The sequence below is a fragment of the Sphingomonas sp. DMC6 genome, from assembly GCF_056314225.1.
On record NZ_JBQUYT010000007.1, the window covers coordinates 54774 to 109144 of the forward strand.

56 protein-coding genes, 1 tRNA gene and 2 pseudogenes (2 of these 59 cut by a window edge) are annotated in these 54371 nt (G+C 62.7%); 22 read left to right on the top strand and 37 right to left on the bottom strand.

The window, feature by feature from the left end; translation table 11 throughout:
• Window positions 1-513, bottom strand: the 5' portion of a protein-coding gene (locus tag ACT53M_RS15905; protein WP_476234606.1) for a patatin-like phospholipase family protein. 642 nt of this gene lie to the left of the window's left edge; the window shows 513 of its 1155 coding nt (coding positions 1-513); its start codon is at window positions 511-513; the stop codon falls past the left edge of the window.
• A 121-nt stretch (window positions 514-634) separates the two neighbouring features.
• On the opposite strand from ACT53M_RS15905, the gene ypfJ reads away from it, so the two are divergent.
• From ypfJ to ACT53M_RS15920, 3 genes are all read left to right on the top strand, one after another.
• Window positions 635-1525, top strand: a complete 891-nt coding sequence (ypfJ, locus tag ACT53M_RS15910) for a KPN_02809 family neutral zinc metallopeptidase (protein ID WP_476234607.1) — start codon at window positions 635-637, stop codon at window positions 1523-1525.
• Window positions 1526-1605: 80 nt separating this feature from the next.
• On the top strand, window positions 1606-2673 hold the full coding sequence (locus ACT53M_RS15915; RefSeq protein WP_476234609.1) for a YjgN family protein: 1068 nt from the start codon (window positions 1606-1608) through the stop codon (window positions 2671-2673).
• Window positions 2673-3710 carry a M48 family metallopeptidase gene (locus ACT53M_RS15920; RefSeq protein WP_476234611.1) on the top strand — a complete coding sequence of 346 codons (1038 nt, stop codon included), beginning with the start codon at window positions 2673-2675 and terminating at the stop codon, window positions 3708-3710. The genes ACT53M_RS15915 and ACT53M_RS15920 overlap by 1 nt, the downstream gene beginning before the upstream one ends.
• A gap of 52 nt (window positions 3711-3762) precedes the next feature.
• Here the strand turns inward: ACT53M_RS15920 and ACT53M_RS15925 are convergent, their stop codons facing one another.
• Complete coding sequence (locus tag ACT53M_RS15925) at window positions 3763-3894, bottom strand: hypothetical protein (protein ID WP_476229550.1); 132 nt, start codon at window positions 3892-3894, stop codon at window positions 3763-3765.
• Between the two features lie 115 nt (window positions 3895-4009).
• Here ACT53M_RS15925 and ACT53M_RS15930 point away from each other — a divergent pair, with 115 nt between their 5' ends.
• From ACT53M_RS15930 to ACT53M_RS15955, 6 genes are all read left to right on the top strand, one after another.
• Window positions 4010-4729, top strand: a complete 720-nt coding sequence (locus ACT53M_RS15930) for an alpha/beta fold hydrolase (RefSeq protein ID WP_476234613.1) — start codon at window positions 4010-4012, stop codon at window positions 4727-4729.
• Entirely contained in the window at window positions 4729-5556 is an 828-nt protein-coding gene (locus ACT53M_RS15935) for a tetratricopeptide repeat protein (RefSeq protein ID WP_476234615.1), read from the top strand. Before ACT53M_RS15930 ends, ACT53M_RS15935 begins: the two co-directional genes overlap by 1 nt.
• Window positions 5557-5634: 78 nt before the next feature.
• Complete coding sequence (locus tag ACT53M_RS15940; RefSeq protein WP_476234617.1) at window positions 5635-6069, top strand: VOC family protein; 435 nt, start codon at window positions 5635-5637, stop codon at window positions 6067-6069.
• On the top strand, window positions 6036-7115 hold the full coding sequence (locus ACT53M_RS15945) for an NAD(P)H-dependent flavin oxidoreductase (protein ID WP_476234618.1): 1080 nt from the start codon (window positions 6036-6038) through the stop codon (window positions 7113-7115). Before ACT53M_RS15940 ends, ACT53M_RS15945 begins: the two co-directional genes overlap by 34 nt.
• Complete coding sequence (gloB, locus tag ACT53M_RS15950; protein ID WP_476234620.1) at window positions 7112-7846, top strand: hydroxyacylglutathione hydrolase; 735 nt, start codon at window positions 7112-7114, stop codon at window positions 7844-7846. The genes ACT53M_RS15945 and gloB overlap by 4 nt, the downstream gene beginning before the upstream one ends.
• A 44-nt stretch (window positions 7847-7890) precedes the next feature.
• Window positions 7891-8295, top strand: a complete 405-nt coding sequence (locus ACT53M_RS15955; protein WP_476234621.1) for a hypothetical protein — start codon at window positions 7891-7893, stop codon at window positions 8293-8295.
• 27 nt (window positions 8296-8322) lie between these two features.
• Here the strand turns inward: ACT53M_RS15955 and hslU are convergent, their stop codons facing one another.
• From hslU to ACT53M_RS15985, 6 genes are all read right to left on the bottom strand, one after another.
• Window positions 8323-9618 carry an ATP-dependent protease ATPase subunit HslU gene (gene hslU / locus ACT53M_RS15960; protein WP_476234623.1) on the bottom strand — a complete coding sequence of 432 codons (1296 nt, stop codon included), beginning with the start codon at window positions 9616-9618 and terminating at the stop codon, window positions 8323-8325.
• Between the two features lie 51 nt (window positions 9619-9669).
• A complete protein-coding gene (hslV, locus tag ACT53M_RS15965; RefSeq protein WP_476229559.1) occupies window positions 9670-10236 on the bottom strand; it encodes an ATP-dependent protease subunit HslV in 567 nt (188 codons plus the stop codon).
• 69 nt (window positions 10237-10305) lie between these two features.
• Complete coding sequence (locus ACT53M_RS15970; RefSeq protein WP_476229560.1) at window positions 10306-11421, bottom strand: helix-turn-helix domain-containing protein; 1116 nt, start codon at window positions 11419-11421, stop codon at window positions 10306-10308.
• Window positions 11422-11482: 61 nt separating this feature from the next.
• Window positions 11483-12001, bottom strand: coding sequence for a hypothetical protein (locus tag ACT53M_RS15975; RefSeq protein ID WP_476229561.1), 519 nt, complete (start codon window positions 11999-12001; stop codon window positions 11483-11485).
• Complete coding sequence (locus ACT53M_RS15980; protein ID WP_476234625.1) at window positions 11992-12186, bottom strand: hypothetical protein; 195 nt, start codon at window positions 12184-12186, stop codon at window positions 11992-11994. The genes ACT53M_RS15975 and ACT53M_RS15980 overlap by 10 nt, the downstream gene beginning before the upstream one ends.
• Before the next feature lie 182 nt (window positions 12187-12368).
• Window positions 12369-12965 carry a tyrosine-type recombinase/integrase gene (locus ACT53M_RS15985; protein ID WP_476234627.1) on the bottom strand — a complete coding sequence of 199 codons (597 nt, stop codon included), beginning with the start codon at window positions 12963-12965 and terminating at the stop codon, window positions 12369-12371.
• Between the two features lie 437 nt (window positions 12966-13402).
• Here ACT53M_RS15985 and ACT53M_RS15990 point away from each other — a divergent pair, with 437 nt between their 5' ends.
• From ACT53M_RS15990 to ACT53M_RS16005, 4 genes are all read left to right on the top strand, one after another.
• On the top strand, window positions 13403-14080 hold the full coding sequence (locus tag ACT53M_RS15990) for a tyrosine-type recombinase/integrase (protein WP_476234629.1): 678 nt from the start codon (window positions 13403-13405) through the stop codon (window positions 14078-14080).
• 323 nt (window positions 14081-14403) lie between these two features.
• The gene (locus tag ACT53M_RS15995) at window positions 14404-15618 is read left to right on the top strand and encodes a phage integrase (RefSeq protein ID WP_476229564.1); all 1215 of its coding nucleotides are present in this window, start codon (window positions 14404-14406) and stop codon (window positions 15616-15618) included.
• Window positions 15619-15657: 39 nt separating this feature from the next.
• On the top strand, window positions 15658-16017 hold the full coding sequence (locus ACT53M_RS16000; protein ID WP_476229565.1) for a type II toxin-antitoxin system RelE/ParE family toxin: 360 nt from the start codon (window positions 15658-15660) through the stop codon (window positions 16015-16017).
• Window positions 16010-16351, top strand: a complete 342-nt coding sequence (locus ACT53M_RS16005; RefSeq protein ID WP_476229566.1) for a helix-turn-helix domain-containing protein — start codon at window positions 16010-16012, stop codon at window positions 16349-16351. The genes ACT53M_RS16000 and ACT53M_RS16005 overlap by 8 nt, the downstream gene beginning before the upstream one ends.
• Window positions 16352-16463: 112 nt before the next feature.
• On the opposite strand, the gene ACT53M_RS16010 is transcribed toward ACT53M_RS16005, so the two are convergent.
• From ACT53M_RS16010 to ACT53M_RS16025, 4 genes are all read right to left on the bottom strand, one after another.
• Window positions 16464-17366 (bottom strand): ArdC family protein, encoded by a 903-nt coding sequence (locus ACT53M_RS16010; RefSeq protein ID WP_476229567.1) that lies wholly within the window; start codon window positions 17364-17366, stop codon window positions 16464-16466.
• Window positions 17367-17605: 239 nt separating this feature from the next.
• On the bottom strand, window positions 17606-18118 hold the full coding sequence (locus tag ACT53M_RS16015; protein ID WP_476229568.1) for a sigma-70 family RNA polymerase sigma factor: 513 nt from the start codon (window positions 18116-18118) through the stop codon (window positions 17606-17608).
• The gene (locus ACT53M_RS16020) at window positions 18115-18633 is read right to left on the bottom strand and encodes a hypothetical protein (RefSeq protein ID WP_476234630.1); all 519 of its coding nucleotides are present in this window, start codon (window positions 18631-18633) and stop codon (window positions 18115-18117) included. Before ACT53M_RS16020 ends, ACT53M_RS16015 begins: the two co-directional genes overlap by 4 nt.
• Window positions 18634-18823: 190 nt before the next feature.
• Window positions 18824-19744 (bottom strand): HEPN domain-containing protein, encoded by a 921-nt coding sequence (locus ACT53M_RS16025; RefSeq protein WP_476229570.1) that lies wholly within the window; start codon window positions 19742-19744, stop codon window positions 18824-18826.
• A 162-nt stretch (window positions 19745-19906) separates the two neighbouring features.
• Between ACT53M_RS16025 and ACT53M_RS16030 the strand changes: the two genes are divergently transcribed.
• Window positions 19907-20050 carry a hypothetical protein gene (locus tag ACT53M_RS16030; protein ID WP_476229571.1) on the top strand — a complete coding sequence of 48 codons (144 nt, stop codon included), beginning with the start codon at window positions 19907-19909 and terminating at the stop codon, window positions 20048-20050.
• A complete protein-coding gene (locus ACT53M_RS16035) occupies window positions 20050-20187 on the top strand; it encodes a transposase (RefSeq protein ID WP_476229572.1) in 138 nt (45 codons plus the stop codon). The genes ACT53M_RS16030 and ACT53M_RS16035 overlap by 1 nt, the downstream gene beginning before the upstream one ends.
• Before the next feature lie 160 nt (window positions 20188-20347).
• On the opposite strand, the gene ACT53M_RS16040 is transcribed toward ACT53M_RS16035, so the two are convergent.
• From ACT53M_RS16040 to ACT53M_RS16060, 5 genes and pseudogenes are all read right to left on the bottom strand, one after another.
• Window positions 20348-22042: a hypothetical protein gene (locus ACT53M_RS16040; RefSeq protein ID WP_476229573.1), complete on the bottom strand. Its 1695-nt coding sequence runs from the start codon at window positions 22040-22042 to the stop codon at window positions 20348-20350.
• Window positions 22039-24159, bottom strand: coding sequence for a peptidase domain-containing ABC transporter (locus ACT53M_RS16045; protein WP_476234632.1), 2121 nt, complete (start codon window positions 24157-24159; stop codon window positions 22039-22041). The genes ACT53M_RS16040 and ACT53M_RS16045 overlap by 4 nt, the downstream gene beginning before the upstream one ends.
• Before the next feature lie 547 nt (window positions 24160-24706).
• On the bottom strand, window positions 24707-25699 hold the full coding sequence (locus ACT53M_RS16050; protein ID WP_476229575.1) for an FHA domain-containing protein: 993 nt from the start codon (window positions 25697-25699) through the stop codon (window positions 24707-24709).
• 62 nt (window positions 25700-25761) lie between these two features.
• Entirely contained in the window at window positions 25762-27003 is a 1242-nt protein-coding gene (locus ACT53M_RS16055) for an HlyD family secretion protein (protein ID WP_476229576.1), read from the bottom strand.
• Between the two features lie 298 nt (window positions 27004-27301).
• Window positions 27302-28168: pseudogene (locus ACT53M_RS16060) on the bottom strand (integrase core domain-containing protein).
• A gap of 16 nt (window positions 28169-28184) precedes the next feature.
• Here ACT53M_RS16060 and ACT53M_RS16065 point away from each other — a divergent pair.
• Window positions 28185-29410: pseudogene (locus ACT53M_RS16065) on the top strand (IS701 family transposase).
• A 140-nt stretch (window positions 29411-29550) separates the two neighbouring features.
• On the opposite strand, the gene mobF reads toward ACT53M_RS16065, so the two are convergent.
• From mobF to ACT53M_RS16100, 7 genes are all read right to left on the bottom strand, one after another.
• Complete coding sequence (mobF, locus tag ACT53M_RS16070; protein ID WP_476229577.1) at window positions 29551-32313, bottom strand: MobF family relaxase; 2763 nt, start codon at window positions 32311-32313, stop codon at window positions 29551-29553.
• On the bottom strand, window positions 32313-34160 hold the full coding sequence (locus ACT53M_RS16075; RefSeq protein WP_476229578.1) for a type IV secretion system DNA-binding domain-containing protein: 1848 nt from the start codon (window positions 34158-34160) through the stop codon (window positions 32313-32315). Before ACT53M_RS16075 ends, mobF begins: the two co-directional genes overlap by 1 nt.
• On the bottom strand, window positions 34157-34528 hold the full coding sequence (locus ACT53M_RS16080; protein ID WP_476229579.1) for a hypothetical protein: 372 nt from the start codon (window positions 34526-34528) through the stop codon (window positions 34157-34159). The genes ACT53M_RS16075 and ACT53M_RS16080 overlap by 4 nt, the downstream gene beginning before the upstream one ends.
• Window positions 34529-34916: 388 nt before the next feature.
• A complete protein-coding gene (locus ACT53M_RS16085; protein ID WP_476229580.1) occupies window positions 34917-35114 on the bottom strand; it encodes a helix-turn-helix transcriptional regulator in 198 nt (65 codons plus the stop codon).
• A 73-nt stretch (window positions 35115-35187) separates the two neighbouring features.
• On the bottom strand, window positions 35188-36099 hold the full coding sequence (locus tag ACT53M_RS16090; protein WP_476229581.1) for a hypothetical protein: 912 nt from the start codon (window positions 36097-36099) through the stop codon (window positions 35188-35190).
• Window positions 36100-36286: 187 nt separating this feature from the next.
• Window positions 36287-36363: transfer RNA gene (locus ACT53M_RS16095), tRNA-Pro, on the bottom strand.
• 73 nt (window positions 36364-36436) lie between these two features.
• Window positions 36437-37327, bottom strand: a complete 891-nt coding sequence (locus ACT53M_RS16100) for an ROK family protein (RefSeq protein WP_476234634.1) — start codon at window positions 37325-37327, stop codon at window positions 36437-36439.
• Window positions 37328-37629: 302 nt separating this feature from the next.
• On the opposite strand from ACT53M_RS16100, the gene ACT53M_RS16105 reads away from it, so the two are divergent.
• The 4 genes from ACT53M_RS16105 to ACT53M_RS16120 all read left to right on the top strand — a co-directional run bounded on the left by ACT53M_RS16105 (window position 37630) and on the right by ACT53M_RS16120 (window position 41359).
• Complete coding sequence (locus ACT53M_RS16105) at window positions 37630-39147, top strand: PAS domain-containing sensor histidine kinase (protein WP_476234636.1); 1518 nt, start codon at window positions 37630-37632, stop codon at window positions 39145-39147.
• Window positions 39140-39769, top strand: coding sequence for a response regulator transcription factor (locus ACT53M_RS16110; RefSeq protein ID WP_476234637.1), 630 nt, complete (start codon window positions 39140-39142; stop codon window positions 39767-39769). Before ACT53M_RS16105 ends, ACT53M_RS16110 begins: the two co-directional genes overlap by 8 nt.
• A gap of 82 nt (window positions 39770-39851) precedes the next feature.
• Entirely contained in the window at window positions 39852-40232 is a 381-nt protein-coding gene (locus tag ACT53M_RS16115) for a response regulator (RefSeq protein WP_476234638.1), read from the top strand.
• Window positions 40233-40327: 95 nt separating this feature from the next.
• Window positions 40328-41359, top strand: a complete 1032-nt coding sequence (locus ACT53M_RS16120; protein ID WP_476234639.1) for an aldo/keto reductase — start codon at window positions 40328-40330, stop codon at window positions 41357-41359.
• Window positions 41360-41551: 192 nt separating this feature from the next.
• Here ACT53M_RS16120 and ACT53M_RS16125 read toward each other — a convergent pair whose 3' ends face one another.
• From ACT53M_RS16125 to ACT53M_RS16175, 11 genes are all read right to left on the bottom strand, one after another.
• Window positions 41552-42955: an efflux transporter outer membrane subunit gene (locus tag ACT53M_RS16125; protein ID WP_476234640.1), complete on the bottom strand. Its 1404-nt coding sequence runs from the start codon at window positions 42953-42955 to the stop codon at window positions 41552-41554.
• Between the two features lie 2 nt (window positions 42956-42957).
• Complete coding sequence (locus ACT53M_RS16130) at window positions 42958-44061, bottom strand: ABC transporter permease (protein WP_476234641.1); 1104 nt, start codon at window positions 44059-44061, stop codon at window positions 42958-42960.
• Window positions 44061-45194, bottom strand: coding sequence for an ABC transporter permease (locus ACT53M_RS16135; protein WP_476234643.1), 1134 nt, complete (start codon window positions 45192-45194; stop codon window positions 44061-44063). Before ACT53M_RS16135 ends, ACT53M_RS16130 begins: the two co-directional genes overlap by 1 nt.
• On the bottom strand, window positions 45191-46897 hold the full coding sequence (locus tag ACT53M_RS16140) for an ATP-binding cassette domain-containing protein (protein WP_476234644.1): 1707 nt from the start codon (window positions 46895-46897) through the stop codon (window positions 45191-45193). The genes ACT53M_RS16135 and ACT53M_RS16140 overlap by 4 nt, the downstream gene beginning before the upstream one ends.
• A gap of 133 nt (window positions 46898-47030) precedes the next feature.
• Window positions 47031-48035, bottom strand: coding sequence for an HlyD family secretion protein (locus ACT53M_RS16145; protein ID WP_476234645.1), 1005 nt, complete (start codon window positions 48033-48035; stop codon window positions 47031-47033).
• Complete coding sequence (locus tag ACT53M_RS16150) at window positions 48035-48652, bottom strand: CerR family C-terminal domain-containing protein (protein WP_476234646.1); 618 nt, start codon at window positions 48650-48652, stop codon at window positions 48035-48037. The genes ACT53M_RS16145 and ACT53M_RS16150 overlap by 1 nt, the downstream gene beginning before the upstream one ends.
• A 74-nt stretch (window positions 48653-48726) precedes the next feature.
• On the bottom strand, window positions 48727-49590 hold the full coding sequence (locus tag ACT53M_RS16155) for a phytanoyl-CoA dioxygenase family protein (RefSeq protein ID WP_476234648.1): 864 nt from the start codon (window positions 49588-49590) through the stop codon (window positions 48727-48729).
• Between the two features lie 79 nt (window positions 49591-49669).
• Window positions 49670-49873 (bottom strand): hypothetical protein, encoded by a 204-nt coding sequence (locus tag ACT53M_RS16160; RefSeq protein WP_476234649.1) that lies wholly within the window; start codon window positions 49871-49873, stop codon window positions 49670-49672.
• 143 nt (window positions 49874-50016) lie between these two features.
• Complete coding sequence (locus tag ACT53M_RS16165; protein ID WP_476234650.1) at window positions 50017-50964, bottom strand: cation diffusion facilitator family transporter; 948 nt, start codon at window positions 50962-50964, stop codon at window positions 50017-50019.
• 11 nt (window positions 50965-50975) lie between these two features.
• Window positions 50976-51323, bottom strand: coding sequence for a hypothetical protein (locus ACT53M_RS16170; RefSeq protein WP_476234652.1), 348 nt, complete (start codon window positions 51321-51323; stop codon window positions 50976-50978).
• 133 nt (window positions 51324-51456) lie between these two features.
• A complete protein-coding gene (locus tag ACT53M_RS16175; RefSeq protein WP_476234654.1) occupies window positions 51457-52212 on the bottom strand; it encodes a Bax inhibitor-1/YccA family protein in 756 nt (251 codons plus the stop codon).
• Window positions 52213-52379: 167 nt separating this feature from the next.
• Between ACT53M_RS16175 and thpR the strand changes: the two genes are divergently transcribed.
• Entirely contained in the window at window positions 52380-52916 is a 537-nt protein-coding gene (thpR, locus tag ACT53M_RS16180) for an RNA 2',3'-cyclic phosphodiesterase (protein WP_476229598.1), read from the top strand.
• Here the strand turns inward: thpR and ACT53M_RS16185 are convergent.
• A complete protein-coding gene (locus ACT53M_RS16185) occupies window positions 52898-53464 on the bottom strand; it encodes a TetR/AcrR family transcriptional regulator (protein ID WP_476234656.1) in 567 nt (188 codons plus the stop codon). The genes thpR and ACT53M_RS16185 overlap by 19 nt on opposite strands.
• A gap of 56 nt (window positions 53465-53520) precedes the next feature.
• On the opposite strand from ACT53M_RS16185, the gene ACT53M_RS16190 reads away from it, so the two are divergent.
• On the top strand, window positions 53521-53994 hold the full coding sequence (locus tag ACT53M_RS16190) for a monooxygenase family protein (RefSeq protein WP_476234658.1): 474 nt from the start codon (window positions 53521-53523) through the stop codon (window positions 53992-53994).
• A gap of 16 nt (window positions 53995-54010) precedes the next feature.
• Here the strand turns inward: ACT53M_RS16190 and ACT53M_RS16195 are convergent, their stop codons facing one another.
• Window positions 54011-54371 carry the 3' portion of a diacylglycerol kinase family protein gene (locus tag ACT53M_RS16195; protein ID WP_476234659.1) on the bottom strand. It continues 47 nt past the right edge of the window, so only the last 361 of its 408 coding nucleotides appear in the window; the start codon falls outside the window, past its right edge; the stop codon is at window positions 54011-54013.

Genomic DNA, 54371 nt, shown 5'->3' on the forward strand with positions numbered 1-54371 from the left:
CCCGACCGACAGCCGCACCGGGCCATTGTTCAGCAAATCCCAGTCGACCAGCCGGTCGAGCGTATCGCGCAGTGGCGCGGTGTCATAAAAGCTGAGCGCCTCGGGTGAACCGGGAATCGCGAATTGCGGCGGTATCGGACGCGGCCGGAAAAAGCCGGGCACGCCGCCCAGCATCACCATGCCCGCCGCCCATTCATGGCTCCATTCGCGCAGCGCATCGTCCATCGGCAGCGAGAAATCGGGCAGCGTCGCCGTCACCTGATCCCAGAAGCTGCGGATCGCGCCAAGGCGCTTTTCGGGCGGATTGCCGGCGAACAGCGCCGCGTTCACCGCGCCGATCGAAATGCCGGCGACCCAGTCGATCTCGATTTGCGCGGCGGTAAGTTCCTCGATCACACCGCCTTGAAAACTGCCAAGGGCGCCGCCCCCCTGCAGCACCAAAGCAACGGTATCCGGCAACGGCAGTCCGGGGACTGCGTGGCGGCGGCGCGGGCGAGACTCGGCATCGGCCATGGGCGCGATGTGGCCCATCCTATGCTGCAGGGCAATACGAACCTGCGTATCGGCCCTTGCAGCGCGTGCAACGTGCGACGATCTGACGCATTGTGACGATCGATCCACAAGCGGAGGTACGATGCGGCTCGACGATCTGGACCCGACCGACAATGCGCGCGATCTGGGATCGGGCGGCGGTTTTGGCGGCGGATTTCCCCTGCTCGGCCTGCTGCCGCTGTTCCTCGGTCGCGGCATGGGCTGTGGCGGCCTGGTCCTGTTCGGCATCGTCGCCTTCGTACTTTTCGGCCTGAGCGGCGGCGGCGGCATGCTTGGCACCAGCGGCGGGGGCGGCCAGTCGCCCACCGCCGGGCAATCGGGCCAGCAGGTCTGCCGGGTCAACGAACGCCGGCTGGAGGCGTGCCGGGTGATGACCAGCACCGATCGCACCTGGGCAGCGATCTTCCGCGAAATGGGCCGCGACGACTATCGCCCCGCAACGATCAACTTCTTCAAAGGCGGTGCCCAGACCGGCTGCGGCGCGGCCACCTCTGCTGTCGGCCCCTTCTACTGCCCCAGCGACAATGGCGTGTATATCGACACCGAGTTCTTCGACGAACTGCAGAACCGCTTCGGTGCCAAGGGCGATTTCGCCCGCGACTATGTAATCGCGCACGAAATGGGCCACCATGTCCAGGATCTGCTCGGCACCTCCACCCAGGTCGCACAGATGCAGGCACGCGGCTCGAAGACCGAAGGCAACCGCTTGTCGGTGCGGCTGGAACTCCAGGCGGACTGCTATGCCGGCGTCTGGGCCGCACGCAACCGCGACCGGCTGGAGCCGGGCGATATCGAGGAAGGGATGACCGCCGCCAATGCGATCGGCGACGACACCCTGCAACGGGAAGCGCAGGGCACGGTGGTACCAGACAGTTTCACCCACGGCACCTCGGCACAGCGCAAGGCGTGGCTCAAGCGCGGCCTCGACACCGGCGATCCGCGCCAATGCGATACATTCTCCGGCGCAGTGTGAGGAAAATCACACGTCCCGCCGCTTGACGACACCCGCCCCGCTGCGCTCAGATGATCGTCGCCGGGGGGCGGGGAGAATTCATGAACAACAAGGGTGACGAAGGCGGCAGCGCCTTCCAGTTCCATGGCAATTGGCGCGAGTTCGCGCCGATCGCCTTCACAAACCTGCTGCTGACGCTCGTGACGCTGGGGGTATATACCTTCTGGGCGCGGACGCGGGAGCGGCGCTATCTCTGGTCGCAGACGCAATTCATTGACGATCGGCTGGAATGGACCGGCACCGGGCTGGAACTGTTCATCGGCTATCTGCTGGCGATGCTCATGGTCGGCCTGCCGCTGGCCATCGCCCAGTTCTTTATCCCTACACTGGCCAGCAAAGGCTATGAAGGCGCGGCGGCGGTATTGCTGCTCGGCATCTATATCGGCGTAATGTACCTGATCGGCGTCGCGATATTCCGGGCGCTGCGCTACCGCCTCAGCCGCACCTACTGGCACGGCATTCGTGGCGGCACCAACGATCCGGGCCTGCGCTATGGCCTTTCGCATCTGTGGAAGACGATCGCCGGCGGTATGGCGCTGGGGCTGCTGGTGCCCTGGTCGATGGTGAGCCTGTGGAACGAGCGGTGGAACGGCATGAGCTTCGGCCCCTTCGCCTTTACTGCAAAGGGCCGGGCCGGCGGACTGATCGGCCGGTACCTGCTCTTTTATCTGCTGCCGATCGTGCTCGTCGTAGGCGGGGTCATCATAGCGCTCGTTACCGGAACCACGCCGGCCAACAGTCCGGCGGGTTTCTTCCTGGTGTTTTTCGGCGCCTACCTGCTGTTCTTCGTCGGCCTGGGCATCGTCTCGATCTTCTTCTACGCTGCCTATTTCCGCGAAGTGGTCGGCAATCTTTCGCTGGGCGACCTCGATTTCGAATTCACGGCACGCAGCAAGGAATGGCTGAAGCTGATGCTCGGCAATATCGGTCTGGTGATCGTTACGCTGGGGATCGGCACGATCTTTCTCGGCTATCGCAACTGGTCTTTCTTCATCCGGCACCTCAGCGCCTATGGCACGCTGATCCTAGATGATTTCACCCAGTCCGAAACGCGGGCACCGGGCCAGGGCGAGGGCCTGCTCGACGCATTCGATGTTGGCGCCTTCTGATGGAGGTGCGCGTCTGGCATTATGACGGGCGCAACGCGACGCGGCATCACCCGGTGTTGGCGCTGACGGATAATGGCGCACAGTTCACGCTGTCGGGGCCAGAGGTAGACCCGGGCCCCTATCGCTTAGCCGATCTCGAGCCCCAGGGATTTCAGGCAGGCGGCGGACAATATGGTCTGAAGCGGCGGCCGGGCTGGCGGATCGGCTTCACCGAAGCGCCGCCGGCGGAAATCGCCGCACTGCTGCCCCGCCCGGCACGCTATGGCAGGCTGATCGACCGGCTGGGGCTCTGGCCCTCAGCCGCCATCCTTGCCGTGCTCGCGGTGGCGGTGGTGTTCGGCGTGATGGCGCTGCCGTCGTTGATCGTGCCGCTGGTCCCGCGATCGGCCGAAGCGCGACTGGGCAATGCGATGGTCGGTGATTTCGGACGCCTGGGCTGCAATAGCGCCGCCGGCAACGCCGCAGTGCGGGCGCTGGCAACCCGGCTGGGCGCGCCGGCCGACACCGACATCCGCGTCATCCGCGTTCCGATCGTCAATGCGGTGGCACTTCCCGGCGGGCATGTCGTGCTGTTCGACGGCCTGATCCAGAGTGCCCGTTCGCCAGACGAAGTGGCCGGCGTGCTCGGCCATGAACTGGGCCATGTCGACCATCGCGACGGGCTGGAGGCGCTGATCCGCCGCTTTGGCCTCCAACTGCTGACCAACGGCTTCGAAAGCAATGTCGCGGGCTATACCAATGCGCTGGCCTCGGCGAGCTATTCGCGCAGGGCCGAATCCCGTGCCGACGATTTTGCGATCACGGCGCTCGATCGTGCGCATGTCTCACCCAGGCCGACCGCAGCCCTTTTCCATCGCCTCGGTGCCGAAGAAGGCGCGCTGAAAAATGCAGACCGGATGTTCAGCTATTTCGCCTCGCACCCCCTGTCGGCGGAGCGTGAAGCCCACTTCAGCAACAGCGCACGGGCGGGCGAAGCCTATACCCCGGCACTCGACCCGGATCAGTGGCGCGCACTCAGAACGATGTGCAGCAACTGAATCCAAAAGGGTGGAGGCGCCGGTTGGGGGGACCGGCGCCTCCCAGGGGGGCTCAAAGCATGGCTACCAACTGGGCCGCAAGCGTGGAAAGGCCAGCAACGATAATCGCTGCGCCCAGTGCGAGTTCGCCGGGCCGGACCATCCGGGCGACGGGTATGGCGATGGCTTTTTCGATCTGTTTCATGGGCGCCAACATGTGCCTCTCGTCGCGCTTTGTCTCACGCGAAAATACGCTCACACTGATTGATCGTTCCGCTGAATGGCTGGTGAGAAGCCCGTCCTACGGCTAGAAAAGCGCGATGTCCGACGCCGCTGCCCCGCCCCGCCTCGCCTTTCATCACAGCCCGGGCGCAAGTCCCACCATCGTCTTCCTGCCCGGCTATGGATCGGACATGCAGGGGTCGAAAGTGCTCGCGCTCGAGGCCTGGGCGCAAGCGCGCGGTCAGGCGTTCCTGCGCTTCGACTATGCCGGTTGCGGCAGCAGCGAGGGGGCGTTCGAAGACCAGACGCTCGCCTCGTGGCGCGACGATGCGCTGCGAATGCTCGACACGGTGGTGCAAGGCCCGGTGGTGCTGGTGGGCTCGTCCATGGGCGGCTGGATCATGCTGCTGGTGGCGGCGGCGCGGCTCGAACGCGTGACCGGCATGGTCGGCATTGCCGCCGCGCCCGATTTCACCGATTGGGGCTTTACGGCGGAAGACAAGCTGAAAATCCTGCAGGCGGGTCGCCTCGAGCAGCCAAGCGACTATTCCGATCAACCTACCGTCACTACGCGCGGATTTTGGCAGGCCGGCGAAGCGAACAAGGTGCTGGACCGAACGCTGGAATTCGACGGACCGGTGCGCCTGCTCCAGGGCCAGCGCGATGCCGAAGTGCCGTGGGAACTGGCGCCCCGCATCGCCACCGCGATCCGTTCAGACGCGGTGCAGGTCTGGCTGGTCAAGGACGGCGACCACCGGCTTTCGCGCGAACAGGACATCGCCCTGCTGCTTCGCGCCGTTGAGGATGTGATCGCCTGATGTTGCTGCCCCTGCTACTCCTGATCCAGGACGCTACCGCCGCCCAGACGCCGCCTGCCAAGGCCGGCCCGCAGATCCGCGGCGCGCACCCGAAACCGCCGACGCCGGCAGCAAAGGCGCTGGCCCCGCAGGGCGAGCCGCCCCGCTTTGCCCAGTGCATGGACCTGGCAACGGGCGATCCAAATGCCGCGCTCACCAATGCAGTACAGTGGCACGCCGAAAATGGCGGCATGTTCGCGCGCCAGTGCCTGGCGGTCGCCTATAGCAACCTCCACCGCTGGGACTCCGCCGCTGGCGCGTTTGAGGAAGCCGCGCATGAAGCGGAGACCCAGCGCGATATCAAACGCGCCGGCACCTATTGGGCGCAGGCCGGCAATGCCTGGCTGGCAGCGGGCAACGCCGCCAAGGCACGCGCAGGTTTCGACGCAGCGCTGGCGAGCGGCGGGGTCAGCGGGCTGGCGCTCGGCGAAGTCTATCTCGACCGCGCCCGGTCGCTGGTGGCCGCTGGCGACACGGCGGGTGCGCGCAAGGATCTCGACAGCGCGCTTGCCGCTGCCCCGGGCGATCCGCTGGCCTCGCTGCTGTCGGCCACCCTCGCCCGGCGCCAGCAGGATCTGCCCCGCGCCCGCAAGGACATTGCCGAGGCGCTGCGGCTGGCGGGGGATGATGCCTCGGTTCAACTGGAGGCGGGCAATATCGCCGCGCTGTCGAACGACGAACCGGGCGCCCGTGCGGCCTGGAACCGCGTGCTGGAACTCTCCCCCGGCAGCAAGCAGGCGGATGCGGCCCGTGCCGCGCTCGCCCAGTTCGGCGCAACGGAGAAATAGCCGGTCTGGCAGCGGCGCGGGCGGCCTCCTATCTGGAGCGCCAAGACACACAGCCAAGACACACAGGGAGTCGTCCGCGTGAAATATCTCCACACCATGGTCCGCGTCACCGATCCGGATGCGTCGATCCGTTTCTTCGACCTGCTGGGTCTCAAGGAAACCCACCGCATCACCAGCGAGAAAGGCCGCTTCACCCTGATTTATCTGGCGGCCGCGGAAGACATCGATCCCGAAACCGGACGCGGCCGGGCGGAAGTGGAACTGACTCACAACTGGGATCCCGAAACTTATACCGGCGGCCGCAATTTCGGCCATCTCGCCTTCCGGGTCGACAATATCTATGAGACCTGCCAGCGGCTGATGGATGCCGGCGTGACGATCAACCGCCCGCCACGCGACGGCCATATGGCGTTCGTCCGCACACCCGATGCGATTTCGATCGAACTGCTGCAGGACGGTCGCCTGCCGCCGCAGGAGCCATGGGCATCGATGCCGAACACGGGCGAGTGGTGACGATGGCGCCACGGTTCCTGGCTGCGATCGGTGCGACGGTACCGATCGTCCAGGCACCGATGGCGGGGGCCGGCGGCGTCGCACTGGCCATTGCGGCGATGCGCGGCGGTGCCGTCGGGTCGCTGCCCTGCGCGATGCTGGCACCCGACGCCATCGCCGGGCAGGTGGCGGCAGTCCGGGCGTCAACCGACGGGCCGCTGAACCTCAATTTCTTCTGCCACACGCTGCCCGATCCGCCCGACGAGCGTGGCTGGCGCGCGCTGCTGGCCCCCTATTATGCGGCAGAAGGCGTTTCGCCCGGGCCACCCCCACCGCTGCGCCGGCCGTTCGATGGAGCCGCATGCGCGGCGGTGGAGCAGGCTCGGCCTGCCATTGTCAGCTTTCACTTCGGCCTGCCCGATACGCCCCTGCTCGCGCGGGTGCGGGCGACGGGGGCGCTGGTGTTCGGCAACGCCACCACGCCCGACGAGATGCGCTGGCTTGCGGCAAAGGGCGTCGATGCGGTGATCGCGCAAGGGGCTGAAGCGGGCGGTCACGCCGGCTGGTTCCTTGGCGACCGGCATGTCCCGACACCACTCGCCGAACTGCTGGCAACGCCGGTCGCCGTGCCGGTGATTGCCGCCGGGGGCATCGTCGACGGCGGCGACATCGCCGCCGCGCTTCGCCAAGGGGCTGCGGCCGTGCAGATCGGCACCGCCTATCTCGCCACGCCGGAAAGCAGCATCTCCACGCATTATCGCGCCCTGCTCGGGACGCCGGCGGCTGCGGATGCGCGCTTCACCCGGCTGTTTTCCGGCCGTGAGGCGCGCGGCATCGTCAATCGACTGATGCGCGACCTGCCGGAGCCGCGCACAGATATTCCGCCCTTCCCCTATGCATCGGCTGCGTTGGCACCGCTGCGTGCGCATGCGGAAGCATTGGGCCGCGGCGATTATTCGCCGCTCTGGGCCGGCGTCGGGGCAGTGCGCATTCGCCCCGAATCCGCCGAAGCGCTCACCCGCCGCCTTGCAGCCGAAGTGGCCGAGTTGATGACGGAGACCCCATGACTGCACTCACCATCGTCCGCATACCGGCGCTGACGGACAATTATATCTGGCTTCTCCATGATTCCGCGTCCGGCGAGGCAGTCGTTGTCGATCCGGGCGTAGCCGATCCAGTACTGGCGGAGATAACAGCGCGCGGCTGGACGCTCAGCGCGATCTGGAACACGCACTGGCACCCCGACCACACGGGCGGCAACGCGGCGTTGAAAGCGGCCACCGGCTGCGCCGTGCTTGCCCCGGCAGCCGAGGCGGGCAAGATCCCCACTGCCGACAGGTTGCTGGAAGAAGGCGATGTCGTGTCGATCGGCGCGCATAGCGCGAACATCTGGGCGGTGCCCGCCCACACCGCCGGCCATATCGCCTATCATTTCGCCGAGGACGCGCTCGTCTTCGTCGGGGACACGCTGTTCGCGATGGGCTGCGGGCGGCTGTTTGAAGGCACGGCCGATCAGATGTTCGCCAACATGCAGCGGCTCGCCGCGCTGCCGGACGAGACCCGCGTCTATTGCGCCCACGAATACACCCTGTCCAACGCCCGCTTCGCGGTGGTGGCCGAGCCCGACAATCCCGCCACCGCCGCGCGGCTGGCGGCAGTCGAGCGGCTGCGCGCCGAGGACAAAGCCACCGTACCCATGACGATCGGCGAGGAACGCGCGACCAACCCCTTCATGCGCGCTGCCGACGCCAAAGTCCTTGCCGAACGGCGCGCCGCCAAGGATAATTTCGCCGGCTGAGCCGTAGTGTCCGGAACGGCCCTGCGGCCGAAGGAGAGCTTGTGATGCGCATGGTCCTGACGCTCGGCGCGCTGGCAGTCGCCGGATGTACTTCCAACGCCCAATATCAGGCGACGCGCGAGGCGCAGGCCCGTCGCGAACTGGCCGATGCGCTGGGCGACCGGGTGGCCGGCGCTCCGCAGGACTGCATCGACGCCAATAGCAACACCGGCCCGCAGATCATCGACAGCCGAACCCTGATCTATCGCCAGGGCACGCGATTGTACCGCAACGATCTGCCGAGCGAGTGCCCTTCGCTTGGGCCGCTCAACACGATCATCATCGAAATCCGCGGCAGCCAGATTTGCCGCAATGACCTGTTCCGCGTGCTCGAAGCGGGCGCGTCGATCCCCAGCGGCACTTGCCGGCTGGGCAAGTTCACGCCCTATACCCGGCCGAAGGGGGGCTGACGGCGCAAGCCGCCAGCCTCGATCGCCCTAAAGCACGTACCGGCTCAAATCCGTATTCCGCGCAACGCCCGACAGCTGACGGTCGACATAGGCGGCGTCGATCACCAGTGCGCTGCCCGAACGCTCCTCGGCCTCGAAGCTGATTTCCTCGAGCAGCTTTTCCATCACCGTCTGGAGGCGCCGCGCGCCGATATTCTCGACTTCGGCATTCACTTCGGCGGCGATCTTCGCCACGGCGCGGATGCCGTCTTCGGTGAAGTCGATCGTCACGCCCTCGGTGCCGAGCAGTGCCGCATATTGCCGCACCAGGCTCGCCTTGGTGTCGGAAAGGATGGCGACGAAATCCTCCTCGGTCAGCGCCTTCAGTTCCACCCGGATCGGCAGGCGGCCCTGCAGTTCGGGCAGCAGGTCGCTGGGCTTGGCGACATGGAAGGCGCCGCTGGCGATGAACAGGATATGGTCGGTCTTCATCGGCCCGTACTTGGTCGCGACGGTGGTGCCCTCGATCAGCGGCAACAGGTCGCGCTGCACGCCCTCGCGGCTGACCGAACCGCCGCGCACATCGGAAACGGCGATCTTGTCGATCTCGTCGAGAAAGACGATCCCGTTCGCCTCGGCATCCGCCAGCGCGACGCGGCTCACCTCGTCCTGATCGAGGCGCTTGTCGGCCTCTTCCTCGACCAGCTTTTCCCAGGCCGCGCGGACGTTGAGCTTGCGGCGCTTGAGCGGGGCGCCGCCAAAGGCCTTGCCCATCATTTCCGACAGGTTGATCATCTGCGCGCCCGCGCCGGGAATCTCGAACGGCATCTGCGGCGCCTGTTCGACTTCGATCTCGACTTCGGTGTTATCGAGCAGCCCCTCGTGAAAGCGCTGCTTGAACGCCTCGCGGGTCGCGGTGCTCGAATCCTTGCCGGTCAGCGCATCGAGCAGCCGGCCCATCGCCGCTTCCTCGGCCTTGTCCTTCACGGCGGCGCGGCGACGTTCCTTTTCCAGCCGGATCGCTTCCTCGACCAGATCGCGGGCGATCTGCTCCACATCGCGGCCGACATAGCCGACCTCGGTGAACTTGGTGGCTTCCACCTTCACGAACGGTGCATCGGCGAGTTTGGCCAGGCGGCGGCTGATCTCGGTCTTGCCGCAGCCGGTCGGCCCGATCATCAGGATGTTCTTGGGCGTCACTTCGTCGCGCAGTTCGGGCGCGAGTTGCTGGCGGCGCCAGCGGTTGCGCAGCGCCACGGCCACCGCCTTTTTGGCGTCCTTCTGGCCGATGATATGCGCGTCGAGCGCAGCGACAATCGTCTTGGGAGTAAGGTTCTGATTCATCTATTTTTCTTCTGGCGAAGTTTAGGAAGTTTAGGCCCGGAACGCATTTCGTCAGGCCGCGCTGTCGAGCGTTTCCACGGTCAAGCGGTCGTTGGTGTAGACGCACAGCTCGCCGGCGATCGCCATCGCCTTGCGCGCGACGACCTCTGCATCGGGTTCATATTCGATCAGCGCGCGCGCCGCCGAGAGCGCGAAATTGCCGCCGGAACCGATCGCGGCGACAATGCCATGTTCATGCGCTTCGGGCTCCAGCACATCGCCATTGCCGGTGATGACCAGGGTTACGTCCTTGTCGGCAACCAGCAGCATCGCTTCCAGGTTGCGAAGATATTTGTCGGTGCGCCAGTCCTTGGCGAGTTCCACCGCCGCGCGCAGCAACTGGCCGTGGTGGCGCTCCAGCTTGGCTTCCAGCCGTTCGAACAGGGTGAAGGCATCGGCGGTGGCGCCCGCAAAGCCGGCAATCACCTTGCCGTCGCCGAGCGGGCGGACCTTGCGGGCATTGGGCTTCATCACGGTGTTGCCGGCCGAAACCTGGCCGTCACCCGCAATCACCACCTTGCCGGATTTGCGCACGGAGAGGATCGTCGTGCCGTGCCACGCATTGCTGTTGTCGTTCATGGACCGGCATATGGGAGGCCGTTCCGGGAACGCAAAGGGGCAGGCGGCGGAGAACCGCCCTGCCCCGCCTCAGGCAGCGGCGCGGCTCTGGCGCGCCAGGGGCTCGGGTGCGGCGAAGGCGGCAACATCGGCGACCGTATCCCCCGTCGCCAGCCGCGATTCGACCAGTGCATCGCCCAGTTCGGCAATCGCCGCCAGCGCCGCTTCGGACATGCGATACCCTTCGCCGCGCGCGCTTTCGATCGGATTGGGCATGCCGCCATCGGCGAACTGCTTGCGCAGCTTGCACACGGTGACCTTCAGCGAAGCGGGGGTACAGCCGAGCGCCGCCACCAGTTCGGACACTTCGACGAAGCGGCCGGGATTGCTGCCCAGCAGCAGCATCAGGTGCAGCACCATGCCGCCACGCTGACGGATCAATTCCAGGAACATGCCCTGCACATCCGCCTCGCGGCCCTTCTGCCGCTTGGCCTGGCTCGCACCGCCGGGGGCGGATGAATGATGGAGCACCGCGAGCAGGCGCAGGCCCGGGCGCAAGCCCTGCAGCCCTTCCGCCCCGCCTTCGGGCGCAGCTTCTTCCGCGCCGGCTTCGCCCGCATCATTATCGACCTGCCACGCCGCGGCGGGCACCTGGACCAGCGCCGCGGGCGGCGGTGCAGGCGGCGTCGGGACCGGCAGTGCCCGCAGGCGCGCGGCGCCATCGCGCTGGCAATGCGCTGCAATTGCCTCCGCCGCCTGGGAAGACAGGGTATAGGCCACGCCGATCGTGCGGAGGTCGGCGCGCAGACCGAGCGGCAGCAACGCAGCCCTGACTTCGCAGATCATCGTCGACAGACCGGCAGAAGTCGTTTCCAGCGCGCGGATCAACACCGCCCTGTGCACCAGCTTGTCTGCGTCGTGCATCAGCCGGTAGAGCAGCCGCGCCGCCTTGGGCGTCTTCAACTGCAGCGCATCGCGCAGCGCCGTTGGCAGCACCGTGCCCTGGGTCTCGAACTGTTCGAGCATGCGGCGCTCGCGCCGGGCAAGGTCCGCAAGCTCGTTGGCGATGGCGACGCATTCTTCCTGGCGGTGCTTGGGCGCCGCAACGGTGATGGCGTGAAACAGGCGGTCGGCCAGCGCTTCCAGTTCCAGGCGACCGATCAGGCTGTTCGGATGCTTGGCGGCTTTTTCAGTCAGAACATGCATGGAAACCGTCCTTCCGGCGCGGGGGCCGGCGCATCACGAGTTGAAGAGAGGAGCGACCGGATCACGACAGCAGCCAGGCAATCGCTGCCCAGAGCAGCAGCGACGCAGGCACCGCGACCAGCAAGGCGCGAAACGGGCCGAGGTCGCGATCCGGGAAGAGCCGTTCGGTCTCGCAATCGGATAGCGGACGCGCATCGGGATCGCGGAATGCCGCGTCGATACCCCGCGGCTTCACGACCGAAAAACGTTCGACACCGGCACGATTGCGCCGCACCCGCGGGACGGAAAACGAGGGAAAATGGCCTGTACCGGCGGCGTCTCGCCCGGCAGCGCCGTCGCCGCCCGCGTTGCCAATATGGACTCGCTCCGCAAGCGCCCCGCCACGGAAAGTGCCGGTGCCAGTCGCCCGTTCGATGAACGCGAGCGCCTCTTCGATGGGAACCGCTGCATCGCTCGCCCGGCTTTCCGCAGCCCGGTCGAGCGCCGCCGCAAGCATGCTATCGCCCGGCTCGGCGCGGTCGGGCGCGTAGCGCAGCCGGACATGGGGCCGACGCCCCCGCTTGCCGATGGTCAGGCGCATCGGCGCGCGAGACCGGATCGCCCGGCCTCGTCCCAAGTATAGAAGGTTAATTGTTGGCTCTCAGGACTCGCAAAATCCTTGGCAAACTTGCTGGGAAAGGCGGAAATCGCAATCGTGCCGGCACCGGCAAAAAACCGAGGCACCGACGCACGTATACGAAAATTTCCCTTTCTTTCCAACATCATGCAAGCCCACCAGCGAGTCCGGAATCGAAACTGCTAGCGTGACGAAATACTGCAAAATGTATCGTTGCGCAATGGCGCCACCCTGGGCGCGCGCAAAAGATTTCGCCAAATTGTTAGCTTGGCGAAACAGGTGCTTACGGGAAGGTTCGGGGACGCCTCGCGACGGAGGCGCCTTGAATTATTCAGCCATTGTGGTCGTTGATCCTGAAGTTTCGGTTCCACATGCGGGAAGCAATCTCAAGCTCTTCGGGGCCGATAGCGCATGTATAGATGGCAGTGGTGCGCATGTCTGCGTGCCCTAGCCAGCGCTGTACCATGTTGAGCGGTACACCGGATTGAATGGCGGATACTCCAAATCCGTGCCGAAACCCGCGCGCACTAGCCTGATTGCCGGCAATTCCGGCATCTTCCATTATCCGATTTAGCTTGCGCCACGCAGTCATGCGCGACCAGGGCCATAGCCGCTGCCCGGGCGGGAGCGCGGGAAGATCGTGCACTCGCTTCAAGGTTTCGATTAACTGTACTGGAACCGGAATGGTTCTAAATATTCCGCGCGATCTTCTCTTAAGGCTTTCAATTATGATTGCCTGCGAGCTTGCATCAACGCCCCCCGCCGTAAGCATCAGGGCCTCGGTAACGCGACAACCTGTCACCGCCAGCGTGAGAGAGAAAGTATAAAGCTCCGGACCGGCGCGCACCGCCTCCGATAAAATCTTGGATCGCTCCTCCGCGGTCAGATATTTACGCTTTCCATCCCTGGAAAAGACAAGATTTATCATTTCAATCCCCTCGTTTAATCTTACCCTGCCTAAACGTCACCCACGCCAAGCGAAGCACGAAAATCGTTCAAAAACCGCCATTTGTGACACTATGCAGTATAGTGTAACATTAACAATTATATATGTTAGTTAACCTGACATTCGGTCGATTTTTGCTAAACGTCCCCCTGACGCCGGCCCGAACGCCCGAACGCCCGCTTTGCTCCATAAGCGGGCAGAAAACGCCAGAAACACCCATTTCAGGCGGTTTCGCTATTGAAACGAGTTATCACGTAAGTTACCTTAGTTGCACAACCGCGATGCCTTCTATAATGGGAAGGTATGCCGGTTTCTCGGCGCGGGGCCCTCGGGAAGACCAGCGGACTGCCGGAATATGAACTCGAAACCCCGTGTCGGCGTGCGTCGGCGCGCAGGAAGCTTGCGGGACTTGACGGACGATGCAGTGGTCACCCTTTGATGGCTATGGCAGACGCAAATATGTGAACCGCACGGAGGTGCTGCGTTTCCTTGCCGCCACCGCGGTGGAGCGCACGGATGTCGCCGTTTTCTGCCGCCTGCTCGCCGAAACGGGTTGCCGCATTTCCGAGGCACTGGCGCTCAGCGCAAACCGCGTTGATGTGCAGGACGGGCTGGTCGTTTTCGAAACGCTGAAGAAGCGCCAGGCCGGCATTTTCCGCGCGGTTCCCATCTCCCGCGAACTGGCCGAGCAGCTATGCGCGCTGCCGGTAACGGTGCCGGGCGGGCGACTGTGGCGCTGGTCGCGGATGACGGCATGGCGGCATGTCAGCCGCGTGTGCGCCGCAGCGGGCATCACCGGCCCGCATGCCACACCCAAGGGCTTCCGCCACGGCTTTGCCGTGGGCGCGCTGGGCGCCGGCGTGCCGCTCAACATGGTGCAACGCTGGCTGGGCCATTCGGACCTGCAGACCACCGCGATCTACGCCAACGCTGCAGGGCCGGAGGAACTCGCCCTCGCCGAACGGCTGCGCCTGCATTATCTGCCGAATATCGAGGAAAGCGGCCAGGACCTGGCCGCCGCCGAAGCCGAAGTTGCGTTGATGCCCGACTGGCCGGAAGACCCCGAACTGATCGAGATGGACAGCCGCAGGGGGTGAAACCGGCATGTGCAACGCTGCGCGTTGCCGACGCCGCCCGCTTTGGCATGTATGGCTTTTCAGGAAATTTGGTCGGGGCGACAGGATTCGAACCTGCGACCCCCACACCCCCAGCCCCAAATTTGAAGGCTTTGAACGCCCCCGAATGCAACACAAAAACTTGCTAATTACAGTAGCTTATGCCACCTTTTAACCGTTGAGGTTGTTGCGTTTGGATGCTGCTTGTTCCGCCTCGTTGCAGCAAGTTGCACCACCAGCGCACCACCAAAATTGAGTCGATTCGGCTGGCGAGACGCTCGATGCGAACTGTTCTGACACAAGCCATGATCGAGAAGATGGTCAATCCGGTTAGGCCGGAAGATCACCGTGACGCACGCCTCAAGGGGCTGGTGCTGCGCGTCATGCCAAGCGGCGTCAAATCCTTCTATTGCGAGTTCGCCCGTGGCAAGCGTGTGTGGCTGGGCAGAGCCGATGCCGTGGGTCTGGCCGAAGCGCGGGATAGCGCCCGCGTGATCCTGTCCGAAGTCTATCGTGGCATTGATCCGATCGAGGCGCGCAAACCCAAGCAGGGTGTACCGACCTTTCGTGATTTCCTAGACGGCGATTATGCCGTGTGGGCCAGAGCCAATCAGAAAGCCCATGCCCAAAATCTCAAGCGGCTGACGACGGCTTTCAAGGCATTGCTCGACAAGCCGCTCGACAAGATCACCGGGCTGGATGTCGAACGCTGGCGCGCGAGCGAAATCGAGCGAGGCTTGAGCCTAGAAACGATCAATCGCGATATTTCGTCGATCAAGGCGGCTTTCAACCGGGCAGTAGATTGGGAATTGATCGGAACCAACCCGCTGGCCAAGGTCAAGAAATCGCGCACCGACGATTGCCTCAAGGTCCGGTTTTTGAGCGATGCCGAGGAAGGCCGGCTACGTGCCGCGATCGATGCCCGCGAGGAACGCCGCCGCGCCGAACGCGATTCCGCCAATCATTGGCGGCGAGAAAGGGGCTATGTGCAACTGCCCAGCCTGCGCACGGTCATGTTCACCGATCATGTGAAGCCGCTGATCCTGCTGTCGATCAACACCGGCTGCCGTCGCGGCGAGTTATTCGATCTCCAATGGTCGAACGTCGATCTCGATCGGCGCATCCTGACCGTAACCGGAGCGACTGCCAAATCGCGGCGCACACGCCATATCCCGCTCAACCGTGAAGCCACGCGCGTGCTGCAAGGCTGGCGGGCGCAGGTGGAAGAAGAGAACGGGCTGGTCTTCGTCAATGACGCAGGCAAGCGGTTTGATCGCGTCAACTTTTCATGGCGGCATTTGCTCAAGGACGCGAATATCACCGCGTTCCGCTGGCACGACATGCGCCATCATTTCGCGTCGCGTCTGGTGATGGGCGGCGTAGATCTGAACACCGTGCGCGAGCTACTGGGGCATTCCGACTATGCGATGACCCTGCGCTATGCCCACCTGGCACCGGAGCATAAGCTGAAAGCGGTGGAGGTGTTGGATCGCCGAACGTCGCTGGCGGCGGTGGCCTGAACGGTCTCAAATTGACTTTGTTGGCAGATTTGACTACATATGGCGAAATCACGTAACACGCTCCGCACAGTCTCTTGGATCAAGGCGGCGCGGCGAGATTTTGAGGCGTTTCCTGCGCGCGCCATGGATCGAGCATTCGATGCCCTGACAGTGGTGGCCGATGGCGGAACGCCGGACATTGCCAAGCCGCTTGCCGGGCTGGGTGCCGGTGTGTGGGAACTGGCGATCAAGGAGCGCGGCGACGCCTATCGGGTCGTCTATGCGCTGCAACTGGGCGATGATATCTGGGTGGTTCATGCCTTCCAGAAGAAATCGACCAGGGGAATTGCGACGCCGCGGCACGAAATCGACCTCGTGCGCGAGCGGATCAAGCGGTTGAAGGAAATGCTCGATGGCTGACCAAGATGACGATTTCGAACTGGTTCGCGGTTCGGGCAATGTCTTTGCCGATTTCGATCAACCCGATGCCAGTATTCGCCAATTTCGCGCGATCCTCGCCGCTGAAATCGTCAAAACGCTCGATGCCGAGCGGCTCACGGTGCGCGATGCCGAAGCGCGCACCGGCATATCGGCTGCGGATTTTTCGCGTATCCGTCAGGTCAAACTCGACCGTTTCACCATCGACCGGCTGTTGCGGATTCTCGACCGGCTCAACCGGGATGTTCGAGTGAAGATTTCCGTCGCGCCGCGTGCGGGTGGGAAGCGAGCTTCGGTTTCGCCGCTCGCTGCCTGAAACAGTCTCTCTGTCCCACTTCGCGACCGAAGGGAGAGGCCGGCGCATGGGGTCGGTGGGTGGGACAAACGAAGTGGCCACCCCTTTCCGGGGTGGCCTCATTATAGATCGTCTATGCCGCTTCCTTGATCGCTTCGGGACTCGCCAGCTGGTGGAGATAGGCAACGGCGCGTTCGGCATGGGCGGCGGCTTGCACGATAGCGCGAGTGTCGTTTTGCAGGACCTTGATCCAGCTTGCGATATAGCTGGCATGATCGGGGCGCGGCTCGATGCCAAGCACAAGATCGGCGGCAAGAAAAGCTGCGCCAAGCTCAGCGCATAATTCCTCGCGGGCATAGCCTGCATCGCCCCATTTCTCGCGCCCAAAGCTGCGGTCGAGGCGGCTCTCATGCCGAGTCCAATGCACGGTTTCATGGCCCCTGGTGGCGTAATAGCCGTGCGCATCATGGAACGCTGCGAAGGGCGGTAGCTGGATGCGGTCTGCTGACGGCATATAATATGCTCTGTCGCCGCCATGGTTCACGGTTGCTGGGATGCTGGCAAAGAATGCCTCGGCAGCCGCGATGCGCTCCGCCTCCGGCGTTGGTTCCGGCACGATATGGAACCGTTCGGGCAGCCCGTCGATCTGCGCCACGTTGAACACGGTATAGGTTTTCAGGAAACGGAAGCCCTGCTCCCGATCCTCGCCGCTGGCGTCGTCATGCACGGTCTTGGTGCTGTCGCCATAATAGACCACTGTTGCACCATGCTCCCCCTTTCGCACCTGCGCGCCCAAGGCGTGCGCCTGTTTGTACGTCATCCATGATGGGGCGACAAAGCCGGACGCCTGCGCCTCGATCCACAAGAGGAGGACATTGATCCCGCGATAAGGCTGGCCGGTGGCGCGCAAGGGGCGAGTCTGCCCGGACGTGGCCATGTCACCGCCGCTCCACGGTTTCAACCAAGGGCGCGCGCCCTGCTCAAGCTCGGCCAAGATGCGGTCCGTAATGCGGCTGTGAAGGTCTTGCCTAGTCATTGCTGTTACTCCCTTCCGATCCGCGCAGGGGTCATGCCGCGCATGACCCCTGCCGACCCGGCGAGGGGCGGAGAGAGTGGGGGCAAGGTCCGGTGCCGGGGGTGGTGCGGGCGCAGCGCAGCGAGCCACGGCCCCAAAGCGGCACCTTGCAGGGAGAGAGAGGCAGCGCCTCTTTCTCCCTTGAAAATAAGTAATGTTGCGCCGCTGGCGGCGCTCAATCTTCGGATTAGGAAGCAATCCTATAGTTGATGCGTAGAAGCCGTTCTGCGGCACCGCGCCAATGCACGCATCATATGGTATTCGACGCCGTCATAGCCGAGGCCGACCTGTTCGGAGATTTCCGCATAGGTCATGCATTTCAGCCGATGCATCAGGAAAATGCGGCGGGTTTTTCGCGGCATGGCCAGAAGTGTTCGTCGATAGACCTTCCGAACATCGCGCTCCTCAATCCGCAACGCTTGTTCGGGAGGCACCGGTGCATCCCTGCCCTCGTCGATCGGACACCAGGTGTTCTGCGGCGATGTCCTCCGGCGCGCGCGGTCAATGAGAAGATTGCGGGCGCACCGGACGAGATAGGCTGGCGGATTCTCTAGGTGTTCGGCCACGCCCGCAGCGAACAGCTTGATGAAAACCTCCTGTGCGAGGTCAGGAGCATCGTCCCCGCCCACCCGCTTTCGGAAGAAGCGCAGGACCCGTGCATATTCTGCCCGGTACAGTCCCTCAAACGCAGCCGTGGAGCTGGAGCGAGTCATCGCCCTGCCTCCCCACGTTCGCGTTCGTTCAACGGCGCGTCGCGTGAAGCGCGGTAGAGCGTTATGCCCGCCTCGATGCGGTCGAGGATGAAGGTGTCGCGTTCGATCCCGGCGATGCGGATGTCGGCCTTGGAGTAGATGCCGAAAGCGACCGCGCACCGGCTACCGAGTTCGCTGTCGATGACATCGCGCACCCGCTGCCAGCAGCGCCCATCCTTGAAGGCGGGATGGTTGACGACGATCCAAAATTCATAATCCGAGAACTGGAGGGTGTGCCGGTCCTCATACCAGGAACGGCGCGCATAGGGACCGATCAGGATAATCCGCCGAATCTTACCCGGCTGGGGTGCGTGGACCTTTCCGGGTTCGAAGCAGCCGCGAATGATGCGCGCGATGCGTTCGATCTCGTTCTGCTTGCGCCGGACCAGATGGCGGACGCGCGCCATCACGACCTCGCGCGCATAAACGTCGGTAGGGGATGTCATTTGCAGCTCGCACACCGGCGGTCCGCGCATTCGGGCGCGGATGGTGCAAGCGGTGTCCACTGTGCGCCGCCATCGCGGCTTGCAGCAACTGCCCGACCTTGTTGGCCGGACCTACATGATGCCTGGCAGGGTTATCCCCGAGATGGCCGCCAGTCCTTCCATCCCGTACTTCCGAATATGCCAGACAAGGAGATACCGGGCAAGCTGTCTGGCGGTATCGCTATTTCCCAGCGGCGGCTTCCAATTCAGCGACTCGTTCAGAGCAGACCTGATAAACGACACGGCCCAGTTCCTCGATCCGCTCTCCGAGCCATGCCAGTTCTTCCTCGCTGATCCGGTAGTGCTTGGAATAGCGGGCCTTCGTATAGGCCTCCTTGAGCTTCTGAAACATCGCGCGTTCGCGGCGCGTGGTTTCAGGCCAGATTCCGTAGAGGCGACGGTCGAGCCCCTCGGCCAGCGACCGCAGGAACGCGATGTTGTGGTTATAGGGCGCATAAAACGTCAGCGTGAGCAGCAAGCACGAGTAAAGGCGTTCGGCCGTCTGGTGCAAGTCAAACGCAGAGTCTTTTAAATACCCTTTTCCGATGCCGAACTTTGCGAACTCAAAGCGCTTCATTGCAGAAGGAAAACCTTCGTCAAAATACTCCTTTGTCGCCTGTAGCGCCTGCTGCGGTGTCTTTGGCTTCGGCTGTTGCAACTCCCGATCGTCGACTTCGTAGAGCGCAATCCCATCCTTAGCGACTTCCATGAAGAACACACGACCGTGGGCAAGGCCGTCGTTCACCTCGTGCAGCGAATGGACGACGAAATTGACCGGCGTGCGCAGCGTCTTCTCGATGGTGTAAGCCCGGATCAGCCGTTCCTCAGCCTTGGCCCAATAAGCCGCCCGGTCCGTCAGTTCCCCCTGACTGACAATGATGAGGATATCATAGTCGGACTTGTACTGGTTCGCCGACAGCGGCGCATCGACCCAGTCGCCCCGCGCGTGGCTGCCAAAAAGGATGACCTTCAGGATGCGCGCGCCCTTTCGGGGGCCGGTGGCATTCCCGATCGCGTCGCGAAACTCTTCGAAAACGACCTCGACGATGCGCTCAAGCTCGCGCCGCTTTGCCGCGGGAAGATGGTCGATGTCGGTGCGCATTGGCACGATCCTTTCGGCATTCCCCTTGTTTGGCAAGCGCAATTGCAGCGAGGGGGGCGCCTCCATTTACCGCTCGCCAAAACGGTTTTCAGATGCTCCACTGGCTCCTGCCAGCGGGGGCGAACGATACGGCAATCGGGGCTTTTCGGGTTATCGGACCACATGAAGCGCTTGTCGGCGGACGGCGATCCGCTGGAGGTGCTGGCCCGGGTTGTGGATTTTGAAGCGTTTCGACCAACCTTGGTTGGAGCGCTGGCCTACTCGTACGGCGCCAAGGGGGTCGTCCGCCGCATGATCTGGTGGTGATGCTGAAGGTGCTGGTGCTGGCCGCGCAGAACAACGTGTCCGATGCCCGCATGGAATGGCTGACCCGCGACCGGCTGAGCTGGCTGCGCTTCCTGGGCTTCGACCTTGGCGCGGCAGCACAATATAGATTCACATGATTCGCGAAATGCTCAACAGATACATCACGCACAACACGCTATCGAAAACTGCGTAACATATCTCGCGATACAAAATAGTTTATCTAAAAATTAAAACCTTTCTAGTCATTATTCGTACGTGAATTTGAAAATGAGACCAAAAATGGAAATTAAGTGGCCATCACCCCTTATCTTTTCGCCGGATCACCCCTAGTATCACCGGCGAGACTAACCAAAGCAACAAAATGAAAAGCATCGCAGGCCCAACCGAACGACAAATTACCATTAACACAGATACGAAACATACAACATATAGATAAATATCACCAACTCTAATACAAATCTTGCCCCCTTCACTCTGAGCAAACGAACGCCAAACCAACATTCGTTTACTACGTAAAAAATTGAACATCGTCCGTAATATAGCATCCAGATTCATCAGCGCATGCAGCGGAGCGTTAATTAACTCAAAAACCAAAATTAACAGATATATAATAACCGCCCTAAATGCTAAGACGAATTTATCATCCGACATTCTAGCTATCGTACAGAGAGACAAAATTATACGAACGCCCTCACTGGAATATGCGGTGAGGATGAAAGCGCATAATTCTACAGCGCTACAATTAATACCGATAACGATGATACCAATACTCAAACCCAGAGGTTGCAAACTTCTACGTGCGTCGCCAAGCGCAACTAACCAACCAAAAAGCGGAAAATGATATCCACGGCTTCCTCTGGTGATCATTAGTAAGAGATTTTGCCAGTCGCCGCGAACCCAACGATGGGCCCGTTCACGCAAGATAGAATGATTAGAGGGCATATTCTCGATCACGGTCGCGTAGGGGGTAAAGCCGGTACGCACCACCAAACTCTCCCACATATCGTGGGAAAGAACTCGCCCGACAGGATATATATCTTTAAAAACCGAATAGCACGCCCGGATATTATACGCCCCTTTACCAATATACTTAGCTAATCCAAACGCGTCGAATATTGTATTCCTAGAATCCAATATGACGGACCTCTGGCAGCTTAAGGGCATGATTATCCCATACCCGGAATCTGCCTTATCACCCAAATTACGCAAATCCGGCGTATTACTTGGATGGGAAATCGTGGCAGCAAGGATATGTGCAGAGCCGGGAGACAAAATATTATCATCATCGAGGACGATAGCGTAATTTATCCGATCTAGATCAGCATCATAGTGGCCGGAGACAACGCGAAGATTGGAGCGGCCGGTACAAACTAGTTCAAAGAACTCTAAAAGCTTGCCCATCTTTCGCTCCCATCCCATCCACACATGCTCACTGGGGGCGAATCGCCGTTCTCGCGTCATTAAAACGAAAGGCGCGTGTCCTTCACGCCGATAAGTATGATTGAGCCGTTCAATCGCGCTAGATAGATCACCTAGTAAACCACGCTCCTCATCATTTAAATCCTGCTCACTGCTATCGAGTGGGTCGACAAGAATTACGAACTTAACCCGAAAGTCATTTACATTTCGAAAATTCAGATCAATGCGATTGGAGAGCTGTAAAACTTGCTCTCTGCTGATTAAAAGTGTCGGTATGACCACCGCGACTTCAGCCATCGGGGCAAGATTTAACGCCAAGTGAGGCAGCTCGCGGCGCGGCAGCAAACGGAGAAAGTGCTGACGAACTATATCGCTCGCAGCTTGGTTGAACGTTAGCAAAAGTGCAATTGTGAATAGAACATTTTCCCCGAACCCTAAATTCGAGTTAAGCCGAACAAACGGACATACCAATACCACAGTTATAAAAAAAATACCGACACAGTAAAGAAATAGCACCCCAAATCGGGACCGCGTGATTCCCATTAAGGGGATAAACAGTGCGGCGAAAATCACAATAGCCCCTCCGATCTTACGTCCGCCACTTCCACTATCCGCCCTTTGACCAACGCCACGACTCTATTAGCCATACGAATTGCATCTGGCCGGTGAGCGACAATAATGCGAGTGATCCCAAGTTCTGAAATAGAACGATTAATTATGGACTCGGTCTGAATATCAAGGTGCGCGGTACCCTCATCAAGAAAAAGGATTTTTGGTCTATGATACAGCGCGCGCGCTAACAACACACGTTGTTTTTGGCCAACGGAAAGTGCTGACCCCATGTCACCAACAAGAGTCTCATAACCCATGGGAAATTTCATAATGTCATCATGAATGCATGCGATGCCAGCGACCTCCTTGACCCGATCCATATTTATTTCTGGATCGAAAAAACTAATATTCTCGGAAAGGCAGCCCGCATACAAAACATCTTCTTGAAGAACCGCCCCGATTTGCCTACGGTACCGACGCAAACCGTACTGCAGCAATTTTTCCCCATCGATCCGAATTTCGCCCGATTGTGGAGGATAAAAACCTAACATCAATTTCAATAATGTTGATTTTCCACCGCCAGATGGCCCGACAATCGCCACAGCTTGGCCCGGCTCAATTTTTAAATCTACTCCTTTCAACACGAAATCCTCGCCAACTCCATACGTGAAGTGAACGTTTTTCAACTCGATCGCGCCCGTAAATTCAGTGTTACAATTTGAACTATTGACCCGCCCTTCGACTTCGGGTGGCGCAAGAGCAATGTCCGCAATTCGCAGGAGGTGCATGTCTATCAAACGAAATTGCACCCACTGCCCGATTAACCGATTAGCCGCACCCAAAAATTGTTGCTTATAGGCCTGGAACGCGAATATCATTCCCACAGTGAACTTAGCATCTATAACCATACTGACGGCGAAAAACACGAACAAAATATTTTCCAGAGCCGCCACACTGTTGCTAACTAAATCAAACCAGATCTGTATCCGGCTCATAACAATATTTGAGTTTACAACGCGCGCGCGTTTATTCTGCCAGAGCCGGTGTCGATCTCCCTCTCGGGCGAAGAGCTTGATCGCGGCCATGCCGCGCACCGTTTCAATCATTGTCGAGGTTTCAGATGCTCGCGCCGAGATAACGCTAACGTTGGCGAGCTGCAATGAGCCGAACCATAGAACTCGAACAATGATGTAGATGCCAACACTCGCGGCCGCTAAGCTCGCAAGTAAAGGTGAATAGAAAAACATCAAGGCCAGCGTGACAAGGCTCATTGCGCCGTCAAGCAAAGCTGCAACCAGACCATGGGTCAGTATTTCAGTTATAGGCTGCGTAGATTCGAACCGTGATATTATGTCCCCGGTGTGGCGCTTCTCAAAATAGCCCATCGGAAGGCGCAGCATCTGCTTAAAAATATTGTTAACTAACTGAAAACCTAAAGCTGCACCGAACTTTATCAGTACAATTTCGCGCAACGTACGAGTAAATAGACCAATAGCGGAAACTCCGGCAAACCCCAAGGTTATCGCCATCAGGAAATCTTTGTCGAGTGCCGGGGCAGCATTATCGACCGCAAGTTGGAGATAAAATGGCTCTGCGAACGTGAGCAACTGCATTAACGTAGAAAATAGTAATATCTGTAGAAAGACGGGTCGCAGCCCCACTATATTTGACCACATCTGATTTATTTTAAACGGAACTTTCTCACGACCACGTCTAAAATTATGTGAAGGAGTCATCTCCAAAGCGATCCCCGTGTAGGACCGCGACATTTCTTGCTTTGTTAATGAACGCTCGCCTAATGCCGGATCATTCAACAAATAATGTTGCCCCGAGAGCCGCCTTTTAACCGCCTTCAGAACCACGAAGTGATTTAAATTCCAGTGCAATATGGCCGGGCACTGCACATCTTGGAGTTCCTCAAGTTCAGCTTGCAACGGTCTGCATATCATGCCCAACTCATCACCAACGTCCATTAAGCCCCTTAATGTCATTCCCTTCATTGAGATTGGGTAACGTCGGCGCATTGTTGCTAGATCAATATCTAGTCCATAGAATGCTGCAACCATGGCGACGCACGCTATACCGCACTCTGCGCCTTCCGTCTGGCGAATTGTTCGTAGGCCGCGTCGAAACTGCATTTCAAGTTCGCCTAAGCGCATCTATTCAAGATAAAAACCGGGCCAACTACATGTTCGTTATAGTGCCTAAGCCACTCCCCAATCTCAGGTATTACAACATATAAAAATGCCGAAGAATCGCTCTTCGGCGGACTATATGAGCTGTAGCCGCCGCGCTTTATACCAATGAATGAAGCTTGCCCGGCGATTTGATGGCTATCGCTCTCAAATTCGCCATGCCTTATATAATACGCGTGTTCTGATTCGGAAATGGGCAAAAGGCTTGTATTTAATACCGAACCAGCGTCTAACGCAAAGTAATATGTCTTACCGCTCTTCGACGAGTATAGATTCAGAATAAGTCGACCTTTATAACCTCCGCCCGTTGCGCTAAAGTTCAACGTATAGCCGCCTTTGTCTGTCGACACGTAGTTAGACTTGATCAGTGCGCAGTTCGCAAAATTTCGGGCGCTAGCACTTTGCGGAAAACCTGAAAAGATGGCGCAAATTGCGATCAATGCCGCGTGTAATTTCTGCATGTCAACCACTCCAGAATTAGACGTAATATTTATTTCGCGATCGAGGGGTTAAGCATGTTGTATTTTGCGTTCCAGTCATCAGTGTATTTATTCCCCGTTACTGGATTCACCGCATTCCAGTTGACAGAGTTATTTCCTAGTTCATGCTTTATTTCGAAGTACGACGCGAAGCTCATCGTATTGGGAATAGTATTATTTGCTCCGCCAGCTGCAAAACGCGCTTCATAATTAGATATATCATTAAAAATAGCTGCTATCTGATCGCCGGCGTTATTTATACTCCCGCTCTCGCCTAAGTCGTCCCACGTCGTTTGATTATACTGGAACAGGCCAATATGACTTCCATTCGTCGCGCCTTGTGTGAAGCGGGACTCGTAAAAAGCGTCTGCAAGCGCGATCCGAATTGCTCCCTGGTCACCCCCATGCGCATATCCGTAATCGACAATTTGCTCGGCCGCTTGGATTTGATCCTGGCTCAAATTTAGGTTTGGACTATATCCAAAAAGATGCCCGCCGGGCGTTTTTAGCGTTACATTGCCATTTTGAAATTTTCGGTCGGACACAATTGTGCCGTTTGCAGAGCCGGATAAATTAGCAGCGTTGAAATCATTAAGATGATTCTCCGCTAAGGAGTATGTTGCTACAGCTCCCGTTACGATAATAGTGCCGCTGTCGCCACTATTATTGATTTGCTGGATTATCGCGTTCGTATTTCCCGCAAGAGATGCGGAAATGACGCCATCATTCTGGTACGTCTGGCCCCCATCGTGCGAGTTAAATACCGTAACGGTCCCGTCGCCATTGCTTATAGTTCCCGCATTATACTCTACCACGGCGCTTTCTGCTTGTGCTGATGCATACCCGTTTTCAAATGCGAGCACCTCACCCATGGCGCCTAGACCATAGGGATCGCTGCCACTGGAGCCCAGTGAGCCTGACGCGACCCATCCACCTCCTGGGAAGTAAGTCACATGTACTCCACCAGATATTATCATCAATTCGTCCATAGTTAATATACGCATATTTTATCCTTTCCAATTTTTTTGATTAATTCTAATGTCGACATTTTTTTATACGACCTCTATCAAATCCGAGACCTAACCGCTTTTATAGGTTCTATCGCCCAAGCGAAGAAGGATCGTCGATCAAGAACAATGAGTGCACTAAGAGTCATGCCTGGTTGCAGAGAAACCTGCTTACCAAACGCTTCGACTTTCTGAATTGGGAGCGCAACACGGAGACGATAAACGGGTTCCTTAGATGAGATGGGTGCATCTATTTCGTTCGGCGCCAGTACGGCGTGAGAGATTTCAGTGATGTACCCCTTGAAGCTACCAAAGCGTTGATAGGGAAAGGCATCATACATAATTCTCACCTCCTGTCCCTTTCTAGCGAACCCGATCGCGCGGGTGGGCGCGTATAGCTCCACAGCCATCTGAACTGCATCCTCAACGATCATCATTATCGGGATCTGCGTTGTGACATTAGAACCCCTGGTGATCTGCAAGCCAGAAACTCTACCCGCTATTGGCGCTGTAATTACGTAAGCACGAACATTTTCAACCGATATTCGTTTTTCTGTGAGATTTGCATCTCCACTTTGCAAATCGTTTATTTTAGCGGCCGTTTGCGCTGGAAGCTCTGCAAGGGTCAACTGAGCTTGTCTTAGATTTGCTACCAATTGAGCCCTCGAAGCTTCTAACTGCTGTAACTCCTCCTGCTGTGTCAGTAAGGCTTGTCGCCTTGCCTCATATTGAAATTTACTAACATAGCCACTAGTGACGAGTGTAGACAGAGGCTCGAAACCATCCCTAGCTGATTCGACCATCTCTTTTTGCAGAGAGATTTGACGTTGATTTAGCGCAAGTTCTTCTCTATATTCTTTAATGCTGGAAGACAATTTTGCGCTATCTTCAGCTTGAGTCTTCTGCGAAAGACCTATCTGGCGGCTCACCAGTGCGTGTTGTAGATCAATGGCGTTGAGTTCAGCCCCACTTGGATCGCTACGAGCTTCCGAGGATTGTGCAACAAGGATTGTGGCAAGGGGCTGCCCGACCTTGACATGGTCGCCCTCATGGACCTGCAGCCTTATTACAGTGCCCGGTCGAGTGGGTACAATCCGTGTGAGCGCACCATCGGGAACAACGCGCCCTATGACCAGTTCAGTGCGAGCGTACTGACCAGTCAAAGCACATATTAAGGAGGTCAATACTATTGTTAATAATAGACCTATGAGCACCCAGTTCGAAAGAGTAGACGTCAGCACGACTTCGCCGTGAAGGCGATATACTTGCTTTTCATAGACTTCTGAGCGAAATAACCGCATTAATTCACGCGATTGCCAGAAGCGGGCGAAGCATGCATACGTTTCTATCCTTTAGATGCCAAGCTAGCTCAGAATACGCTTGAGTCAATTCGGCAATTGAGAACACGGTGCTTCCCGGTCGCATAAATCGCTCCGCGCTTACCGGATGCCGCTGGTTGTAGCGCACTCCCGCAGCATCGATGTGTTAGCTGCACACGGGTTCCTGGACCTCAACTCAAGGTGTTTCTTGGAACCGGAGGGTGATGATGCGCCGACGGAATTTCAACCGCGGTCGAAACTTAAGGCGTTAAAGCTGGAATTAGGTGTGTGGTCCCAGCTTGTGATGGCCGGGTTTTACGATAAAGGCGTCGGACTTTGATTTCCATAGCGCGTTGATGGCGTCATAGGGCGTCCTGAACTTCAAAGCCTTGAGCTGCTTGGCGAAGTTGTAGGCAATGAGCCAGTCGGCGATGTGTCGTCGCAGTTCCTGGATCGATGCGTACTGGAAGGACTTGGTGGACGCTTCCTTGATTATCCTGGCCATCCGTTCGGCCTGGCCGTTGGTCCAGGGATGATACGGCTTGGTAAGGCGATGCTCGATGCCGTTGTCTTGGCAGGTGCGACCGAAAATGTGGCCAATCCACGTGTGCGACACGCCTTGGTCCCGATCGACGAACCGCACGCCGTTGTGGGTCAGGATGGTGTGGATCGGATAGGGCACTGCCTTGATGAGCACCTTGAGGAACGCGGCAGCCGCCAGCTTGGTCGCTCGGCGATGTCGATGTGGAAATACCCGATCTCGTAGCCTTTGAACTTCTTGGGCTTCTCGCGGTCGGCCTTGGGCAGGCGGCTGATGCCATGACGCTGCAGACAGCGGTGTAGGGACGAACGCGTCAACTGCGGGATCACATCCTTCAGCGCGACGAAGACGTTCATCCAGTGGCAGCCGGGCCTGTACGCACAGCGCCACGATGGCGACTTCTTCCATCGGCGAGAGCACCGTGCTGCGGCGTTCCTTCGGCCCCATCGGCATATCTTCCACAGACCGTCGATGCCGCCACTTCAGGACTGTTTTCTCGTTGATCCCGTATCGCTTCGCGAGGCTCGCGACCGAAGCTTGCGATCGCTGTAGCTCGCCTCGAATGGCGTGCGTGGTCTTGGCGCTGCCGTGAAGAATCTGGCCCATAGCTCCCTCCGCTGCGATGGCGATAAATCTACACCATCACATGCTGGGACCAAACACGCGACGTCGGATGTGTCCGGCCTATATCGCCGGCCTGATCGGTCCTGGTGACCGCAAGAGCATCCAGCAGATGGCAGCACGGGCCGAAGCGCTCAGCTATGACCGGCTCCACCATTTCATCGGGGCGGGGCTTTGGGACAGGGCGCCGCTGGAGGTGACGTTGTGGCGACAGGCGGATGCGCTGGTTGGCGGTGACAAGGCCTGGCTCATCATCGACGATACGGCGCTCCCCAAGAAGTGGAAGGCCTCGGCCGGTGTCGCGCCGCAATACGCCACGGTGCTGGGCAAGAACGCGAACTGCCAGACCCTGGTGTCGGTGACGCTGGTCTCGGGGGAAGTTCCGCCCATGCTGGGCCTGCGACTGTTCCTGCCGGAAAGCTGGACCAACGACCTGCCCCGGATGGCAAGGGCGGGCGTGCCCGAAGCGTTCCAGGCCTATCGCACAAAGCCTGACATCGCCCTTGAGGAGATCGACCGCGTCCTGGCTGCCGGTGTGCGTTTTGGCTGCGTCCTCGCGGATGCCGGCTACGGCGTGTCAGCCCCCTTCCGGCAGGCGCTCAGCGCTCGAGGATTGTGCTGGGCCGTCGGCATTCCCCGCCATCAGAAGGTCTATCCCGCAGACGTGCAGTTGATCTTTCCTGTGGCGGGACGTGGAAAACCGCGGGTTCGGCATGTGCCCGATGTCAAATCCCGAGCCGCCCATGCCATGCTGGAAGAGGCGAAGTGGCGGCAGATCAGTTGGCGCCGAGGCACCAAGGGCCGTCTGAAGGCTCGCTTTGCCGCCATGCGTGTGCGCATCGCCGATGGCGCGCCCCAGCGGATCGGCCCTGCTGGCGCACAACATATGCCAGGCGAAGAGGCCTGGCTGGTGGGCGAGCATCGCTCCAGCGGCGAGCGGAAATACTATCTCTCGAACCTGCCCGCCGACACGCCGATCAAGGATGTCGCCGGCGCCATCAAGGCGCGCTGGATCTGCGAACAGGCGCATCAGCAACTCAAGGAGGAACTCGGTCTCGACCATTTCGAAGGTCGCTCGTGGACCCGGCTCCATCGCCATGCGCTCATGACCATGATCGCCTATGCTTTCCTGCAAACACGAAGGCTCGCTCAGACGGGACGGAAAAAAAGACTCTCCGGTCCGCCACCGCAACCGAGTCTGCCGGCTGTCCGTCAGGCCATCCTTGATCGCCTGCTACGCCCGCCGCCGCGCCAACGTCCGCACTGCGGAACGTCGCTGCCACCACCGCATCCCACAGTTATGCCAAAGTAATGCTAAGACAACTGATTTCCGCCACACCGGTAGGCTCGTGAACGTAAATCAGGCCTCAACCCAACCGGGCTCCTTTCGAGTTGCTCGCCGCCAGCCCGGATGCCGCCGCCTGAGCGATAGCAGTCTGCACCTGGCCGGCCCGTTCGCCGATCGCAGCGACCAGCTTGCCGCGATCGTTGGTGAAGATAGTTGCGGATTCCCTAGCTCGGGATATCCCCACATAGAAGGATTTCTGATCGACCAGATTGGCTGCCTTACTGTCGGCATGGATGATGACATGATCGGCGGTACGCCCCTGGGCGGTGAAGGCGGTATCGACATAGGCATGGGCAACATGCCGATCGCGGGCGGAATCAAGGTGGAGCGTTTCCGTCCTATCGCGCGCGGTCTGAATGGTGGCAGTGCGGGCCTGCTGATCCACCGCAATCACCTCCGCGCGCGCACCATTGATCCGGCCCGCCTCGCGGTCGTTGCGGGTGAACCGGATGGCATCACCGGCCTTCAGGTCCAACGGCTGCGGCGCGAAAGCCTGGACATGGCCCGCACCCCATTGCCGCAAGCGCCAATCCACCTCGCGCCCGTCCTCCGACTTGAGCGCGATGGCGGCTTTGGCTGGGTCGACACTCTCGACGCGGTAGGCTTCGCCGCACGCCACGCCCTTGTCGGCATAATCGCGGGTGAAGCGGACGACATCGCCCTTGTCGTAACTCAACGAATCGCGAGCCTCGGCGCGGGTCAGCCCCTTGTTGACAAGGGCTTCCACCGGGACGGCAGGACCGGCCAGCGCACCCGATCGGGTAAGCGCCGCGCGAATGTCGGCGGTCAGCGCATCGCGCCCTTCGCGCGACGGCTCGATCACGATGGTACGGGCACGTTCTGCCTTGCCCAGCCCGGCATATCGCTCGGCGATGACCGCAAAACGCGCTGCCCGATCGCCATTCTCGATGATCTGCCCACCGCCCCGGTCCAGCGCGGCTAGCGCCTTCCGGGCATCCCCCTCGATCGATGCCAGTACAGCCTCTTTGGCGGATTCGTTGGTCTGCCGCACGATCTCGGCCAGTCTGGCGGTTTCCATTCCCGCGCCCTGCAACTGGGCAAAGGCCGCACCCGCCTCGACCGAACCCAACTGCTTCACGTCACCGACAAGTACGACGCGGGCACCATGCTTCGAGGCCAGGTCGAAAAGCCGGGCAGTGTCACGCGCTGACAAAAGCGAAGCCTCGTCCACGATCCACGCGGCAGGCCGGGTGGGATCAACACGCTCTGGCGATAATAGGTGCCGGGCAACGGTATCGCCACGCGTACCCAGGGCTTCCCCCAATACCATCGCCGCCGACGCGGTCGGGGCCAATGCCGTAACGGCTATCCCGCGCGCTTCGGCTTCACGGGCGAAGGTTGCAAGAACGGTCGTGGTCTTGGCTGTGCCAGCATAACCTTGAACAGCGGTAATCCGGTTGCGGCTGGTCAGAAGCTGCTCGGTGGCGGCACGCTGATCGCCGTTCCAGCTATGGCCTGCACGCTCGGCCTGGGCCGCAGCGCTGGCGACGGCCTTGGCGGCGGCAAGCGGCGACGCGATAGGGAGGAGCACCCCGCGCCCTTCCGCCTCGACCCTCAGCATCTTCGCTTCGGTTGCGACATTCTGCCGCGTGGTAAACCCCGCAAACTCCGCACCGCGCCGGTCGATATGGATGCGGTCGATTAAATCACCCTGTTTTGTGGCCATCTCGATGGCGGCCCCGATCTGCGCGTAACCGATCCGACCCAGCCCGATCCTTCCGGCTTCCTCCTGCAAGGCGGCGGCGGAGAATACCGACTGCCGCTCGCCCAGCTTGTCGGCGGCATGCGCAACCGCGCGGGCAGCGGCGTTCTCGCCCTGAAATTCCATTGCCGCGCGATGGGAAGGGTCGGCGGCCCTGGCTTCGGCCTCCCTGACCATCGTCATTCTCGCTTCCACGCCGAATCCAGCTTTGTTCGCCGTATCCCGCCAGTCCGCGACGAGACTCGCATGGTCGGCGACGACCTTGGCCTCGCGGGTGTCGAGCGTCGCCATCTGCTTCTCGAGGGCGCTGGCGGCATCCCGCGACGTACCGCGCTCCACCAGTGCGGCCTCGATCTCAGCGCTGCGGGTGCTGAACGCCTCGATGACGTCGGCGGAGACACCCCTGATCTCGAACATGGACTCTTTACCTGCCTCGATCTCATAGCCGAGTTCCCGGACCCTCAAGGCCAGTTCCTGCCGGTAGATCGCCCCGATCTGCTTCTGAAGCTGATAGATCGCGCGTGGTTCCAGGCTACGCCAAGCACCGTCCTCTCCCTGCGTCGCGTTCATGATGACGTTGTGGGTATGAAGCTGCGGGTCCTGCGCGCGGCTGGTACCGTGCTGGAAGCTGGCAATGACCAGATTGCCGGTTGCCTCGCGGGCGACGGTGCCGCCATCGCGAATACGGGTGGCGGCCATATGGCGTTCGACATGCGCCATCGCGGTTTTCACGGCCTCGCTATGTGCGGCGATCAACCGCCGATCGCCCGCCACCTCCGCCATGATCGACACCGACTTGGGCGCACTCAAGGTCACGTCCCAGCCGGGCCTATGCTTCAACTGCCCGTCGCGGAATGTGCCAAGCAGCTGGTCGCCGATCCTGCCGTCCAGAAAGGCTCGGAACTGATCGCGGTCCACGTCGCCGGACAGGCCCAGTGCTTCCGCGCCTTGGCCTTGCCATTGGGAGGGAGAAAGCCCGCCCTCGGCATAATAGTCGTCGGCCTCATAATAGCTGCTGGCCTGCGCCGAACTGGTCAATGCTGATAACGACGCCACCATCACACCGGCCCCTGACCGTTGGGCTGCGTGGACGGCGATGACGATGGTGCGGGTGATGGCGGCGCAGCTTGCGTGGCCTGTCCCCAGAGCATGGTCGCCGGATCGGCAGCGATGAACCCCTGCTGGCTGGGATCACCGCGCCGTGCGATATGATCGGCGGTCAGCCTGATCCTGGCAACCGGCAAGCCATCGGGCAGCAACAGATAGCCCTCATGCCGTGCAAGACGTAGCTGGCTCTCCATGACCGCAGGCCGCACCTCGCGCATTCTGCCCAGATTGATGCGGTGCCCCTCGCCGCCGTCACCCAGCATGTCGGTCTTGGTCCGGATCTCCATCTCGCAGTCGCCGATAGTCTGGCTGGCCCATTTTCGGGTGTCGCTGTCGATGGTTTGCAGGAACAGCTTGGTGTTGCAGCAGCCCAGCATGGATTCGGCAATCTGCGGTCCATAGCGATGCTGCATCTGGCCCAGAGCCTGAAAGGTCAGCACTACCGCCGCACCGAATTTGCGTCCTTCGGGCAGCAGCCGCGCCAGATTATCCACGCGCGGCAGGTCGGCCAGCTCGTCCAGCACGAACCAGATGCGTCGATCTTCCGAAGGACGCAGACCAAGCACGGCGCTGGCCGCGCATTCCAACCAGAGGCCAAGCAAGGGCTTCGACGCCTCGAAATAGTCCTCCTTCCTCGGCACGAATATCCAGGGCCGCGCACCGGGATGCCGGTCCAGCTTTTCAATGAAGGTGCGGAACGAGAAGGGCTTGGCCTTGCCGTCCTCGGCGCGCAGGAACTGGATCAGGTCCGCCGCCTTCGCCAGCATGAACAGGACGCTTCCGGTCGCCCGGTCGGCGTCGTCCGCAAAGGTGCGCGCCGATGAACTGGTGGCGAGCCATTCTTTGAGGTCGTCCTTGGGCCGGTTCTTCAGGGCATGGAGCAGGTCTGGCAAGCTACGTCTGTTCTCTTGCCACAAAGCCCGGATCATATTGGCGACAAGGATGCGGCTGGTGTCGAGCCAAACGTCGCTGTCATGTTGCCCGGTCTCGGTGATAAGCTGATGCGCGATACGGTCAGCGTCGGCCGGGTGGGCGATCTCGGCGAAGGGCGACCAGAAGGCACAACGGGCATCGAACGGATTCAGGATGATGTCGCCGCGCGCCGGATTATAATAGTGCGCGATGAACTCGCCACTGGTGTCGTAGACCAAAGCGGCTTCGCCTCGTGCCTCGATCCCGTCGAGCAACTGACGCAGCGCCGTGGTTTTGCCGCTGCCCGTCGTGCCGATCATCGCCATGTGACGGGTTTCCAGACGCGCGGGGATCGGCACCTTGCCGATGGACAGGGCGCGGGCATCGCCTTCCTTGCTGGTCAGCCTGGCAAGCTGCTTCTCGCTCACCACCTGCGTTCCGCCGATCCAGCGGTCGGCCAGCAGGCGCTCGCGCCGCCGCGCCACCACGCCGCGCAAGGCGATCAGGGCTGCGAGCCAACCACCGAAGCCCAGCGCGCAGCCCCATCTGACATAGGACCAGACAAGATCGACGCGTCGCCGAAAATAGGGATGCGCGATGATCTGACGCGCCGATCTGCCTTCTTCGACATGGTCGGGATAGTGAACGTCGATTCCGGTATCGGTCTCCCAGCCGGACACGGCCCAGAGTTTGATTCTGGCCCAGTAATAGGTGCTGGTGGCGAGCATGGCGTCACCGCTCAGCATCGTGTTGGGCAATCCCAGCCCGCCCAAGGCGAAAGAGGCCAGCATGATGATGGCATGCCGCTTGAGACGCGCGCCCTGAGTGCTGAGATGGTGCTTTCGCAGGGCATCGGCATGGTTGCGGCGATCGTCGGCGCGGGTCATCGCCGGTTCTCCCGCGCAAGCCGCCGCTGGCGATTATAGGCGGCGGTGATTTCTTCGGTGACGATCTCGTCGCTCTTGCGCGCACCGCTCGCCGCGCAGCGAGCGTAGCAATAGGCGGCGCAGGCGGTGAACAGCGTGCGGTCCAGCATCCGCTCGACATCGACGATGCGGGTGCTGACCGATGCCAGTTCGGTAACGATCTCATGGCCATCGATCCCGCCGCCTGCCCCGTGAACGAAGGCGGCCAGCCCCGCGTCGACGACGCGGGCGAGCATCGCATATTCGCTCAGTCCGCGTTGTTTGGCGAAGCCGGCAAGGGTGCGGTGTTGGGCCGGAGAGAGCCGCACGGTCTGGGCGCGGGCGCTCATCGTGCCGCCCCCGGCGAGATGCTATTCGCCATCGCGCGAAATGGCGGAATTGCGCGGTTTCCGGGCAGCTGCGTTTGGCGAGATGCTATTAGCACCCCACTAAACCCGCAGAATTGCTGGATGCACCCGTGCGTGAGGTGTGTATCTGAATTGATGGCTCGATGCGTAGCATCGCAGCCCTGCAACCTTGCCGAAGAGACGAAGCGCAGCGTGGCATAGGACCGTCCCGCCAGTCTTGCGACCGACCGATCGACGGTGTTGCGGATTGAAGACATGGGTCACCCTTTCGTGAAACCACGATTGCGTAGGTTCGTGCGCGCTGGGAGATTCAGTCGCGACCAGGCCGCCCATCGTTCAGGCTAAGGCCGGGAAGCGTCTGGGGTTTGGTTTAGTATCGGCGGGGCTGAAGGCTATTTAGCCAGTCCTCCACATCGCCGGATCGCCATCGAATCTTGCCCGCACCGATGTGGCAGGGGCTAGGGAAGCTGCCATTGCGGGCGCGGCGATAGAGAGTGGTTCGGGATTTGAAGCCCGTAACGTTAAGCACGTCCACGACCGTCAAAAGTCGGTTTCGATCAGGCGGCATGAGGATGTCCTTTCCATTCGCGAGAATGCAGGACGTGCCGGCAGGGGGCGTCAGACGCTATTCAGTTCCCCATTCACGGGAATTCATGCATGGGCAGTTGGCGTAGATAATTGTTGAAGGCGGGATAGACGCCAGCATGGATTTTTTCCATCCGGCTGTCTCCAATGCCTTCTTTGCGAAGGATTTCCTTCTTCCGCTCGAAGGTCATTCCGTCGAGTTCGGGGCGTCGCAGGGCAATGATGATCTGAATGGCCTCGCGGAAGGCGTTCGCGCGCTGGTTGGTTTCAACGGCATGGGCGAGAAGCCATGCGGTGCGGCGGTCGAACAGTTCGCGGTCGGCGGTGTCCAGCAATGTTCTCGACGTGACAAGGGCGGGCGCCATGCGCGCGCCCAGCTTGACCCATAATTCGCTCATCGGGATCGGACGATGCGGGACGCATTGCCAGAGGTCTTGGTCCCTGCTGACAACAAGCAAGGCGCCATGATCGGCAAGAAATGCTTGCAAGGCATTTGGTGACAGCGACTTGAACGCCCCATCGGGAAGCAGTTGCGCAGTCGGGATATCGCCGCTGGCAATCTGGCCCCGAAAGAGGTCGAGTGCGCGCAGGTCACGTTCCAGCTCCTCGTTCGCTTCGCTGACAAGTTCCTCGATTTGCGGTTCGCGGCGCACCTTGCTGCGGAAGTGCGCCAACATGAATGCGACGCCTCCGCCCAACAACAGAGCCACCCCGATGCCCGTCTCGATCGGGTCGGGAGCAAGGAAGAGAGCGACCCCGAGCACGGCAACGAGGGCTGAGGCCAAGCGCAAGACATCGATTAAACGGCGACTGTTCCTCCCGCGCCTTGCCGCCAATGCCATCGCGTCAAGCACGCTTGCCGGGATGATGGCCGTAAGGGCCGTTCCTGCGGGTCGTTTCAGAAACGCAATATAGCCATCCCGAATTTTGACGAACTCGGCGGGGCGAAGAGGTAACTGCTCTCGCATCTGCCCGTTGGCATAAGCGTGGGGAGGCGAATCTTCAATTCGGAAGGGTGCCGGGGGCGCTCAATAGCGTCGCGTTGGGTTGCACCGTGTGGCCGCTGCGAAAATAAATTTGCACCACCAGCGCACCACCAGAGCGAGTTTGGTGGCCCACAACGGGGTGAAAATATTGTCTAAGTCATTGAAATCTTGGTCGGGGCGACAGGATTCGAACCTGCGACCCCCACACCCCCAGTGTGATGCGCTACCAGGCTGCGCTACGCCCCGACCGAGGGTGCGCCCTGTATGCCGCTTGGCCGCGCGATGCAAGCACGCATTCGCATCGCGCGGCCAAATGCGCTCAGCGGTGCAGCGCCTCCAGCCCCATCACGATTGCGCCCAGCGGGCCGGCCATGGCGCCCAGCCCCGGCGGCCCCAGCCGCGTGTCCAGCTCGGCAGCATAGCCGGCCAGCGCGCCATAGCCGGCCAGGCTTTCCGCCACCTTCGCCCGCACGCGCGGGAACAGGCTGGGGCGAGTCGTGATGACGCCGCCGCCGATCGCGATCCGTTCGGGCGCCAGCGCCATGATCAGATTGTGGAGTATCACCGCTAGGTCGTGGACGAAAAAATTCCATTCGAGCGCATCGTCCGGCACTTCCTGCCCCGGACGGCCGAACCGCGCGGCGAGCGCCGGGCCGGAGATCAGCCCTTCTGCACAATCGCCGTGGAAGGGGCACCAGCCGGCGAAACTGTCCCCCGGCGCGCGGGCGGAGCGCATATGGCCGGCCTCGCCATGGGCATAGCCCATGATCGGGCGGCCGCCGGCGACCAGTCCCACCCCGACGCCGGTGCCGATGGTGATATAGGCATGGGCGGCCAGCCCCTGCGCCGCACCCCAGCGCCCCTCGGCCAGCGCCGCGCCGTTGACGTCCGTCTGGATCGCCAGCGGCCTGGCGTAGCGGGCGGCGAGGCGGCGGGTGAGATCGGTGCCGCTCCAGCCCGGCTTGGTGGTTGCGATGATCGATCCGAAATCAGGCTGCGCAGTGTCGAGCTGTATCGGGCCGAAGCTGGCAATGCCGATCGCGTCGAAGGTCCAGCCGTCGAGCACGGCCTCCAGCGCCGCGAGCGTAGTGGCAGGATCGGTGGTGGGCACCACCGATTGCGCGCGAATATCTCCGGGGCCCACGCCGAGCGTGGCCACGCATTTGGTGCCGCCCAGTTCCAGGCCGGCTATCACAGGTTGGTTCGCCATGGTCAGCGCGCTAGCGCGCTCCGCAGCGAAGGGAAAGGGCATCAGCGCGGATGATGGTCTTCGCGGTCGGTGACGCTGACGAATGCCAGCGCGGCGAGGAACAGGCCGAACGCGCCAAGCGCGACGAACAGATAGTTGCTGCCGATGATGTCGAACATGGGAACACCTCTGTCAAAAGCGTTCCATGATCGCATCCCGGCCAAATCGGACCTTGATCGCGATCAAATTCGCTTGAACGAAACCGCAGCGTCGTCGCATGGTGGAGATGTTGTTCGCGCAGTACAGGAATGTCCTTTCGGATCATGCATATGAAGCCAGAACATGATCCCGAGGCGCTGTCCCTGCTGCTGGAGGCCGCCACGGATCGCGGCATTTTCCTGCTCGACCCGCACGGTAAGGTGCAAAGCTGGAACCAGGGCGCCGAGCGTATCACCGGCTGGAGCGGCGAAGCGCTGGAAGGCGCGGACCATGCGCTGCTCTATCCGCCGGCGGAAACCGCCGCCGGCCGCCCGCAACAGGATCTCGCCCGCACCCATGCCGAGGGGCGGCTGATCGAGGAACGCTGGCGCGTCCGCCGCGACGGCACCGAGTTTCTGGCCGAAGTTCAGCTTACCGCGCTAATCACCCGCGACGGCACGCTGCGGGGCTATGCCGAAGTGTTCCGCGACGTGACCGACCGCAAGGCATCCGAAACGGCACTGGCCGGCAGCGCGCTGCATCTGCGCTCGATCCTGGCGACGGTACCCTCGGCGATGATTGTTATCGACGAGCATGGCGTGATCCTGTCGTTCAGTGCCGCCGCCGAGCGGCTGTTCGGCTGGAAGGAGAGCGAAGTCGTCGGCCGCAATGTCAGCCTGTTGATGCCGGCGCCCGACCGCCAGCTGCACGACGCCTATCTCGCCCGGTATCTTTCCACCGGCGAGCGCCGCGTGATCGGGCTCGGGCGCATCGTCGTCGGCCAGCGCCGCGACGGCACCGACTTTCCGATGGAGCTGCAGGTCGGCGAGGCGAGCAGCGACGGGCACCGCATCTTCACCGGCTTCATCCGCGACCTGACCGCCGAGCAGCGCGCCGAATTGCGGCTGAAGGAGCTGCAGTCCGAACTGATCCATGTCTCGCGCCTCTCTGCGATGGGCACCATGGCATCGACGCTGGCGCACGAGCTGAACCAGCCGCTGACCGCCATCGCCAATTATATGGAAGCCGGCCAGAACGTGCTCGACATGGCCGACGATGCCGAGGCGCGGGCCTTGCTGCGCGAGGCGATGGAGGAATCGACCCGCGAGGCGCTGCGCGCGGGCAATATCGTGCGGCGGCTGCGCGATTTCGTCGCGCGCGGCGATGTCGAGAAGAGCATCGAGGATCTGCCCCGCCTGATCGACGAGGCAAGCCGGCTGGCGCTGGTGGGTGCACGCGAACGCGGCGTCCGCGCCTTTTTCGACCTTGATCCAGCGGCAGGCGCGGTGCTGTGCGACCGGGTGCAGATCCAGCAGGTGCTGGTCAACCTGATCCGCAACGCCGTGGAAGCGATGGCCGACAGCGAGCAGCGCGACGTGACGGTATCGAGCGAAGCGACCTCGCGCAGCATGATCCGCATCTCGGTGGCGGACACCGGGCCGGGTATCGACCCGACGCTGGCTCCACGCCTGTTCGAAGCGTTCGCCAGCACCAAGGAACATGGCATGGGCCTGGGGCTTTCGATCTGTCGCACGATCGTCGAGGCGCATGGCGGCCGGATATGGGCAGAGCCGCGCGCCGGCGGCGGCACGATTTTCCACTTCACCATCATGGGCGCTGGAACGGACGATCCGCATGACTGACAGACAACTCATCCACCTCGTCGACGACGAGGAATCGATCCGGCGTTCGGCCAGCTTCATGCTGCGCACCTCGGGCTATGAAGTGAAGACCTATGCCTCCGGCGTCGAATTCCTGCAGGAGGTGCGCGATGCCGAGGAAGGCTGCATCCTGCTCGACGTACGCATGCCGCAGATGGACGGGCTGGAGGTGCAGGCCGAACTGAATGCGCGCGGCGTGCGTATGCCGGTAATCGTGCTGACCGGGCATGGCGACATCACCACCGCCGTCACCGCGATGAAAGGCGGCGCCGTCGACTTCATTGAAAAGCCGTTCGAACGCGCCGCGCTGACCGATGCGATCGAGCGCGGCTTCGAGCGGTTGCGCCAGGGCGCCGACCAGATCGCCACCGGCCGTGACGCCGAACTGCGCATCGCCCAGCTCACCCCCCGCGAGCGCGACGTGCTGCGCGGGCTGGTGCGCGGCCACCCGAACAAGACGATTGCCTACGACCTGGGCATCTCGCCGCGCACGGTGGAGGTGCACCGCGCCAATGCGATGAGCAAGCTGGGCGCGCGCAGCCTGTCCGAAGCGCTGCGCATCGCCTTTGCCGCCGGGCTGGAGGGCGACCCGGACGCGGCGTGATCGCTCACCCTAGGAATATTGCGTAGAGACGTTGCCTGCAGGGGTTGGCAGGTTTGCCCGGAACCGTTCCAACTCGAGTTGCATGACCCATTCTCCTGCCTCCCTGCGCCCCCGCGTTCTGCTGGTCGAAGATGATGATGGCGTCCGTCGCGCCACGCATCTGCTGCTGCACGGCCGCGGCTATGACGTGCGTTCGCACAGCGCAGCGGGTCCGTTGCTGGCCGACCCGGAGGCGGCGCGCGCCGACTTTCTGGTGGCAGACTATCGCCTGCCCGATGGCGATGGCATCGCGTTGATCAAGGCGCTGTATGAAAAGGGCTGGACCGGTCAGGCGGTGCTGATGACCGGTCATGCCATACCGGGGCTGGACGATCGCGCACGCGAAAGCGGCTATGCGATGATGCTCGAAAAGCCGCTGCGGCAGCACGAACTGATCGGCGCACTGGCGACTTTGCAGGGCTGAAGACTTTGCAGGGCTGAAAAAGCCGGCGACGACCATTGCCGCGCCGCCCCGCAATGCACATCTGCCGGGTCCGTCCATTCCACGGAGGATCCCCCATGCGCTATAATCAACTCGGCCGCAGCGGCCTGATCGTGTCCGAACTCTGCCTCGGCACCATGACCTTTGGCGGCAGCGACGGGATGTGGGGCCAGATCGGCCAGCTTGGGCAGGAAGAGGCGGACGCGCTGGTCAAGACTGCGCTGGATGCCGGTATCAATTTTATCGACACTGCCAATGTCTATGCAGCCGGCCGTTCGGAGGAAATCCTGGGACAGTCGCTGCGCAATCTGGGCGTCAACCGGCATGAAGTGGTGGTGGCGACCAAGGTGATGGGCCGGATGCACCCCGGCCCGAACGGCGCCGGCGCCTCACGCGGCCATATCCTGGCTCAGGTCAAGGAAAGCCTGAAGCGGCTGCAGACCGACCATATCGACCTGTACCAGATCCACGGCTTCGACGCGACGACACCGATCGAGGAGACGCTGTACGCGCTCGACAGCCTCGTTCGGCGCGGCCTGGTCCGCTATTTCGGGCTGTCCAACTGGGCGGCGTGGCAGGTGATGAAGGCGGTCGGCATTGCCGCCGTGCGCGACTATGCGCCGATCGCCTCGCTGCAAGCCTATTACACGATTGCCGGGCGCGACCTGGAGCGCGAGGTGATCCCGATGCTCCAGTCCGAAGGTCTGGGCCTGATGGTGTGGAGCCCGCTGGCCGGCGGCTTCCTGTCGGGCAAATATACCCGCGAGGGCGAAGGCGAAGGGCGCCGTGCCGGTTTCGACTTCCCGCCGGTGAACAAGGATCGCGCCTATGACGTGATCGACGTGCTGCGCGAATTGGCCGCGGCCAAGGGCCGCTCGGTGGCGCAGCTCGCACTGGGCTGGCTGCTCCACCAGCGTGCAGTTTCCAGCGTGATCGTCGGCGCCAAGCGGCCCGAGCAGCTGAGCGACAATCTGGGCGCAGTGGAGGTGGACTTCACCGCCGACGAACTGGCGCGGCTGGACGCAGTGAGCGCGCTGCCGGCGGAATATCCCGGCTGGATGCTCGAACGCCAGGGCGGCTATCGCGGCGGTCCGGACGCGCGGCGGTAAGGGCGGGCTTCGTTCGCGTTTTGGAGCTGTCGCACTCCCCTCCCTGAAAGGGAGGGGGCTGGGGTGGGTGCGCGCGTCTGCGCGCTTCAAAGATTCCTTCGCTAAACCGACAGCGACTCCCGCCGCCTGACGGCGGCGGCCCCACCCCTAACCCCTCCCTGCAATGCAGGGAGGGGAATTAATCCGCCCCCCTCACTCCCGCCAGCCGCCGCCCAGCGCCTTGTAGAGCGCCACCGCTGCCTGTCCCTTGCTCGTCCGCGCCTGATCGGCGCGCTGCTGCGCCGCCAGTACCGCCTCGCGGCCGCGCTCCAGCGCCAGCTGATCGTCCTCGCCCCGCGCGACCCGCTGTTCGACGAGCGCGAAGGCAGCCTGTTCGCGCGCCAGCGCAGCGGCAGCGTCTGCCGCGGCGGTGCGGGTGTGGAGAAAGCGGTTTATCGCCGCCTCGCTGTCAGACAGCGCGCCGGTGACGGCCTTGGCATAGGCCGCCGCAGACTGATCGGCGCGGGCATCAGCGGCGCGGATCTGGGCACGGATCGTGCCGCCGTTGAAGATGGGCCAGGAAAAGCTGGGACCGATCTGCCAGCGGGTGCTGCTGGCGGAAACGAGATCGCCCGGTTCCTGCGCCTGCTGGCCGATCGCTGCGCCGAGCCTGAAACGCGGAAACAGGTCTGCCTTTGCCACGCCGATGTCGCCCGTTGCGGCGGCGAGCTGGCGTTCGGCCTGGCGGATGTCGGGCCGGCGTTCGAGCAGATCCGAACGGACGCCGGCGAGGATAGTGTCCGGGCTGGCAGGCACCGGCGCGGGCTTCAGCAGCGCCGGGACCACCTCCTCCGGCGCCACGCCCAGCAGGCCGGCGACGCGATAGGCTGCGGCCGCTGCCTGCGCCTGCAGGCCGGGCACCGCCGCTGCGCTGGCGCGGGCGGCGGCGTCGGCGCGTTCGGCCTCGACCGCGCTCGCCTCGCCCGCGACACGACGCAGGCCGGTCAGCCGGGCGAGCGCGGCGTCGGCATCCGCCACCGCCTGGGCCGATGCGGCAGATGCCTGCGCCCCGCGCAACTCGAAATAGCTGCGGGCAATTTCGGCAATCAGCGACAGCATTACGTCGCGCCGGGCGTAGGTCGCCGCCTCCACCCTTGCATCGGCAGCCTCGATCTGGCGGGTGCGGCGGCCCCAGAGATCGATCTCCCAACTTGCGTCGAAGCCGACATCGAACAGGTGCAGGTCGCGCTTGAGCACCGGCAGCCGCCCGACCGGCAGCTGGCCGTTCTCGCTCAGCCGGTTCTGCGTCGCCGATCCGGTGGCGGAAACGCTGGGCTGCCGCCCGCCCGCCACCGCATCGCGGTTGGCGCGCGCCTCGGCGATCCGCGCTTCGGCCTGCAACAGATCGGGCGTGCCGGCCATGGCACGATCGATCAGCGCGTTCAGTTGCGCGTCGCCAAATGCCTGCCACCATTGCAGGTCGACCGGGCCGGGCGCCGCCGGTTCCAGCCAGGGCGCGGCAGCGGCGGCGGGCGACGGCGGGCGGTGATAATCCGGCCCGACGGTGCAGCCGGCAAGCGCAGACCCCAGAAGCAGCAGGACAGGCAAGCGAGGCATAGTCACTCCATGCGCGCGCGGAACAGCCAGGCGGACACGGACAGCGTCGCACAGCCGATCAGCGCCAGCGGCCAAAGCTGGTGGAACACGGCGGAAGCCGGCATCGCCTTCAGGAACAGCCCCTGGACGATGGCGAGGAAATAGCGGGCGGGATCGAGGTAAGTGACGGTCTGCAGCCAGCCCGGCATATTGTCGATCGGGCTGGCATAGCCCGACAGCAGGATCAGCGGCACGGTCACCAGAAACATGCCGAGAAACGCCTGTTGCTGGGTCTGCGCGATCACGGAGATCAGCAGCCCCAGGCCGATCACGGCGAGCAGGTAGACTGCCAGCGACAGCACGAACAGCAGCAGCGATCCGGTGAACGGCACGCCAAACACCAGGGGCGCGATGATCAGATAGGCCAGGCCGTTGAACATGCCGATCGCGAGCGGCGGCATCATCTTGCCGATCAGGATTTCATGGACGCGGAGCGGCGAGACCATCAACTGGTCGAACGTGCCCAGCTCGCGCTCGCGCGCCACCGTCTGCGACGTCACCGCCAGCCCGGAGACCGACGTGATCAGCGCCACCAGCGACGGCAGAGTGAACCAGAAATAGGAGAGCGTGGGGTTGAACCAGTTGGTAATGACGCTGCCGCCGCCTGCCGCCGCCACGCGCGGCGGGGCGAGCGTTGCGTTCATGCCCGCGACGATCTGGCCGAGATAGCCGTTGACGATCTGCGCCGCGTTCGAGCGCCGGCCGTCGAGCACCACGCCCACCGTGGCACTGTCGCCCCGGGCGAGGGCGCGGTCGAAATCCTGCTCGATCACCACCGCCGCCACCACCTTCTGCCCGTCGACCGCCTCGCGCAGCGCACGCGGGCTATCGAGGCGGACTACATGGCGGAACCAGGGGCTGCCGGCGATGCGGCGGACCAGTTCATTGGCCTGCACGCCGCCGCTCCGGTCGAGCACGCCGATATCGACCCGCTTCACGTCGAGCGTGGTTGCATAGGCGAAGATGAACAGCTGCATCAGCGGCGGCGCGATCAGCACCAGCCGCGCCTTGGGATCGCGCAGCATCGCCCACCATTCCTTGGCGATCATCGCAAGCAGCCGCCGCATCAGTCGAGGCTCCGCCGCGTGGTGCGGAAGGCGAGCGTGAAGAACAGCGCGCCGAAGCCGAGCATCATGCCGATATTGGGCAGGATCAGCCTCCATTGGTCGCCGGCGAGGAACACGGTCTCCAGACTGGGGATCAGGTAACGGGCGGGCACCGCATAGGTCAGCAGCCGGATCGGCAGTGGCATCGAGCTGATCTCGAAAACGAAGCCCGACAGCAGCATCGTCGGCAGAAAGGCGGTGAGCAGCGCGATCTGGCTGGCGACGAACTGGTTCTTGGTCGCCGCCGAAATGAACAGCCCCAGCCCCAGCGCCGGCATCAGGAACGCTGCGGCAATCGCGAACAGCGCGAACAGCGATCCGCGGAAGGGCACGCCGAACAGGAAGATCGCAATCACCGTGCACAGCACCATCGAGGCAATCGCCAACACGAAATAGGGCAGCAGCTTGCTGGCGATGAATTCGGCCATGCTGATCGGCGTGGCCATCATCGCTTCCATCGTGCCGCGTTCCCATTCGCGGGCGACGACCAGCGCGGTAAGCAGCGTGCCGATCATCGTCATCACATTGGCGATCGAACCCGGCACCAGGAAGTACCGGCTCTTGAGTTCGGGATTGTACCAGAAGCGCGAGGAGAGCGTGATCGGTGCCCCGGCCCCTGCCGGGTTGCGTTCCAGCCCCTCGCTCGCCGCCCAGGCGGCGCGCACCCCTTCGGCATAGGCGGCGACGAAGTTGGCGGTATTGGGCTGCGATCCGTCGGCGATGATCTGGATCGGCTCCACCCGGCCCTGTGCAAAGCGGCTGCCGAAATCGGCGGGGATGACGATGATCGCGCGGACGCTGCCGTCGACGATGCGGTCGCGCACCGGCGCCATCGTCCGCGCCATCGTCACGTCGAACCAGGCCGATCGCTGGAAGGCCTCCGCCAGCCGCAGCGCCGGCGCGCTCGAATCCTCCAGCACCACCGCCACCCGGGTGCGGCTGGTATCGAGCGAAATCGCATAGCCGAACAGAAAGAGCAGGATCATCGGCAGCACGAAGGCGATCAGGAAAGTCGAGGGATCGCGCAGGATCTGCCGCGTTTCCTTGGCAACCAGAGCCGCGAGCCGGCGTGGCGAGAAGCGGATGCCGCTCATGCCGCCGCCTTGCCTTCCCGCGCGCGGTCGAACGCCTCGATCAGCGCGATGAAGGCGTCTTCCATCGTCGGATCGTCGTGGCCGGACAGGTCCGCCGCGCGGGCCTTCAGCTCGTCGGGCGTGCCGGTGGCGATCTGTTCGGCGCGATAGATCAACGTCGCGCGGTCGCAATATTCGGCTTCGTCCATAAAGTGCGTCGTCACCAGCACGGTGACGCCCTTTTCGACGAGCCCGTTGATGTGCATCCAGAATTCGCGCCGGGTGACAGGGTCGACGCCAGAAGTCGGCTCGTCAAGGAACAGCACCGGCGGCTCGTGCATCACTGCGCAGGCCAGCGCGAGGCGCTGCTTGAAGCCGAGCGGCAGGGTGCCGGCGTTGACGTCGAGCTTGCCGCCCAGTTCGAAAATCTCGATCATCGCCGCAATCGCGCGGCGGGCGCGCGTACGGTCGAGATCATAGGCGCCGGCAAAGAAATCGAGATTCTGGCGGACGCTGAGATCGCCATAGAGCGAGAATTTCTGCGCCATATACCCCAGCGACGCACGCGCATCGGCGCGCGCCCGGCGCAGATCATGCCCCGCGACCGATCCGGTCCCGCTGGTCGGCGTGAGCAGCCCGCACAGCATCTTGAAGGTGGTCGACTTGCCAGCCCCATTGGGGCCGAGCAGCCCGAAAATCTGGCCGCGCGGAATTTCGAACACCATGTCGCGCGCGGCCACGAAATCGCCGAAGCGCTTGGTCAGCCCCTTCGCCTCGATCGCCGGGGCGTCGCTGGCGGGGATGGTGCGATAGGCTTCGGCCAGCCGGCTGGTGCCCTTGGGGCCGCCGCCCAGCCGCTCGATAAACCCGTCTTCGAAGCGCGGCGGCGCGGGCGAGACGGTGCCGTCGTCCGTCGCCAGCGCTGCCCCGGGCCGCAGCAGCAGCCGCACCGAGCGCCCCTGGATGGTGCCATCGACCACGTCGGGCCGGTCGAGCGCGCGCGTCAGATATTGCCGCCGGCGCTCGCGAAAGCCGGTGACGCGGAATACCCGGTCCGCCACTGCCCCGGTCAGGTCGCCGGGCGGACCATCGAACAGCACGCGGCCTTCGTTGAGCAGATAGACGGCGTCGCACTTCTCCGCCTCGTCGAGATAGGCGGTCGACCAGAGCACGCCGATCCCCTGCCCGGTCAGTTCACCGACCATGGCCCAAAGCTCGCGCCGCGAAATGGGGTCGACGCCCACGCCGGGCTCGTCGAGCAGCAGCACGCGCGGCGTGCGTACCAGCGCGCAGGCGAGGCCCAGCTTCTGCTTCATGCCGCCGGAGAGCTTGCCGGCCAGCCGGTCCTGAAAGCGGGCGAGATCGGTGAACTCGAGCAGCCGGGCGAAACTCTCCGCCCGCTCGGCGCGCGGAAGGCCTCGGACTTCGGCATAGAGGGTGAGGTTTTCGAGGACGCTCAGGTCTTCATAAAGGCCGAAGCGCTGCGGCATATAGCCGAGCGCGTCGAGCCGTGCCCCGGGCGCGTCGCCGAGCACCGTCACTTGCCCGCCGCCGGGCGCCATCAGCCCGGCGAGAATGCGGATCAGCGTCGTCTTGCCCGCCCCGTCCGGCCCGACCAGCCCCGTCACCTGCCCCGGGAGGATCTGCATATCGACGCCGTCCAGCGCGGTGAGGGCACCGAACTGCTTCACCAGTCCCAGGGTCGCGGCGAGGGGGGTGGTCATCGCGCCTCTCTCCCCTCCCGCTTGCGGGAGGGGATGGGGGAGGGATCGACGTGGAAGAAGCGCTGCGACGTTTCAGCCCCTCCCCTGGCCCCTCCCGCAAGCGGGAGGGGAATGGAGGCGGATGGGAAGCCTCTCACTTCCCCACCTTCGGCCGGGCACCCGGCACCTCTACCGTCACAGGCTGGCCCTGACGCAGCGCGTCGTCGGGATCGTCGACGATCACCCGCAACTGATAGACCAGATCGGTCCGCAAATTCTCCGTCTCCACCGTCTTGGGGGTGAACTCGGCGCGCGGCGCAATATAGCCGATGCTGCCATGGTAGCTCTTCGGGTTGCCGTCGGCATGGACGAGCACCTTCATCCCCGGGCTGATCCGGCTGAGATCGGTCTCAGCGACATAGGCCCGCACCCGCATCGGCCGCTGGATTGCGAGCGTAAACACAGTTTCGCCCGGCTGGACAATCGCGCCCGGCTCGCGTGCCCGAGTGAAGACGGTCGCGTCCATGGGGGCCGCGAGAACCGCGTCGCCGCGGTCGGTCGCCGCGCTCAGTCGGGCGGCGCGCGCCGCTTCGACATTGGCGCGGGCGGCCGCGACATCCTCGGCACGGCTGCCCGCCTGGAGCAGCGATAGAGCCTGCTGCGCCTCGGCAAGCTGGGCACGGGCGCGGTCGCGATCGGCGATGGTCTGTTCCCACAGCGCCTTGCTGATCGCACCGGGGCCGACCAGCGGCTGGCGGCGGGCATAGGCCTGTTCGGCATTGTCGAGCGCGGCGCGCGCCGCCGCCACCCGGGCACGCCCCTGCGCCACATCCTGCGCGCGGCTGCCGTTCACCGCCTTGGCCAGTTGCGCCTCCGCCTGGGAAAGCTGTGCATCGGCCTGTGCCACCCGCGCGTCGATGCTGGCCGTGTCCAGTGCCGCCAGCTTCTGCCCGGCAGTCACCTTGTCACCTTCGTCGACCGCAATCGCCGCGATGCGTCCGCCGACGCGGAAGGCCAGATTCACTTCGCGGATGTCGACATTGCCGTTCAGCACCAGCGCGCCCGTATTGGGGCTGGCCAGCACCCCGAACCCCTTGGTGGCAACGCCGGCGATCACCAGCGCGATCAGGAGCAGGATCGGGATCAGGCGGCGTTTCATCACGGCGTCTCCGTCAGGATGGCGTGGACATGGGCTTTCAGGCGGGCGCGCAGGCGCAGGGCGGTGGCTTCGTCGATCTGCTCGACCGCGAAAATACGGGTTATTGCGGCCCGGCCGGCGCGCAGCACCATCGCCTGCCCGAACAGCAGCACGCTGGTCGCCTGCCGGTCGGCGAGGTCCAGATCTGGTCGGGCCCGCGCGATCAATGCCACGAACACATCGAGGATCGGCCGCATTGCGCCGGCGAACAACCGGTCGAACGCCTCGGTCGGCTGCTGCTGCTCGCGCACCACGAAACGCGCCCAGCTCTCGGTCTCCGGGCTGAGCATCATCCGGGCGATACTGTCGAGCAGCTGCTGCATCGCCGCCACTGCCGCCGCCGGCGAAGCCTGCCCCGCTGCCAGTGCCGCCTGGGCGACCGCGAGCTGCATCGTCTTCACCCGCTCGGCGATATGGTCCGCCGCGGCGAGGTACAGGCCCTGCTTGCCGCCGAAATGATAGGTGATCGACGACATCGCCGTGCCCGAAGCGCGGGCAATGTCGCGCGTGCTGGCGCCTTCAAAGCCCAGCCGGCCGAACTGGTCGATCGCCACATCGATGAGCGTTTGCGAAACCATGGCCCCCGAGTCTTGTTCGTTCGACCGAACAAATGCCCGATACAGCGCGCCAAGGTCAAGCGACCGGTCAGTCTTCAGACGTAATGGGGTTCGCCGCGCTCGCGCAGTTGCTCGTAATGGACCAGCGCCGGTTCCGGCCCGAACGGCACCGGCTCCCCGCCGCGGAAGGCCCATTCGCCACGATCGCAATCGCCGGCGCGGACATAGCCGTTGATGTAAAGCCGGCGGAGATGGCTTGACCGGTTCTCGCCAGAGCCATGCACCAGATACGGATTCCACAGCGCGAAATCGCCCGGCTGCAGCACCAGATCGATGACGCCCGCCGGATCGAGTCCCGCTTCCTCCAGCATCCGGTCCTGCAAGGCCGTACCCAGCACTTCGCCGGACACGTCCAGCGGCAAGGGGCCGTGCCGGTGGCTGCCCGGCAGGAAGCGCATGCCGCCGCTTTCGGGACCATGCGGGTCGATCGCCAGTCCGGTCTGCACATAGGCGCTGCCCAGATTGCGATAGGCATGGTCGGGCTTGCGGAAGCGCGAATCCTGGTGCCAGGCGAAATCGCCCTTGCTGCCGGGCGTCTTCCAGTGGAGCTGGTTGATGATCTGCTTGAGGTCGCCGCCGATCAGCGGCGCCAGCACGGCGGCAATCCGCCGGTCCGTGCGTACGGCATTCAGTACCGGCTGGTGATAGGCCATCCACTGCACCATCGGCACGATCGGCAGGCCGTCCGGCCCCGGCAGCACCTTGTAGAACAGATTGCCGTGGCGGAAGCTGCGGCCGTGCGCCATGCCCTCGGCATGGACCTGATCCATCGCTGCGCCGATTGCCGCGACTTCGTCCGGGGAAAACAGGCCGCGAATTACCGCATAGCCGTCACGCCGATAGGCCGCGACATAGTCGGGCGCGTCGCCCGGCTGCTGCTCGTGGATCGCCAACGCCATCGCTCACTCCTCGATGGCATAATAGGACGTCCGCGACGCCACTTCCCATAGCGTGCGCGCGCCGGCAGATAATCTGTGGTTATGGGCGCGAACGGCGCCGCCCGTCTGCGCGGTGACGTCGGAGCACGGCGCCGCCAAGGCCCGCACCGCCGATCAGCATGCCCATCGCCGCAGAAGCCATGCCGCCGGCCCCATCCTGCCCCTGCGCATGTCCCTGCATGGTTCCGGCCGCTGCCGGTGCCGCCGCCGCGAGTAGTATCGCCGCCGCCCATCCATATCGCATCGCCATAACCCCTTACCCGCATCGCCACCGCACTGCGCAGCGACACGCCGCCACAAAGCATGGCGCCGGGGTTCGGCTCCGTCGCGCCCGTTCAGGTTCGACGAACGCCTTGTGCAGTGCGACGAAAGGATGCTGCGATGCAGCTAAGGCACCAGACGGGGTTCGGCGTCCTCGCGCTTTTCCGGGCGGATATAGATGGAACTGAGCTGGGGCAGCTGTGCCTTCAGCGCCGCCTCGATCCGCTCGATCAGCGTCTCCGCCTCGCCCATCGCCAGCGTGTCCTCGAAATCGGCGCTGATCGCGACGAAGATGCGGTCGGGCGCGGTATGGATGGTGCGGACGTGATTGACATGGGTGATCGCCGGCTGCGCCTCGAGCAGCACGCGCACCTGCCGGATCAGCGCGGGGTTGGCGCGCTCGCCGATCAGCAGCCCCTTGGCCTCGCGCGCCAGCAGCGTCGCCACCGCCGCCAGGATCGCGCCGATCGCAATCGACGCCATGCCGTCGATCCGCGGGTCGCCCAAATGATGACTGGCCCAGACGCCAAGGGCGGCGACCAGCAGGCCCGCAAGCGCCGCGCTATCCTCGAACAATACGATGAAACCCGCAGGATCCTTCGATTCCCGGATCGCCTGCCACCAGCCGGCGTCGCCCTTGGCCTGCGCAAACTCCCGCATGGCGATGATCCAGCTCGTCCCCTCCAGCGCGGTCGCCACAGCCAGCACGAGATAATTTACCAGCGGATCGCGCAGCGGTTCGGGTTCGACGATATGCTGCCAGCCTTCATAGACGGAAACGCCGGCGCCCAGCCCGAAGATCAGGATCGCCACCACGAACGCCCAGAAATACAGCTCGCGGCCATAGCCGAAAGGATGCTCGGCATCCGGCGCGCGTTCGGCCCGGCGCTGGCCGTGGAGCAGCAGCAGCTGGTTCAGGCTGTCGACCAGGCTGTGTACGCCTTCGGTGAGCATCGAGGAAGATGCGGTGATCGCCGCCGCGACGAATTTCGCGACGGCGATCCCGACATTGGCAGCGAGCGCCGCATAAAGGACGATATTGGCGCGCCAGCCCGACGCGGGGGTTGCCGCCACCGATGCGCGCCTCAGTCCAGCCCGAGCTTCGACAATGCCTTGTCGATCAAGCCCTTGTCTTCATGCTTGTCCTGCGCGCGCTTGGCCTCGGCTTCGGCATCATAGCCCGAGCTTTCGGGGATGGCATGATTGTGGATCGGCTGCACCGAGGCGGGCGGGTCAGACGCATCCATCGATTCGTCGAGCGCCCGGTCCAGCCGCGCATCATGGCTGTGCGGGTTGCGGGCCAGCCGCTCCTCGATCGAAGGATCGGTGCCGGCGTCGGCCGAATGCACCGGCGCCTTCTCGTCCTTGTCCGCTTCGGGATCGGGCGCGACCGACATGCGGTCCATCGCGGGATCGATCGGATTGTTGCTCATGAAAACTCTCCTGCGCGTTGCCGGAATAAAACCGACGGGCCGGGAGTCGCGTTCCGTGCGCACGGATAAGATATGGAAAAGAAAAGGCCCGGCGGATCGCTCCGCCGGGCCTTGTGCCGGAAGTCCGGAAAGATCAGTTCCGCTGGTTGCCGAACAGGCGCAGCAGGAACAGGAACATGTTGATGAAGTCGAGATAAAGGTTCAGCGCCCCCATGATCGCGACCTTGCCCTCGTCGCGCGTGCCGGCGACATAGGCGTAGATGCTCTTGATCTTCTGCGTGTCATAGGCGGTGAGGCCAGCGAAGATCAGCACGCCGACGACGCTGATCACCAGGCTCATCATGCTCGACTGCAGGAAGATGTTGACCAGCGAGGCCACGATCAGACCGACCAGACCGATGATCAGGAAGGTGCCGAAGGCCGACAGATCCTTCTTGGTGGTGTAGCCGTAGAAGCTCAGCGCGGCGAAGCCGGCGGCGGTGCCGAAGAACACCTGCGCGATCGAGGTAGCGGTATAGGCGATAAAGATCGTCGAAAGCGACGCGCCGAGCAGGCCGGCATAGGCGAAGAACAGCGCCTTCAGCGTGCTTTCCTGCATCCGCGCCTGGCCGAAGCTCATCGCGAAAACGATGGCGAGCGGCGACAGCGTCACCACCCAGCCGAGTAGCGTCGGGGCGTATCCCCGCAGCGTGGGTACGAACAGAAGTTGCTGCAGCGCCGGCACATTGCCAAAAGCGAGCGCGATAATGCCGGTCAGCAGCACGCCCGAAAGCATGTAGTTGTAGACCGACAGCATGTACGACCTGAGCCCCGCGTCATACGCCTCGGCGCGCGCACCGGCGGCAGCGAAGGGCGTGGCGCTCGAACGGGGATCCGACCAGTTAGCCATGTAAAACTCCTTTGCCCGGCGCATCGCCGGATACCGCAAATATCGGTCTTGCCGGCGGCCTTTTCAAGCGAATCCGGCGCCAGCAATGTTTCGATACAGTTTCGATCCTCGCCTTGATCGGCGACAAGCCGTTGGAAAGCGCGTGCGCCGCAGCTAAAAGCCCCGCCATGCACCGCCTGTTCGTCGGCCTTCGCCCGCCCGCCGCGATCCGCGCGCGCCTGCTCGCGCTGGCCGGTGGCGTGCCCGGCGCGCGCTGGCAGGACGAGGGCCAGCTCCATTGCACGCTGCGCTATATCGGCGAGGTCGACCGGCGTGTGGCAGAGGATGTCGCCATTGCGCTCGGCAATATCCGCTTTCCGCCGCTGGAGCTGACGCTTGCGGGCGTGGGCGAGTTCGACAAGGGCGGCCGCCCCAATGCACTGTGGGTCGGTCTGCGCCCGCACGAGCCGATCACCCAGTTGCACCACAAGATCGACCAGGCGCTGGTCCGGCTGGGCCTGTTGCCCGAGCGCCGCGCCTATCTGCCGCACATCACGCTTGCCCGGATGAACGCGCAGGCCGGCGCCAATGACGGCTTTCTGCGCGACCATGCCGGGCTGGCCAGCCCGCCCTTCACGATCGATTCCTTCCTGCTCTACGAAAGCCATCTCGGCCGCGAAGGATCGGTATATGAGGCGATCGGGCGCTATCCCCTCACCGGCTGAGCGCCGGCGATCCCATCCGCCACCAGCGCCAGCGCGGCGGCGACCGGCGCCTCCGCCGGCGGCAGTTTGCCGTCGAGCGCGAGCGTCGACAGCCCGTGCACCACGCCCCATGCCGCCAGCGTGGCTGCCTGCGCATCGCCCTGCGCAAGGCTCTCGACCCGACGCGAGAGGATGAAGAAGGCTTCGCCATACTCGCCCGGCGGCATGTCGCACACCGGCCGGCCGCCGAACATCAGGCGGAACAGCGCCGGGCGGGCCTGGGCAAAGCGGAAATAGGCCAGGCCCTGCGCGATCAGCGCAGCGCGTGGACTGGCGGCGCGGTCCGCCTCGACCAGCACCGCTGCCAGCGCGGCGAAGCCCGCCTCCGCCACCGCCCCCAGCAGGCCGGCCTTGTCGGCAAAGTGGCGATAGGGCGCCATCGCCGAAACCCCCGTCGCCTGTGCCAGCGCCCGCAGCGTGACGGCCGCTTCACCCTCCCGATCGAGCAGATCGATCGCCGCCTCGACCAGCCGCGCACGCAGCGGCTCGGCGGCCTTTGCATTTTCCATCTTGTTTACACCGTAAACCACTTCTAACGTGTACAGTGTAAACACGGAGTCCCGCCATGCAAGCCACAACGGTCCGCGAGACGGTGGATCTCGCTGCCTATCCCGATCTCGTCGTCGTCATTCTGGGCTTTCGCCTTCGCCGCCTGCGCGCGCTTCGGGCGATGCTGCGCATCGGCCGCGGCCTGGGCGCCATCAGCCGCAATCCGCCCGACGGGCTGTTGGCCGAGAACCAGATGCTGTTCGGCTGGAACCATATCGGCTTCCGCCAATATTGGCGCGATCTCGAAAGCCTGGAACGCTTCACCCGCAGCGCACCGCACAGCGACTGGTGGCGCGACTTCACGCGCGATCCGCAAGGCGCCGGCTTCTGGCACGAAGCCTATAGCGCGCGCGGCATCGAGGCAGTGTATCTCAACCTGCCCGGCATCCGCATCGGCCTGGGCCAGTTCGCCCCGATGACCCAGCCGGTCGGCCCGATGCTGTCGACTCGCCAGCGACTGGCAGCACATGCCGGGCGCGAGGCGGCGTAAATCGGGTCGGCGTAGATCACCGCACCCGCAATGCGAGCAGGCGCGGCCCCAAGACAAGCAAACCGATCAGCGCGGCGGCCATGGCAGCGATCAACACCCCGCCGGCCGCCACGTCCTTTATGCGTCCGATCGCGGGATCGAACATGGGGCATATCCTGTCACACAGGGCTTCCATTGCGGTATTGAAGGCTTCCGCCACCCAGACTGAAGCCATGGCCGCGATCAGCCAGCACCACTCCACCGGTGGCACGCGCAACAGGAAGCCGCCGATGATCACAACGGTCGACACCGCCAGATGTATCTGTGCGTTGGGCTCCCGGGCGACCATCATGGCCACGCCGCGCGCCGCGAAAAGGCAACTGTTCAGCCGCGCGCGC

What these genes read in the sequence shown, in the direction of transcription:
- ypfJ (WP_476234607.1), top strand. Translation starts at nt 635, where the DNA reads ATGCGGCTCGACGATCTGGACCCGACCGACAATGCGCGCGATCTGGGA.
- ACT53M_RS15915 (WP_476234609.1), top strand. Translation starts at nt 1,606, where the DNA reads ATGAACAACAAGGGTGACGAAGGCGGCAGCGCCTTCCAGTTCCATGGC.
- ACT53M_RS15920 (WP_476234611.1), top strand. Translation starts at nt 2,673, where the DNA reads ATGGAGGTGCGCGTCTGGCATTATGACGGGCGCAACGCGACGCGGCAT.
- ACT53M_RS15925 (WP_476229550.1), bottom strand. Translation starts at nt 3,894, where the DNA reads ATGAAACAGATCGAAAAAGCCATCGCCATACCCGTCGCCCGGATGGTC.
- ACT53M_RS15930 (WP_476234613.1), top strand. Translation starts at nt 4,010, where the DNA reads ATGTCCGACGCCGCTGCCCCGCCCCGCCTCGCCTTTCATCACAGCCCG.
- ACT53M_RS15935 (WP_476234615.1), top strand. Translation starts at nt 4,729, where the DNA reads ATGTTGCTGCCCCTGCTACTCCTGATCCAGGACGCTACCGCCGCCCAG.
- ACT53M_RS15945 (WP_476234618.1), top strand. Translation starts at nt 6,036, where the DNA reads ATGGGCATCGATGCCGAACACGGGCGAGTGGTGACGATGGCGCCACGG.
- gloB (WP_476234620.1), top strand. Translation starts at nt 7,112, where the DNA reads ATGACTGCACTCACCATCGTCCGCATACCGGCGCTGACGGACAATTAT.
- ACT53M_RS15955 (WP_476234621.1), top strand. Translation starts at nt 7,891, where the DNA reads ATGCGCATGGTCCTGACGCTCGGCGCGCTGGCAGTCGCCGGATGTACT.
- hslU (WP_476234623.1), bottom strand. Translation starts at nt 9,618, where the DNA reads ATGAATCAGAACCTTACTCCCAAGACGATTGTCGCTGCGCTCGACGCG.
- hslV (WP_476229559.1), bottom strand. Translation starts at nt 10,236, where the DNA reads ATGAACGACAACAGCAATGCGTGGCACGGCACGACGATCCTCTCCGTG.
- ACT53M_RS15970 (WP_476229560.1), bottom strand. Translation starts at nt 11,421, where the DNA reads ATGCATGTTCTGACTGAAAAAGCCGCCAAGCATCCGAACAGCCTGATC.
- ACT53M_RS15975 (WP_476229561.1), bottom strand. Translation starts at nt 12,001, where the DNA reads ATGCGCCTGACCATCGGCAAGCGGGGGCGTCGGCCCCATGTCCGGCTG.
- ACT53M_RS15980 (WP_476234625.1), bottom strand. Translation starts at nt 12,186, where the DNA reads ATGATGTTGGAAAGAAAGGGAAATTTTCGTATACGTGCGTCGGTGCCT.
- ACT53M_RS15985 (WP_476234627.1), bottom strand. Translation starts at nt 12,965, where the DNA reads ATGATAAATCTTGTCTTTTCCAGGGATGGAAAGCGTAAATATCTGACC.
- ACT53M_RS15990 (WP_476234629.1), top strand. Translation starts at nt 13,403, where the DNA reads ATGCAGTGGTCACCCTTTGATGGCTATGGCAGACGCAAATATGTGAAC.
- ACT53M_RS15995 (WP_476229564.1), top strand. Translation starts at nt 14,404, where the DNA reads ATGATCGAGAAGATGGTCAATCCGGTTAGGCCGGAAGATCACCGTGAC.
- ACT53M_RS16000 (WP_476229565.1), top strand. Translation starts at nt 15,658, where the DNA reads ATGGCGAAATCACGTAACACGCTCCGCACAGTCTCTTGGATCAAGGCG.
- ACT53M_RS16005 (WP_476229566.1), top strand. Translation starts at nt 16,010, where the DNA reads ATGGCTGACCAAGATGACGATTTCGAACTGGTTCGCGGTTCGGGCAAT.
- ACT53M_RS16010 (WP_476229567.1), bottom strand. Translation starts at nt 17,366, where the DNA reads ATGACTAGGCAAGACCTTCACAGCCGCATTACGGACCGCATCTTGGCC.
- ACT53M_RS16015 (WP_476229568.1), bottom strand. Translation starts at nt 18,118, where the DNA reads ATGACTCGCTCCAGCTCCACGGCTGCGTTTGAGGGACTGTACCGGGCA.
- ACT53M_RS16020 (WP_476234630.1), bottom strand. Translation starts at nt 18,633, where the DNA reads ATGCGCGGACCGCCGGTGTGCGAGCTGCAAATGACATCCCCTACCGAC.
- ACT53M_RS16025 (WP_476229570.1), bottom strand. Translation starts at nt 19,744, where the DNA reads ATGCGCACCGACATCGACCATCTTCCCGCGGCAAAGCGGCGCGAGCTT.
- ACT53M_RS16030 (WP_476229571.1), top strand. Translation starts at nt 19,907, where the DNA reads ATGAAGCGCTTGTCGGCGGACGGCGATCCGCTGGAGGTGCTGGCCCGG.
- ACT53M_RS16035 (WP_476229572.1), top strand. Translation starts at nt 20,050, where the DNA reads ATGCTGAAGGTGCTGGTGCTGGCCGCGCAGAACAACGTGTCCGATGCC.
- ACT53M_RS16045 (WP_476234632.1), bottom strand. Translation starts at nt 24,159, where the DNA reads ATGCAGTTTCGACGCGGCCTACGAACAATTCGCCAGACGGAAGGCGCA.
- ACT53M_RS16050 (WP_476229575.1), bottom strand. Translation starts at nt 25,699, where the DNA reads ATGCGTATATTAACTATGGACGAATTGATGATAATATCTGGTGGAGTA.
- ACT53M_RS16055 (WP_476229576.1), bottom strand. Translation starts at nt 27,003, where the DNA reads ATGCGGTTATTTCGCTCAGAAGTCTATGAAAAGCAAGTATATCGCCTT.
- mobF (WP_476229577.1), bottom strand. Translation starts at nt 32,313, where the DNA reads ATGGTGGCGTCGTTATCAGCATTGACCAGTTCGGCGCAGGCCAGCAGC.
- ACT53M_RS16075 (WP_476229578.1), bottom strand. Translation starts at nt 34,160, where the DNA reads ATGACCCGCGCCGACGATCGCCGCAACCATGCCGATGCCCTGCGAAAG.
- ACT53M_RS16080 (WP_476229579.1), bottom strand. Translation starts at nt 34,528, where the DNA reads ATGAGCGCCCGCGCCCAGACCGTGCGGCTCTCTCCGGCCCAACACCGC.
- ACT53M_RS16085 (WP_476229580.1), bottom strand. Translation starts at nt 35,114, where the DNA reads ATGCCGCCTGATCGAAACCGACTTTTGACGGTCGTGGACGTGCTTAAC.
- ACT53M_RS16090 (WP_476229581.1), bottom strand. Translation starts at nt 36,099, where the DNA reads ATGCGAGAGCAGTTACCTCTTCGCCCCGCCGAGTTCGTCAAAATTCGG.
- ACT53M_RS16100 (WP_476234634.1), bottom strand. Translation starts at nt 37,327, where the DNA reads ATGGCGAACCAACCTGTGATAGCCGGCCTGGAACTGGGCGGCACCAAA.
- ACT53M_RS16105 (WP_476234636.1), top strand. Translation starts at nt 37,630, where the DNA reads ATGCATATGAAGCCAGAACATGATCCCGAGGCGCTGTCCCTGCTGCTG.
- ACT53M_RS16110 (WP_476234637.1), top strand. Translation starts at nt 39,140, where the DNA reads ATGACTGACAGACAACTCATCCACCTCGTCGACGACGAGGAATCGATC.
- ACT53M_RS16115 (WP_476234638.1), top strand. Translation starts at nt 39,852, where the DNA reads ATGACCCATTCTCCTGCCTCCCTGCGCCCCCGCGTTCTGCTGGTCGAA.
- ACT53M_RS16120 (WP_476234639.1), top strand. Translation starts at nt 40,328, where the DNA reads ATGCGCTATAATCAACTCGGCCGCAGCGGCCTGATCGTGTCCGAACTC.
- ACT53M_RS16125 (WP_476234640.1), bottom strand. Translation starts at nt 42,955, where the DNA reads ATGCCTCGCTTGCCTGTCCTGCTGCTTCTGGGGTCTGCGCTTGCCGGC.
- ACT53M_RS16130 (WP_476234641.1), bottom strand. Translation starts at nt 44,061, where the DNA reads ATGCGGCGGCTGCTTGCGATGATCGCCAAGGAATGGTGGGCGATGCTG.
- ACT53M_RS16135 (WP_476234643.1), bottom strand. Translation starts at nt 45,194, where the DNA reads ATGAGCGGCATCCGCTTCTCGCCACGCCGGCTCGCGGCTCTGGTTGCC.
- ACT53M_RS16140 (WP_476234644.1), bottom strand. Translation starts at nt 46,897, where the DNA reads ATGACCACCCCCCTCGCCGCGACCCTGGGACTGGTGAAGCAGTTCGGT.
- ACT53M_RS16145 (WP_476234645.1), bottom strand. Translation starts at nt 48,035, where the DNA reads ATGAAACGCCGCCTGATCCCGATCCTGCTCCTGATCGCGCTGGTGATC.
- ACT53M_RS16150 (WP_476234646.1), bottom strand. Translation starts at nt 48,652, where the DNA reads ATGGTTTCGCAAACGCTCATCGATGTGGCGATCGACCAGTTCGGCCGG.
- ACT53M_RS16155 (WP_476234648.1), bottom strand. Translation starts at nt 49,590, where the DNA reads ATGGCGTTGGCGATCCACGAGCAGCAGCCGGGCGACGCGCCCGACTAT.
- ACT53M_RS16160 (WP_476234649.1), bottom strand. Translation starts at nt 49,873, where the DNA reads ATGCGATATGGATGGGCGGCGGCGATACTACTCGCGGCGGCGGCACCG.
- ACT53M_RS16170 (WP_476234652.1), bottom strand. Translation starts at nt 51,323, where the DNA reads ATGAGCAACAATCCGATCGATCCCGCGATGGACCGCATGTCGGTCGCG.
- ACT53M_RS16175 (WP_476234654.1), bottom strand. Translation starts at nt 52,212, where the DNA reads ATGGCTAACTGGTCGGATCCCCGTTCGAGCGCCACGCCCTTCGCTGCC.
- thpR (WP_476229598.1), top strand. Translation starts at nt 52,380, where the DNA reads ATGCACCGCCTGTTCGTCGGCCTTCGCCCGCCCGCCGCGATCCGCGCG.
- ACT53M_RS16185 (WP_476234656.1), bottom strand. Translation starts at nt 53,464, where the DNA reads ATGGAAAATGCAAAGGCCGCCGAGCCGCTGCGTGCGCGGCTGGTCGAG.
- ACT53M_RS16190 (WP_476234658.1), top strand. Translation starts at nt 53,521, where the DNA reads ATGCAAGCCACAACGGTCCGCGAGACGGTGGATCTCGCTGCCTATCCC.